Below are 57,671 nucleotides of genomic sequence, written 5' to 3'. Positions count from 1 at the left end.
AAAACTATTTCTGCGTTGTTAAATCCAGGCTTTAGCAAAGTTAAAAATCAGTAGTGTCGGCTCAAAGGTAAGCAATCCCAACAATTGGAATTGCTAATTTTCACTGTAATTGCACTTGCGATCGCATAATTAAGTCTAATTATGTTCACTAATCATATTGCTATAGACATGAGCATTGTTGTCAGCGATCGCAGCAAAAAATTCCTGGTTATGCAAGTACTTACAAGCCTAAATCTTTGTGATTGCCACCAGATGTTGTGAACTATTCTAAGTAAACTTAGTATATTTTGATTGCTGTGAAGACAAGCTACTTAGAACATAGTATATTAATATGAACATTTATTAAGACTTAATTCTAGAATAATCTTAAGATTTTTTGATATACTACGGTAAGTATAGTGGTTTATCGTAGTATATGCTCAGACTAAAATAGTCCATTTCACAAATATTCAATAAAAGCAAGTATTTTCTACTACAATTTTAGAACTTTTATTACTTCAAGCTAGCTTACTTATCTGGTTCATCTATGCAATAATAAACAACTGTGTCTATTAAATACGGTTTATCTATCAATTTATAGGGGTATTGACAAATTAATATTTATTTGCTGACAAATTTATATTGGCTTAGTGCCAAATTTAGTGTTGTTTGAAGCTAATTCAGTTAAAAAAATATCGTCCTTGACAAAATGCAAAATATCTAACAAAAATATCACTGTTAAATCGACTGAATAACAACGCAGAAATATGAAGTATAACCAACTTGGCAAGAGTGAGTTAAAAGTTTCTGAAATTTGTCTGGGCACCATGACCTATGGACAGCAAAATACTATTGAAGAAGCCCACGAGCAGCTAGATTATTCTATTGCCCAAGGAGTCAACTTTATTGATGCGGCGGAGATGTACCCTGTGCCAACAAGTGGCGAAACTTATGGATTAACTGAGACTTATATTGGGGAATGGTTAAAGCATCAACAAAGAGATCAACTTATTATAGCGACTAAGATTGCTGGCCCTGGTCGAGGCTTTAAATGGTTACGTGGTGGAGCCAAAGCAATTGACCGTGATAATATCAAACAAGCTGTAGATGATAGTCTAAAAAGATTACAGACGGATTATATTGATCTGTACCAAATCCACTGGCCTGATCGCTACGTGCCACGGTTTGGACAAACGGTATTCGATCCAACTCAGCTAGGAGAAACAGTTCCCATTCCTGAACAGCTAGCAGTTTTTGACGACGTAATTAAGGCAGGAAAAATTCGCTATATCGGTTTGAGTAATGAAACACCTTGGGGCGTTGCCCAGTTTAGTAACGCTGCTAAACAATTAGGATTGCCCAAAGTTGTTTCGATTCAAAATGCTTATAACTTGCTAAATCGAGTATTCGACGGAGCCTTAGCAGAAGCAGTTTATCACGAAGAAATTGGGTTACTAGCTTATAGCCCTTTGGCGTTTGGCTTCTTGACTGGCAAATACCTAAATGGCAAACCAGAGAAAGCAAGAGTCACGTTGTTTGAAAATTTTGGTCAGCGCTATCTCAAACCAAAAGTAAGTCAAGCAGTAGCAGCTTATGTGGAAATTGCCAAGCGCCATCAACTAAGTCCAGCGCATCTAGCATTAGCATTCGTGCGGAGTCGTTGGTTTGTGCCTAGCACAATTATTGGTGCTACCACACTGCAACAACTCAAAGAGAATTTAGAAAGTGTAAATGTAGTTCTTGACAAAGACATTTTGGAAGAGTTGGATATAGTTCATGCTCAGTCTCCAAACCCAGCACCTTAACAATTCACGCATTCACGCATTAAAGACATTTTCAGTTGGGGTTTAAATCCCCGTCTGAAACACAAGCTACGTGTGGACGTTGGCGTTATACTCTCCCTTTGCCAGAAGAGGTAAAATATGACTTTTACAGCAACATCGGTTGATCAGAATACTATTCGTCGTCGGGGTACTGGTTTAAGAGCTTACAATCCCGAAAAAGTATTCAAAGGATACACACTTTTCACGCCCCTGACAGGTAAAGGTGAAGTCTACCTGCTGAACTTGGAAGGAGAAGTAGTACACCAGTGGAATCTGCCATATCCACCAGGGTTATATGGTTATCTCTTGCCCAATGGCAACCTTTTTTATAACGGTAAGACTCAACCAGAAGAACCACTACGTTTTGCTTTGTGGGCTGCATTCAAAAGTGGCGTTGTTTTAGAGGCAGATCCCAAAGGGAATATTATCTGGGAATATAAGCATCCAGATCACCATCACGATGGACGCAGACTAGCCAATGGCAACATAATTCTACTAGCGATTGAAAAGATACCTCAGTCTTTGATACCCCGGATCAAAGGCGGCGTACCAGGTACAGAAGCAAATGGTGATATCTATGCTGATGTACTTTATGAAGTGACTCCAGCAGGTGAAATTGTTTGGACTTGGCACGCCCACGAACATCTTGATCCAGATATATTTACGATTACTTCGCAGGATCATCGACATGAATGGACTCATGGGAATACCGTCGGTGAACTCGCTGATGGCAACATTATAGTGAGCTTTCGTAATATATCGACAGTTGTCATTATCGATCGCAAAACTGGAGAAATCATCTGGACGTTGGGCGATGACGTACTAGCACAGCAGCACTTCCCGAACGAATTAGCTAACGGTAATATCTTGATTTTCGACAATGGCGCACATCGCCGTAACATTGCTCTCAATTTCTCCCGTGTGATTGAGGTGAACCGCCAAACAAAAGAGATTGTTTGGGAATACACCGATAACCCGCCCCAAAATTTCTTTAGTTCCTACATATCAGGAGCGCAACGTTTGGCGAATGGCAATACCTTGATTACAGAAGGTGCTTACGGTCGGATATTCGAGGTGACAATTGCAGGGGAAATTGTTTGGGAATACATCAATCCCCACTTTGCATCTCGGAATATTCCAGGTGAGAAGTCGCCGGTAACTCGTGGGGAGCAAAATACAGTCTTCCGCGCCTTCCGTTATGCACCTGAAGAAGTGCCTTGGCTTTAGGAGAAGGTAGGGACGCAGGGGAAACAGAGGAGAAGTTGCAGTAAGTTTTTCCCCTCTGCCTCTTATGCTCAATGCCCTAAGAGGTTGTTTGAAAAGCCGGGCGACTAGAAGTCACGGCTACACAGACAAAAGCTACCGATCCTGGGTTAAAAACAGCGAATTCTATTCGCCCAATACTTTTCAAACAACCTCTAACTTTACCTAATAGTCAAATTTAGAAGTTTGGTTAGTGTTAATAATTTTTCACACTACATTCGCTTCAAAGAGATTTTGTGACACTAACAATTTAAGATTTGGGATTTTGGATGAAAATTCAATTCCCAATGCCGATTAACAAGTCCTATTTACTAAGGAACTTAAACATGGCTGAAATTAAAGTATACAGTGCAGTTGTTTGCCCTTATGCTCACCGTACCCGCTTGGTACTGCAAGAGAAAGGTATTGACTTCGATTTGATTGAGATTGATTTGCAGAATAAGCCTGAAGGTTTTACCAAAGTTTCCCCCTATGGTAAAGTGCCTGCACTAACTCATGGCGATAACCGAGTTTGGGAATCAGCAGTAATTAACGAGTATCTTGATGAGGTATTTCCCAATCCGCCACTGTTACCCAGCAGCCCCATTGCTAGGGCACAGGCTCGCATCTGGATCGATTTTGCTAACACCAGGTTCGTTCCTGCTTTTTCTACCCTGTTGCGGAGTTCAGATCCCCAAAAACAAGAAGAAGCTAAACAGGAACTATACAAACACCTAGAATTCATTGAAAACGAAGGTCTAGCAAAGCTATCTGGAGAAGGCCCCTACTGGTTTGGCGAATCCATCAGTGTGGTCGATTTCACCTATTTTCCGTGGTTTGAGCGCTGGGCTGCACTCAAGCACTATCGCGGCTTTGGGGTGCCAGAGGAATTTACCCGTCTACGCCAGTGGAAACGTGCTTTGAAAGAGCGTGAGTCTGTGAAGGCGATCGCTCACTCTAAAGAATTCTACATTGAGCGATATGCTAAATTCGCTGCGCCTGCTCTCGCTGCTGTTTAATTGACACTCCCCGCCGTTCCTCTCGTTCCTTGGCTCTGCCAAGGAATGGGTTTCTGGAGGCTCCGCCTTTTTAGACTTGAGGCAGAGCCTCAATAAATGCATTCCCATGCAGAGCATGGGAACGAGTTAAATACGAATTATGAATTACGAATTACGAATTATGAATTACTACTTTACCGAAGTGAGCCGCACTTTTGAGGTAATGATAAGCTTCCCGCACTTCAGTGAAGGGAAAAACTCGATCAATAATCGGTTTTATTTGATGCTGTTGCATCGTCCGATTCATCGCCTCAAATATTTCCCGACTGCCAACATAAATTCCCTGAACTGTTAAACTCTTAAAAAGTATTGGCATTGGGTCAATTTCATTTCCTCTGCCTGACAATATCCCAATCAAACTAATACGTCCTCCAATGCGGACTGCTTGTAGCGATTTTGGCAGAGTACCTGCACCGCCTACCTCAACTACATGATCTACACCCGTGCGATTGGTTAATTGGTAAACTTGCTTTTCCCAATCTGGCGTTGTTTTGTAGTTGATTGTCTCCTCAGCACCAAGCTGTTTGGCTCGCGCCAATTTCTGATCACTGCTGGAAGTAATAATCGCTCTAGCACCATGTATCTTGGCAAACTGGAGAGCAAAAATTGAAACTCCTCCAGTACCGAGTAACAAAATGCTATCACCTGCGCGAATATTTCCTTTTGTTACCAGTCCATGCCAAGCTGTGACTGCCGCACAGGGCAAAGTCGCGCCTTCAACATCGGATAAATAGTCTGGTAATATCACTAAACCATCTTGGTGTAATACGACATATTCAGCCAGCATTCCATCGATACCACCTCCGAGATCGGATTTCATTTTCTCTTTGGTTAAAGAGCCATAAATCCAGTCTTGGAAGAAAGTAGCAGCCACGCGATCGCCTATTTTCACTCGTGTCACACCTTCGCCCAGCGCCACAACTTCTCCCGCACCGTCAGACAGGGGAATTAACGGATATTTCTGTCCAGCACCGTAAGCTCCTTCGGCGACAAGTAGATCACGGTAATTTAGGGATGTTGCTTTGACTTGAACGAGAACTTGTCCCGCAGCTGGTTTTGGTTCAGGGCGATCGACTAATGCCAAAGCATCAATCCCGCCGTTGCTTTGAATTTCGTAAGCTTTCATTGGCGGACTCCTTTTGCCAAAGATTATAGTGTAGAGAAATTTTGTGCTGATTTTCTACACCAAAATAATTACTGATACTAATTCTGTATGAATATGCGCTAAACCATATTTAAGTACAAGAAAGAATGAAGAAAAACGAACCGCGTACTCCTGCGGAGGACAAGCTACGCGTTAGCGTCTCCCCTTGGGAGAAGGACGCGTTCGCGTAGCGTCTCGTAGAGAAGGACACGTTCGCGTAGCGTCTCGTAGAGAAGAAAGAAAGAAGTTAAAAGGGTTTAGTGCAGCCTTATAAAGAAATGGTATGAAGAGGGGAAAAGGAATAATTAAAAAGCAGTAGTTTAATCTGAAATTAAACCACTGCTGTTTATTGTAATAGATAAATAGTGCCTACTCTAAGTTGATAGTTATTTCACCTTATGAGTTTGGTTGCTGATCGGGAAACATACACTTATCAGAGTCACAACCACTAGGGCCAGCCTCTGTCATTTCGCCTAAATCGTAGCGGCTTAAGACTGCACAGAAATCATCTGTTTTGCGCCGTGCTTTCACCTCTTGATTCAAGCGATCGTAGGTTGGCTTATCTATTGGTTCAAATGGCAAACGTGGGAATGATTGCAAATCGTCAAAACGGGCTAAAAGAGCGGCTGAAATATATCCTTGATCATTCTGGATAGTTTCATAGATGCGCTGTCCCAAAGGTTCGATTTCATCAGAGCGAAGTTCCAAAGTAGCTGATGTGTTGTGAGTCACATACCAACGTTGAACCTGGAGGACAAAATCAAATTGGGCTAAGGCTGAAAACTTAGAAACATCAATTTCATCAGCTCCTGGTAAATCAGCCCAAGTTACAGAAACAGGGATTTCTACTAACCACTCACTCACCCTTTGATCAAAGGGATCATTGAGCAAATTGCCTTGTTCATCTTTGTCTGATTGAGAGGGAATGACGTTGTAACCATAGTCAATACAAGCTAAGGCTACTGGGTCATTTTTGCCGAAGGTTATCCGGCGAATAAATCTTTGCGCTTTCGGGGGATGCCATCCTGAACTAGCATTAGTTAATAAAGCCTTGGTGCCACTGGGTTGGACAGTAGTGCAACGATTGGGACGTTTGAGATTGTGGCGATCGCAATAATCCCAAACTACCCGATGTACAATATCTTTCCAGGAACTTAGATATTTTTCTTCCTCGCGCTTGAAAGCTAATCCTTGTGGAGTTGCAGGTCTTCCTGCTTCCCACCAGCGCAGCCAATCAACACCAAAAGCATGGACAAAGAAATCAAATAAACCTGTAAAAGAAACCCCCACAATCGGGTCTAATTCACGGCTGTATTGATAGCGTGGTTCCAGAAATTTGTGATTTAAAAGTGCTGCTACAGATAGCGCCCCAGCAGTGAAAGCCTCCTTTTGTTCTTTGTAGTTATGTGGGTCAATTTGATTGAGGTGAACCTCTGACAAATTGCAGTGAAAATTACTACCGATGATTTCCAGATTTGTTAACCTAGAGGCTTTTTATCCCCTAGTTCTACTGCTTGATTATTTGCAGTAGCTCCGCGTACATTTTGCAAATGTGACTTCAGATAATAAAAGTGTTTTTCACATACGCCCCCGCACTCTTGGAGAGATTATATTCTAGACAACAGTTTTGGATGTAATCTAGTTTCACTCTCTACGCTGTACGGTGTCAAAGGCTTTTTAGTTCCTTTGATTACCACGGGATTAGCATCTCAGCTTTCCCCGTTTTTGCGAGGTTTTTAACGTGAGGCAAAATCACTTACCACACGGATTTAGCCCATAGCGAGCCAAACGATGTTCTAGCTCATTAGCATCAAGCTGAGGATAGCGTTCCTGTAACCACTGTTTTGCTGTTCCTTGTTCATAAGCTTGCAAAAAATTAACTTTCAGAGCTTGTGTTGGCAGCAAATCAATGTTTGATCGCGCCACGGCTTCACCAGCCCATTGAATCGCTCCCTCGCCACTATAATACTGTTTGCGGACGGCATTCAGACATTCTTCTAAGGTTGGCTTGCGGTGAAAAACTCTCGTATGATTTGCCATCCTGAGTGCATCACGCTCTGGATCAATTCGCCAGTTGCCATTTTCATCTTGCTGCCATAAATTATCTTTGGCGGTGGCTGCTAGATGATCGCCAGAATCAAACTGACGCATCCCCGCACTTCTTCGGATATTACCTGCAACAATTGTGACAGCACCTTGATCGATTAACAAACAGCATTCAACTGAATTTAATTGTCGTCCTACAGCTTTATTCAGGATGGAGGCGCAACGCTGATAAAGTCCGGGCAATTTAACAGGGTTAGCAACTCCTCCAAAGCCGTTGAGAGTTTCTCCGGCTTTGCGGACATCGCTGATATCAACTAACACTTGTACAGACGCAAAATTTTGCGTCTCTACCTTGCCAAATTGTTCATCAGTGGAAAGTTCTAATAGGGTTTGATATGATTCAACCCAACCTTCACGGCTATCTCCAACGTGAATAGTGACGTTATTGCCTTCTATATGAGTTTCAGTATATTCACGCCGTTGTTGCACAGGAGTGCTGCCAATTTCACCTTGTACAGTGACATTTAGCCGATTACGGATGGGGGGCAACTGGTTAATAAAATGTGGTTCTAGGACGGCTCCAGTCCCACAGCCCATCATTGCCAAATCCATCATTAATCCGAAGGCACTCCAGTCTTGGAGATTGGTAGAGGTGCAATTATAAGCCCCGGAAAAATTCTTTGGCTTGGTGATCCAGTCTGTACCACCAACCCATAGCCAGCGCCCACTGGGCATAGCTTTCAAGTTGCGCTGCATCTTATCCAGTATGAGAGCTTCTTCTTGAGTTAGCTTTCCTAACTCGACTAAGCCCAGTAGAGTGCGATCGCATACCTCATCCCATGTTTCCCTTAGTCCCGCCTTTGTACGGCGGCTATAGGTTCTAAAAAATACGGGATTAGCAGCCGGTGCAGTTTCGGGAAATTTTGCACTCTGGCGTTTTCTTTCGAGTTCTCGAACCATATATCAAGTGTCTTGCGTTCTTGTTGCGTGCGGACAGATTATGACTATACGCCAAGTAGTTTTAGTATTAAAGATTGTCAAATTGTCCACTTTACGCTAGGGATAGACCGTACTATTTGCAACATAAATTTATGATGTATAATGTCCCTCACCCTTGGGTAGTATCTCAATATCGAGTATTAATTAGCACATTTTAACTCTCCCGTTCATTACTAGCATTACCATTTCTTAAAGCAGTTGAATTTACAAGCGAGGATGTCATGACTCAATATGACTATATTGTGATTGGTGCGGGTTCGGCAGGTTGCGTTGTCGCCAACCGGATGACACAAGATAGTGAAACAACCGTATTATTACTCGAAGCTGGCAACCCAGATACTAAACCAGAGATTCAAATCCCGTTGTCATCCCCCAACCTACCTCGCTCAGAACTGGACTGGGGATATTTCTCTGAACCAGAACCGTACCTGAATAACCGCAAAATCTTTTGTCCCCGTGGCAAAGTCTTGGGTGGCAGCAGTTCGATTAATTCCATGATTTATATCCGGGGCAATCATCACGATTATGACCACTGGCAGTCATTGGGAAATCCTGGTTGGAGTTACCAAGATGTATTGCCCTATTTCAAGAAATCTGAGAACCAGCAACGCGGTGCCGACGCATACCACGGGGTTGATGGTGAGTTGAGCGTGACCGATATTCAAGCCCCTACTGTGGCATCCCAACGATTTGTAGAAGCAGCCGTGGCAATCGGATATAACCACAATCCTGATTTCAATGGGATACAGCAATCAGGTGCGGGAATTTATCAGTTGACGGTCAAGGATGGTAAACGTCACAGTGCTGCTGCTGCATTCCTGGTGCCAATTCTCAAGCGTCCCAATTTAACAACGATGACAGGAGCGTTGGTGAGGAGGTTATTGTTTGAGGGAACCCGCACCATTGGCGTGGAATATATGCACGAGGGAACGCTGCACCAAGCCAGGGTCAACAAAGAAGTGATTTTAAGTGCTGGTGCATTCGATTCGCCCAAGCTGCTGATGCTTTCCGGCATTGGCGATGCAGAACACCTGCAAGCAATGGGGATTCCTGTCGTCGTTGATTTGCCTGGTGTCGGTCAAAACCTCCAAGACCACTCTCTGGTTCCTGTGGCACACCAGATAATTACCAGTCCTGTGGCACACGAGGTAATTGCTGGGTTAGACCCGGCAATTACCAGTAATGGTAACGCTGAAGCCGGATTGTTTTTGCATACCGAAGGTAATCTGGATGCCACGCCAGATTTACAGTTTTTCTTCGGTCCCATTCTGTGGATATCTCCTGGCCAAACCCTCTCCGGTTTGGGATTCACTGTTACAGTCAGTTTGACTCATCCCCAAAACATTGGCAGTGTCAGTTTGCTCTCGCCTGACCCCAAAGACCCACCGATTATTCGGATGAACTTTCTACAAAGTCAATCCGATGTCCAAAAGCTAGTTGCTGGGATTAAAATAATGCGTAAATTGTTTCATACAAGTGCCTTTGATCAGTTTCGAGGTGAGGAAATCAGTCCCGGTGCTGAGGTGATTAGCGATGAAGCACTCGAAGCTTACATCCGGGAATTTTGCGTTACGGGGTATCATCCTGTTGGCACCTGCAAAATGGGAACTGACCCAATGGCGGTTGTCTCGCCCGAACTCCGGGTACGCGGTGTTACGGGGTTGCGGGTTGTTGATGCATCGATCATGCCAACTCTGATCGGGGGCAATACGAATGCGCCGACGATTATGATCGGCGAGAAAGGAGCCGATTTAATTAAAGCCGCAGGTGGCGTTTCATCGCAAGTAGCTTCAGCAATGGCAAACTAACTCGCTGGCGCGATCGCCTGGAGATAACATAAGACTGTATTAACTACAGCTTCAACATTCATAACCACAACTGAAGCTGTATTAACTACAGCTTCAACATTTATAACCACAGCTTAAGCTGTATGAACTACCGCTTCAAATTTACTTATAACATTATGAGTCTTTATAAATAATGCTTAAGCTGTATTAACTACAGCTTCAAGTTTACTTATATATTATGACTACTTATAACTAATGCTTAAGCTGTCGTTACCACAGCTTTAAGTTTACTTATATATTCATGAGCGTTTGTAACCACAGCTTAAAAAAATGTTAGCTTGTGAGTATTTTTGGATCGCACTCCTGACGGTCTAGTTGAAAATCACTGGTGCTGAAATTACACCCTTTGCCTCTAACGCAGCCGCAACCCGTAAAATTAACGCTTCATTATATGGTGCTGCGATCAATTGCACACCTAAAGGTAAAGCATTTGGGCACTGAATTGGTACTGATAAAACGGGTAAACCAATAAAAGATAATGGTTGAGTAAATAACCCTAAATGTGGACGGACAAAAATTTCTTCGCCATCCAAAATCATCGTTTGTTGACCAATTAGCGGTGCGGAAATTGGTGTAGTTGGGGCAAGAATTACATCCACATTTTGAAAGACTTCGCGAACGCGATCGCGATACCATTTTCTAAAGCGTTGTGCTTGGAGATACCAGCTACTAGGAATTAACGCCCCAGCTAAAAAGCGATCGCGTGTTGCTGGATCAAAATCTTGAGGATGCGATCGCAACTTATGCAAATGCAGATTTGCGCCCTCGCTAGCTGTAATCACAAAAGCTGCTGCACGGGCGCGGTGTGCTTCTGGTATCGTTACATATTCAGTCACTTCTATTGCATCAGCTACTTTTTGCACTGCTGCTAAAGTTTCCAGTTCTGCGCCTTTGGTGAAATAATCAGCAGCAATGGCAATTCTGATATCAGAAATATCTTGATGTAGAGACGTTATATATAACGTCTCTACAGGCGGGCGCTTTGTACAAATTGGATCGCGATCGTCTTCTCCCTGAAGCACATCAAACACCGTGGCGATATCCTGCACCGAACGCGCAAAAGATCCAATATGGTCAAAACTGCTAGAAAATAAAGCTACCCCAGCACGAGATAAGCGTCCGTAAGTCGGCTTGAAACCAAAAACACCAGACAACGCCGCCGGAACGCGAATAGAACCATTAGTATCAGAACCCAGCGTCAACGGTACTAACCCAGCAGCAACAGCCGCCGCCGAACCACCCGATGAACCACCAGCAACTCGCTGTAAATCATGGGGGTTGTGAGTAGCACCATAATGGGAATTTTCCGTTACAAACCCATAGGCGTACTCATCCATATTCAAAGCACCAACCAGCACAGCACCCGCTTGTTTCAGCTTCGCTACTGCTGTTGCATCTTGGCTAGCTGCTGGATTTTCTGCATTGATTTTCGATCCCGCCAGAGTCCTTAAACCAGCGATATCGAAGAGATTTTTCACCGCAAAAGGCACACCCGCAAGCATTCCCGGATGATTACCTTGGGAAATTTCCCTGTCAATGCGGGCTGCATCTGTTAAAGCTGTTTCAGCAGTCACAGCCGTAAAACAGTTGAGTTGATTATCCCACGCGGTGATTCGGGCGATCGCAGCCTGAGTAATTTCCACCGCGCTAACTTTACCTTCACGCACAGCAGTTGATATTGTTATGGCATCGGCTGAATCAAAATTCATGCTGGAATATTAGGAGATAGCGCGTTTAGCTTTTTGAGTAATAGCAGTCTGCATAGTTTTTGCTAGTTGTAGCAAAATAGCCGTAATACCTAAACCTAAAATACAAGAGAATAAAAACCAAAAAGGCAGAAATTTATCTTGAGGATTTTTAGCAGCTTCTTGAAAAGCGATACGATTCAAAACGTTTGACCCGATCATAAAACCATATAGCGGACTTATTAACGATCGCACTTGTTCACTCAAACGTGTGAAATCATCACCTTCCACTTTAAATCGATCAGCAAAAGTAGACAACGTGTTAGCTATTCCCCAAAGACTATATATAGGAATTAAAAACCGCGCGATCGCACCTCCTGGCGTAATCGGATATTCCTTGAAGAGATTCCTTAAATCGGCATGGAGACGATATAGCCAAATCATAAAAACAATGATTGAAGTTAAACTGAACAGCAATGTAACTATTGATATCAGTGCATCAAGAGAAGCAAGTAGCTGATAAAGTGGCTGTGCTATGACTTGCAACAAAGATAATAGTGTAGAAGCAATACCAAATCCTAACAGCACCCAAAGCAACCGCACCAACAATCTACCGACACCCGCAGACTTCAATGAACTAGCAGCATTGAAATTATTCATCTGATTTTCCAAGGTATAGTCGGCTAACATCTTAGTATTGTTAGTTATACTTAAAACTAAGTAAAATTACTCAAACATCAACATAGCTATTCTTGAAGCCATCATGGTTCAAACACTGGTGCAACTTCAATATCCTCCGCTAGGGGAAACTCATTTACAAGATTAGCGATCGCTCTAATTCTCTCAAAATTTGCCACCACACTATCACGATACTCATCTCTTAACTCCAAATCCAACAACAACGCCATTTGGTCAACATACTCACCCACATCAAACCCTTCTCTTCTCATCTCTCCTCCTCTGTGCCGCCCTAGTTGCTACAAGTCTCTTAACCCACCCAACACACTGGCAACTCTATTGCCTCTGCGGTAGCCTGCGGCAAGCCGACCTGTGACCTGTATAAAACAAAAAGCTTTAAGATACCTTAAAGCTTTTTGTCTCTTATTATTTATTTGATTTAAAATTTGTCTGTTGGACTAACATAGCGATGTAATTGAGTCCCTGTTCTTTGCTTTTGCAAAATTTACCGAATCCATTTGGTTTAGCACCAAAACACAAAAAGCGTATAACATTGCGACATACAGCATAAACTCAAAAACAAGGAGTTCTATTTGGACAGAACTTATTTTGACCCTTTCTGCCTTTATCTCAGCATCCGATATATCCGTCCAATTTTCTAGCCACTCTCCATCAACGTCCTTAACAAATTGGTATATGGCATCAACTCCCATAAGCCTTTTAGAGCGTCTTAACTCTCTGGCGCTCTCTAGAGCAACTCTTGCTCTAGTAACTTTCTGTTCTTTGGGAATTTCAACTTGATAGGACATCATGGCTTTAACTGCTTATCTGTCTATATCAATTTTAGAATAACAGTTTTTCGGGATTTCGTCACTACACTGGAATGCTTCTTGTCCAATTCTTGACTCAATTTGATGGACTGTTGGGTTGTAACTTACAAACAAACCCCGATCAATTCCCCAATATTGTAAAGTATCTAACCATTTTTGCTGCTTTGGTTTTCTAGCCAAAATGTTGCATCTTCTATCAACTCTTCCAAAAGAAGCATTACGTGTTTTTTAGATACCAGTTGTCCAGATTTTTTATCAGCAATCCATCTACTCATTTCCCTTAGCCTGGATGCCAAATTTGGATAAGTATCTTGAGAATCTTGAATTAATCTTACTAAGTTAGACCTGATTTCATCTGGAGATTTTTGCACGCTAAATTTACTACCTAAATAAATAATCGATTTGCCCTGATGACAGCTATGCTAGTTGAGCGCCAATCGCAAGGATTCGGTTTTGATAACCATACCGTAATTGCACAAGCTTGAGCAGAAAGAGCGCAATCACCCTCTCGCAACGGTAATTATATTTAAGGATAAGTTCCGAGGATTTTTGCTTGTTCCCATTGTTCGCTTTTGGTGATATGTAAAATAGTGTTCATGGTAATTAATTAACAAATGCGCTTAATTTTATACAGTAAACCCGGCTGTCATTTATGTGAAGGTTTGCAAGAAAAGCTAGAACAAATCCAAAATCTCAGTTTCGAGTTGGAAATTAGGGATATTACGACTCGTGAAGATTGGTTTGCTGCGTATGAGTATGAGGTGCCGGTAATTTATTTATCGAACCGCAGAGGCGCAGAGGACACAGAGGAAGGGAGTGAGAAATTATTGCCGCGTCCTTCTCCTCGTGCTAGTGTGCAGCAGTTGGAGCAAATGTTACGTAAGTATTTAGCCAATTAGAAAAAAATAATGCAGAATAAGCGCAAGATTAAGAAGGTGACGAGGTTCACAAGATGAAATTGCGGGAATTACTAACGGCGGTAGATAGTGTTGAACAATTGCCTAGCCATCCGATAGAGGATGTGGAAGTTAGGGGTTTAAAGACGAATTCCCATGCTTGTATTGTGGGAGATTTGTTTATTGGGATGCCAGGAACGCGGGTTGATGGTGGGGAATTTTGGCAAAGTGCGATCGCATCGGGTGCCGTAGCTGCGATCGTCTCTCCCGAAGCTGCACAGAAAAATCCTCCCACAAATCAGGCTGTGGTGATCAGTGCAAGTAATATAACTCAAGCTTGTGCCCAGATAGCCAGTGCTTTTTACGGTTATCCGGGGCGAAAACTCAAGCTGGTAGGCATGACTGGTACTAATGGCAAAACTACAACTACTCATCTAATTGAATTTCTGCTGATCAAAGCTAATCTAGCTACAGCTTTGATGGGAACTCTCTACACTCGTTGGGCAGGTTTTGAGCAAACTGCTGCCCATACTACGCCGTTTGCGGTGGAACTACAACAGCAGCTAGCAAAGGCTGTAAATGCTGGTAGTGAGTTCGGGGTGATGGAAGTAAGTTCCCACGCTTTGGCGCAAGGTAGAGTGTTGGGTTGTGAATTTGAGGTGGCGGTGTTCAGTAATCTTACCCAAGACCATCTCGACTATCACAGCGATATGGAAGATTATTTTGCCGCCAAAGCCTTGCTGTTTAGCCCTGATTATCTCAAAGGACGGGCAATAATTAATGCTGATGATTCCTACGGGAAACGGTTAATCGCCTCCTTGGATTCTGAGCGCGTTTGGAGTTACAGTGTCAACGACAACAGCGCTGATTTATGGATGAGTGATTTAAGTTACGAGCCGAATGGTGTCAGTGGTACATTACATACACCAAAAGGTAACGTGCCTTTTCGATCGCCACTAGTCGGACAATATAATTTAGAAAATCTTCTCGCAGCCGTCGGAGCAGTTTTACACTTAGGGCTAGATTTGCAGTTACTGGTATCTGTGATACCTGAGTTTCCCGGAGTTCCCGGACGGATGGAACGGGTACAAATTAGTGCTGACCAAGATATTAGCGTGATTGTGGATTATGCCCACACACCCGATAGTTTAGAAAATTTGCTGAAAGCTGCACGTCCGTTTATACCTGGGAAGGTGATTTGTGTATTTGGTTGTGGCGGCGATCGCGATCGCACTAAGCGCCCAAAAATGGGTAAAATTGCTGCTGAATTAGCTGATGTGGCGGTGGTGACATCGGATAATCCCCGGACTGAAGACGCAGAACGGATTTTGTCAGATATTTTGGCGGGAATTCCTGACACAGTTGAGCCAACTGTAATTTGCGATCGCGCGATCGCAATTCGTACCGCAATTTTACAAGCACAACCCGGTGATGGAGTCTTGCTTGCTGGTAAAGGTCACGAAGACTATCAAATTCTTGGTACTGAAAAAATACATTTTGACGACCGAGAACACGCACGCGACGCTTTACACCAAAGACTAAACATCCAAGCCTAAACCAAAGGGTAGCACAGCTGTGCTACCCTAAAATGTGTATTCCAGAAAATTAAAATCGCCCATAATTGATTGTTCATGTTTCTTTCCGTGGGGATTTGTAAAAAATGCACACATAAAGGTGAAAATCGAAAACAGAATTATTTCTTGCTTCATCCTTGTTGTGCTTGACTCATGAATGTATCTCTGGTTAAGGATCTGTCTGTTTATCAACTGGTTATGGGAGTGCAAGTGCCTCCTAAACCATTGTCCCTCAGTCCTGCTACTCTGCTATCACTAGTGAGAGCGCAAATCGACTTACTCATTGAGCAGCAAATTGCAGCGACTTTATGGGTGAAGCTACCACCAGATAAAATTTGGCAATCAGAATTAGCGCGTTATCAATCCTCGGTAGGTGCGTCAAGTTTCATTTATACTTGTCAGATTGAGGAGAGCGGGAGAACGAAAGCAGGGAAAGAAAATATCCTCTCACCTCGCTCATCCTCATCCTCTCATCATGTCTCTATTCACCTACCAGCAGATAGCCAACTGCGACGAGAAAACTTTCTGATGGTGTTATCGCCCCAGTTTTGCAGTTTAATTTTGGCTTATCGACCACTTAAAAAACGCAAAAATCAGACATCAGGGAAGGTAAATAGTAATAAAAACCAGCCGTTGCTGATTATAACTACTGTTGAGGGGAGAATAATTCAGCAAGTATTAGATGGTATCCAAAAAGCGATGTCTGACGATAAGCCCTTGGAGTTCGGGAGTGACGCTTCTAACGTCGCTAACGCTGGGCTAACGCAATCGACGGAAACCGCCTTCGCCCAGCGTCCGGTAGAGAAGACAGCGACTCCCTCACCGCCGGACGTCTACGCGCCACAATCATCCCCAATTTTACCTGCTAGTTTTATTTGTCCAACTGTGCCCCAAGCCGCACTTATGAATCAATTGTTGGCAAAACAACTCCTGCGACAAGATGAAATTAATCGTCAAATCATCACAGTACGCGCCACCAAGTTGCAGCAGCAAAATCAAGAATTGCACAACAAAGAGCAACTCAAAGATGAATACCTGAAAAATGCGTGTCAGGAATTGCGTACACCGCTAACGCATATGAAGACAGCGCTTTCGTTATTGAATTCCCCTAATCTTAAACCCCCCCAGCGACAACGTTATTTACAGATGTTAAATACCCAGTGCGATCAGCAAAATTCCCTGATTACTGGTTTGTTGGAACTGTTGGAACTAGAACGGGATTTGGAGAGAACGGCTTTGGAGTCGGTGCGTCTCTCAGATATTGTGCCGGGAGTAGTCAGTACCTATCGAACTGTAGCCCAAGAAAAAGGAATTATCTTAACCTACACTGTACCGAATGAACTCCCATCTGTTTGGTGCGTGAGCGGTGGTCTGAGGCAAATTGTGATAAATATGCTGCACAACAGCATTAAGTTTACCCCTAATGGGGGTCAAGTATGGGTGCGTGCCCGGATTCAAGGCGATTATGTCCAATTAGAATTCCGCGACACAGGTATCGGTATTGCCGAAAACGAAATTCCCAAAATCTTTGATCGATTTTATCGCGTGCGTACAGCCGCAACTGAAGATTATGGTGGTGCTGGGTTGGGGTTAACAATTGTAGAGCAATTGCTGCTGCGCTCTGGCGGATCTATTTCTGTAAAAAGTAAATTATATGAAGGTTCCACATTTACAGTGCAACTGGCAAGTGTTGGCGATACCCCAAGAGCGATCGCTTCACAAAATGAGTGATGAGTTAAACGTACAGACGCGATTAATCGCGTCTCTCCAAACGCGTCTCTCCAAACTCCTAACTCTTAACTGTCGGCTTCTGCTTGCTAACTTCTAAAGGTAGAAAAATCGTCAAAACTTCCCCATAATGTGGACGCTGGCGCACAATCAGTTTGCCACCGATCGCCTGAAACAAATGCTTGGTTGCGGCGATATTCAAACTAATCGTACCCGTTTCTGGTTGGAACATCAGCAATTGACCAAGCGCTTTGCGAATTGGTGGCCTTGCAGGTGTGGCGGCTTTATTGGAATCTTTGCATCCGAATTGGGGCGATAATTGTAACTTCAATTGATCTCCAGCCGGGATAACTTGTACTTGAATATGGCTACCAGAGGGTAAGCTGCGAGTGAAATTCTCCATCAAACCAGTGAGTACCTGATCCAGCATGGCGGGATTACTTACCACCGTTGGTAGTTGCTGGGGTAAAATAACATTTAAAGTTAAGTTCCGCCGATGCGCTGCTTGTTCCCAACGGGGAATACTCTGCTGCAACACTTGATCTAAAGACATCGGCGTGAGTTGAGTTTTTGAGGGTTTTGCTGAGGCAGTAGTTTCCAGTTCTGCTGCCTTAAACAGCAATTCCATCCGGTCAATTTGCTCGGTACACTCGTGATCGATAATTTTTAAGCGATTGATCACCCCAGGATCTAAGTCGCGCCGCTTCAACAGCAGACGAGTCATGGTGCGAATAGTTGTTAAAGGCGTGCGGACTTCGTGAGCGAAGGCTTGGAGCAATTCCACATCAGGATTTGGGGATTGGGCATTGGGAGTTGGACATGGGTTATTCTCCTTGTCCCCCTTGTCCCCAGTCCCTTCTGCTTCTGTTAATTCCTGAAGCAAGAACTGGCTAAACTCAATCATCATGCGGTAATCTGGTGCTACCGGAGAATACTGTTCTATTAATGCATCCAGGCGGGCGAAAAATTCTGGATTCGCCAGCATTACCCTTGCGCCTAGCGATCGCCAAGCCTGCTGTACTACCTCTGGCTCAAAAGAAAATGAAAAGGTTTTTTTACCGTTTTTATGTGTTGCTAAAACCAGCACTAATCTAAATTTATCTGTAAAAACTAAGCAAAACTGCTCTGTCCCTAGCGGATCGGCAGGTAATAAGGGAAGTACCGATTCATGGGGAGCGATTTCTTCATTTACAGATGCGTTGGCGTAGCTCAACCCAGGTATCGCATCTGGCATCTGAAATGGCATCAACGCCAAGGGATTAAATGGTTTTGCCGTAAAAGTTACTGTTTGTAAGCTTTGAATCAGTTTTGGTTGACTAAATAAGGGTGCTGGTGCAGCTAAAACTAATCCTTGGGTTGTATCTGTTGAAGGATCTGCTAAAGTATTTAATAGCAAATGTTCTGTCGCTGCGAGGCTGACACGCCACTGTCGCTCTGCTTTAGCAGGTGAACATTCAGCTACACTTGATTGATTTTCAGCCAAGATTTCGCTCAGACTTGGCAATATCCATTTGTACACAGGCTTTCACCCCTTAATTCAAGAGCGACTAACAGCGTCTAGGGTAGACATTTCACTACTACCTAAGAGGTTATATCTATTTGTGTACTGATGGCAGTGGTAGAACCGAACAATTCGGGCGCAATTTCCCCTCTAAAGTGCGATGTCTACGACGGGCTACGCCGGAGGAGTTATCGGCTCAAAAAGACTCGCGCTGACTTTTAGTGATAGGTGCGGCGATCGCTGATTGATAATTGTGCTGATTTCAGTTCTCGAATCGGGATTGTAATTACAAACTCTGCACCCTGTCCCAGTGATGAAATGCATTGCAAAGAGCCACCATGCTTTTCAGTAATTATCTGGTAGCTTATCGATAATCCCATACCAGTCCCTTTACCAACTGGTTTCGTGGTGAAAAAAGGGTCAAATAGACGCGACTGAATTTCTTGTGGAATTCCTGCTCCATTATCAGCAATCCGAATCACGGCATTTTCATTTACCTGTTCACAAGAAATGCTAATCAAGGGATTTGGACAAAGTTCTTTTTGGAAACCCTCTTCTAAAGCATCGATTGCATTTGCCAAGAGGTTCATAAATACCTGATTCAGTTGCCCTGCAAAACACTGAATTTTAGGTATTTCACCATATTCTTTCACCACTTTAATTTCAGGGCGATTATTTTGTGCCTTGATTCGGTGTTGCAAAATTAACAGGGTACTGTCAATTCCTTCATGTATATCAGCCGTTTTAAATTCAGCTTCATCCAAACGAGAGAAGATTCGTAGACTAAGAACAATTTCACGGATGCGTTTAGCCCCCATCTTCATTGAGGTTAATATCTTAGGCAAATCTTCTATTAGGTACTCAATATCCGCTCGTTCATTAGCATTTTGAATTTCTGGCTCTGGGTAGGGATAATAATTTTGATAAAGCTTAATTAACCGCAGCAGCTGTTGAGTATAATCATCAGTGTGTTGGAGGTTACCGTAAATGAAATTAACCGGATTGTTGATTTCATGGGCAACCCCCGCCACTAGTTGACCCAAACTCGACATTTTTTCAGATTGAATTAATTGCATTTGGGTTTTTTGCAGTTGTTTCAGAGCTTGCTGAAGTTCTGTTTCTGTCTGTTGGCGCTCAACAATCTCGTCTCGTAATTGTTCGTTGGCATTGACCAACTCAACTCTGGAATGTTGCAGATCGTCCGCCATTTTGTTGAACGAGGTGGCTAACTCGCCAATCTCATCCTGAGAGCGAATACTAACTCTGGTATTCAGCTTACCTTCAGCCAGATATACCACAGCTTGCTGGAGTTGTTTAATCGGTTTTGAGATACTTCTGGAGAGCAGATAACCTGCTGCTAATGCAAATATGCCACATCCCAAACTAATAACCGAGGTGACAACAATATTTTTATAAGCTATTGCTAGCGCTGCTTCGTAAAGCGGCGTATATTCTAGAATTACTGCACCAAACGTTTCACCGTTGCTAGTCTTAAAAGCAACAGCAATCAATTGAATTCCCTTTGGGTACTCAGAACTGGTTTCAACATAGGTTCTTGGTATACCATCGTGAATAGTTTTACCAACTTCATTATTGCGATCGTGATCTAATCGCGTACCGATGTCTTCGGTAACTACATCTGCCAGAATGATTTTATTGCCGTCTACAATCTCCAGATCACGCTGACGTTGCTTATGTAGTGCTTGAACATGCTCTTGCAAATGGGCTAGCATCTCATCTCGCGATCGCATTTCGTGGTATTGCAACTCATGACTTACGAAATATCCCAGTAGTCCCGCAACTTCTTCAGCCTCTTGTAGAGCAAGATACTTAGCCATCTTCAATTGCTGATTGGCATTAATCGCACCAATAGTTCCTGAGAGAGTAACCATTCCTAGAATACCGGAAATTAATTTTTGACTAATTTTCATTCGTTGCTCGAAACCTCAAGTGCTGGCTACTGTGCTGATTTAGTTTTAGGGAGTTTGCCCTGATCCTAAAATTCCCAGTTTTCAGCCTGTAAGCTACAGAGTCAACAGCCATTTGCACAATCTTTAATCTGAGTCAATTTTGGCGATCCCTACGGCTGGCTACGCCTACGCATTTTTTTAGTAGATTAAATGAATTCGACAGATCCTATAGCGTCCGTCTATTAGCTCAATCAAAAGACCTCTAAGAGGTTTTACTAAAAAACTGTCCCTCTTTGAATGAACTACCCAGACCTACTTCGTAGAGGTCTGGCTTTCTGCACCCAGACCAGTAGACCCAGATTTTTGACGCTTCTTCGCCCCTAGTTGCTTCATGCTTCCAGCTTGTTTGCGGGTGCGTGAGGTAGAGCTAGACGACTCTGCGTCTACGAGGCTAGTTCCTAACCCCGGCAGTGTTCCCTTAGCCCAGTAAAGCATTACTTCAGCAGCAGCGATATCTCGGTCTTGAAAATAATTACAAACACCACAATCGTGAACTCGAATATCGAGTGTTTTTTTGTGTTGGTGTCCGCATTTTGGGCAGGTTTTTTGCAAATATTTGCATTAAAACTAATTGCATTTTGGTAGAATTTTCGGGTGAACAAGACCATGTTCATTTACTGGTAGATTACCACCCAGACAACAACATTTCTGATTTTACTTCTAGTCTAAAATCTGCCAGCAGTAGGGTTATTCGCAAAGAATTTAAAGAGCATATTGACAAGTTTTATTGGAAACCTTTGTTTTGGTCTAGCTCGTATTATGTTGCATCAAGCGGTGGCGCACCAATTGACAAATTAAAACAATACATTAAAGAGCAAGATGCACCAACTGAATAAATATGGATTGGTTATTTCCACTTCTCTACGAGACGCTGCGCGAACGTTCCAATAACCCGCTCTGATCCCTACCCTACTAAGAGTTGAGGGGTAGGGACTGCCGCGATACGTTCAAAGAGGAACAGACTTGAACTTTAGTTCAAGGCTAGGAGAGGTTCGTCGAACTCACGTTAGATTAGCAATATAGCAGTTCTCGTTGCGGTAGGGGCATAGCATTGCTGTGCCCCTATCAGTGGTACGCCAGTTCGCCCAAGTCGGGAGGCCCACCACGCGACTGGCTCCTGTATTCCATGCAATTGAGAACCGCTATAGACTATCTCACAGGTACTTTATGACTTCTTTTGAAACGTCAGTTGAAAATTTGGTACTAGTTGCTGGTGCTACTGGTGGAGTAGGGCAACTGGTGGTAGGCAAGTTGCTAGAAAAGGGCTTGAAAGTTCGTGTCCTGACACGCAATGCCGCAAAAGCCGAAGAGATGTTTAACCAGAGAGTGGAAATTGCCGTTGGTGACATCCGCCAGCCAGCGACACTGCCAGATGCAACGCTAGATGTGAGCCACATCATAAGTTGTACCGGAACTACTGCCTTTCCCTCTGCGCGATGGGAGTTTGACCAATCCCTAAACTTGATTGAATGGGGAATCACTTTCCTTAACCCCAAATCTAGTGAAGCAAAAGCAAAGAATAGTCCGGCAAAAGTCGATGCCCAAGGTATCAGCAACCTAGTGGCAGCAGCACCCCGGAATTTGCAGCGATTCGTTTTCGTCTCTTCCTGTGGAATTTTGCGTAAAAATCAGTTTCCTTTTAGTATTCTTAATGCGTTCGGCGTGTTGGATGCCAAACAAAAGGGCGAGGAGTCCATTATTAAGTCAGGATTACCATACACCATTATCCGCCCAGGACGCCTGATTGACGGGCCATATACCTCATACGACCTCAACACCCTTCTCAAGGCAAAAACAGGGGGTAAATACGGTGTAGTCGTAGCCACCGGGGATACACTTTCGGGTGATACCAGCCGGATTGACGTAGCTAGCGCTTGTGTGGAATGCCTTTTTCACCCAAGTAGTTCCAGACAAATTTTTGAACTAGTCAACCAGGGACAAAGACCGCCTGTAATTGACTGGGAAACTCTTTTTTCCTCGCATTAATCAGAAATTTTACCGAAAAAATCGCAAGTTCTGTCATAGATCCAAGAATCTCCGTGGCTTCAGCCCGGAGAGTGTCAAGTATTCCACCAACCCTTGAATGTTATTAGGGTTTGGTGTTGCTAGTGCCAGAGATTCTAATTCGAGTCTCACGTTCTGGTTTGTCTTGGTCAGGACTTACGCAATTGGCACAATGTGATCGTCATTCTTGAGCCTCCTGACCTAAGCCGCGCAGATATGGTACAGTTTCTTCTCCAAATCGGAGTTTTGCTGAGGGTTTTTCTGCTAAATACTTAGTTATCAATGTCTGAAAAGATTGCTTGATCAGTTTCCCGCCTCAGCATTTTCTGGGAAGCGCAGCAACTGATTTTATTGAAAAAATACACAGTCGCGATCGCTTACCATCTCTACTAAGGCAACACTTTCCTGCTGAGGATATTCCACTTTAAACCACTGAATCGAAGTTCAGTGGCGGTCTTAAACCCTTGTTCCCTTCAGCATAGCTGCCTCCAGCGCTGGAGCCTTTCTTGATAAAGCGAGTGACTGAGACACTAACTAATTGCAGCAGTGATTGTTTCATGCCCACTGGGAATTCATAATGGCAGCAAATTTACAGCCACGAAAACTACTAAATATTGTTTATTATATGGAATTACGGAAGCTATGCCTGCGGCAGACTACGCCCACGCGCCTTTTAATCTCCTTTTATTCTCAGTGCTTTTGTAGTTTGTTGCCTCTACAGACGGCAAACACGACTCTGACGTTACGGTTCACCCTAATTGCTGAAAGTATTAATTCTTATACATTAGACAGAGTGAAGGCAAATTAATCCATGAGCCAACTAAAAACACAATTTAGTTAGTTTAACCGTCCCAAGCAAGGTTCGGGAAACCACCCTTCATGGACTGGCTACCACTAAGCTTCAGTATATATATCAGCATAATCTGGAGTTTTAACCCCAGGAAAGCCAAACTAAAGGTATTCATGCTGAACTGGGTGATTTATTCACTCTGTTGGTTCAAAATTTAGTCCTTTATATTCTCATTCATTCATTTGTAGTTATACGGAGCCAGCACCTAAAATGGCAAAAGTAGTTGGAATTGACTTAGGAACAACGAACTCCTGCGTGGCAGTGATGGAAGGTGGTAAACCCACAGTAATTGCTAATGCTGAAGGTTTTCGGACAACGCCATCAGTAGTCGCATTTGCGAAAAATGGCGACAACTTGGTTGGTCAAATCGCCAAGCGCCAAGCGGTGATGAACCCCGAAAATACGTTTTACTCAGTCAAACGCTTTATCGGACGCCGCTACGACGAAGTGAGTAACGAAGCTACGGAAGTTTCTTACAAAGTCATCAGCAGCAACGGCAATGTCAAACTAGATTGTCCAATCGTTGGCAAACCATTTGCTCCTGAAGAAATTTCTGCAAAAGTTCTTCGCAAGCTAGTTGAAGACGCCAGCAAATATTTGGGCGAAACTGTAACCCAAGCTGTAATCACTGTTCCGGCATACTTCAACGACTCTCAACGGCAAGCGACAAAAGACGCTGGTAAAATTGCAGGTATTGAAGTTCTGCGGATTATCAACGAGCCTACTGCTGCTTCTCTGGCATACGGATTTGACAAGAAGAGTAACGAAACCATTCTCGTGTTTGACCTTGGTGGTGGTACTTTCGACGTTTCCGTGCTGGAAGTTGGAGATGGAGTTTTTGAAGTACTAGCCACATCTGGTGATACGCACCTCGGCGGTGACGATTTCGATAAAAAAATAGTTGACTTCTTAGCTGAGAAATTCAAGAAAGCCGAAGGTATTGACCTGCGGAAAGACAAGCAAGCTTTACAACGTCTGACGGAAGCCGCCGAAAAAGCCAAAATTGAGCTTTCTAGCGTTAGCCAAGCAGAAATCAACCTACCATTTATCACTGCTACCCAGGATGGCCCCAAGCACCTAGATACAACCCTAACTCGCGCTCAATTTGAAGAACTTTGCTCTGACTTAATCGACCGTTGCCGTATTCCTGTGGAAAACGCCCTTCGGGATGCCAAGTTAAACAAAGGCGATATTGATGAAGTGGTGTTAGTTGGTGGTTCTACCCGCATTCCCGCAGTCCAACAGATTGTGAAGCAGGTATTGGGTAAAGACCCCAACCAAACCGTCAACCCTGATGAAGTTGTAGCAGTTGGTGCAGCGATTCAAGCTGGGGTACTGGCTGGTGATGTAACTGGCATCTTGCTGTTAGACGTGACACCGCTATCTTTGGGTGTTGAAACATTGGGCGGCGTGATGACCAAAATTATCCCCCGCAACACGACAATTCCCACCAAGAAATCCGAAGTTTTCTCCACAGCTGTGGATGGTCAAACCAACGTAGAAATTCACGTCCTCCAAGGTGAACGCGAATTCTCTAACGATAACAAGAGCTTGGGAACCTTCCGCCTCGATGGTATTCCTCCTGCACCACGCGGCGTCCCTCAAATTGAAGTGGTGTTCGACATTGATGCCAACGGTATCCTTAACGTCACCGCTAAGGACAAAGGCACTGGTAAAGAACAGTCCATCAGTATAACTGGGGCTTCCACCCTGGATAAATCTGACGTTGACCGGATGGTGAGAGAAGCTGAACAAAACGCTTCATCTGACAAAGAGCGGCGTGAGAAGATTGAACGCAAGAACCAAGCTGATTCTTTGGCATATCAAGCTGAGAAGCAGCTACAAGAATTGGGCGATAAAGTTCCCGATGCTGACAAGACCAAAGTTGAAGGTTTGGTGAAAGAACTGCGGGAAGCAGTTGCTAAAGAAGACGATGAGCAAATCAAGAAGCTCACCCCAGAATTGCAACAAGCGCTATTTGCTGTTGGTAGCAACATCTATCAACAAGCTGGTGGCGGTGCTACACCCGGTGCTGAACCTCAAGATGGTGGTTCCACATCTAGTGGTAGTGGCGACGATGTAATTGACGCTGATTTTACAGAGAGCAAATAATTCCCCTACTTCTTTTGGGAAGATTATTTAGTCCCACCTCATATTACCCACTCAGGCAAATGCTTGGGTGGGGATTTTTTTAGGAATAGAGACGCGATTAATCGCGTCTGTACAGGAGTTAGGAGTTAGCTTAAACGAAAAGAAGCCCCACACTCACTTTTAGGAGTATGGGATGAATTCTTTTGGGTGATGAAGAATTGACCCCTAACTAATTCAATCCGTAGGATTGACACGGCGTTCGCGCAGCGTGTCGTAGACAGGGGTCGATGATGAATCACCATTTTTAAGTTTCAAAGAGTCGATAAAATCTTCAATGATTCTTGTCATTGTCATGTCTTTTTGAACTGAGTATAAGCGTAGTTTATTTAATCTCCTTTCAGAGATTCTTAAATTTAATGACTTGTTTTTCATAATTGTCTTTACATTGCCTGTACATTTATGTTATAATTTTATAGGTCGAAAACAAAGGGTAAAGAATGAAAATCTCATACCAATACAAAATTAAACCAAATAAACAGCAAGCTGAAATTATTGATAACACCCTTGAAATGTTGAGATATCAATACAATTATCAGTTGGCTCAAAGGTTTGATTGGTATGAACATAACAAATGTTCTATTGATAGATGTTCTCTAGTTGTCTGTCATCTACCAGAATTAAAAGAGCAACCAAACTATTACAGTCAGAAAGCCTCTCTAGTTCAACTCAAAAAGGATAGACCCTGATATAAAATTATTCACTCTCAAGTTCTACAAGAAATACCTAAAAAAGTAGAGATAGCTTTTGACCGTTGGTTGAAAGGTGATGTTAACGGAAAGAAATCAGGTAGACCTAGATTTAAAGGGAAAAATCAATACAAAACCTTCACCTACACCCAATTTAAAAAATATCATTTTGCTAACAACAAAATCACATTGTCAAAAATTGGTGATGTCAAAGTAATTCTTCATCGTCAAATACCTGATAGCGCAAGCGGTAGCGACGTAGGAGCGTCTGGTTTTGATATAAAAACCGTGTCTGTTACTAAAAAAGCCGATGGTTATTATGTTAGTTTGAGCTTAGATGATAAAACAGTTCCAACAATCAAGCCTGATTTTGATGCTAACAATATTGTTGGAATTGATGTTGGTTTAATTGATTTTTATGTTGCTTCTGACGGAGTTAGAGTCAAAGCACCTAAGTTTTTACGAAAAGCTGAACGCAGATTAAAGTCAGCACAGCGTAAAGTATCAAGACGCAAAAAAGGTTCTAATAGAAGAAAAAAAGCTATTATTAAATTAGCTAAACAGCATAAAAAAGTAGCAGATACGAGAAAAGATTTTCATTTCAAAACGGCTAAATCACTTTTAAATAAATACGAGGTTGTAGCTGTTGAAAAATTGAATATTAAAGGATTAGCTAAGTCTAAACTAGCTAAAAGTGTTAATGACGCTGGTTGGGGTCAATTTATTTCGATACTTTCAAACAAAGCTGAAAATGCTGGTTTAAAAGTAGTTGCTGTAAACCCCAATGGCACTAGTCAAGAATGTTCTAGTTGTGGTACTAAGGTAATAAAGCTTTTATCTCAAAGAATACATAATTGTCCTAACTGTAAAGTCAGTTTGTGTAGAGATTTAAATGCAAGTTTAAATATAAAGAATCGTGGGACGCACGATCTTAAAGCTCAATTAATGTCTTCTTAGAAGAGTCGTTGAGAAGCCCACACTCAATAAAGAAAGGGGAGTGTGTGGAGTATGTCACAGTAGAACTAATATTGGTAACTCTTGATCTTAATTCTTAACTTTATTCCTAACTCCTCACTCTCAACTCCTAACTCCCTTATGTCATATCCACAACCACCTTGGACACTTCAGGGCTATGCTATCCAAACTCTGCATTTGGTAAATGTTGACCAAGTGCGCCCTTTGATTCCCTTAGAGTTAGAAATTATTTCTGTATGGCCTGGTAAAACTCTCGCTAGTGTGTATTTATCTCATTATGGGTCAGGCTCGGTACTGGAGTACAGCGAGTTAATTGTTGCCCCAGCTGTGGTTAATTACCAAAGAAAAATCGGTGGCTGGGTTTCCCACATTTATGTAGATAATGCTGATTCGGTGGCTGGTGGTCGAGAAATTTGGGGACTACCAAAGGAATTAGCGGAGTTTACCTGGGAAAAAGGAGAGCATGTTACTGTGCATCAAGAAAACCGGAAGCTGTGTAGTCTTAACTATAATCAACAAAGCTTGGCATGGAGACAGTGGTTAAGTGTCTCTGCTTTTGGCGTCAAGGGTACTGATTTGCTCATATTCCCTGCTGAATTTGAGTCTGTGTTGGGTTTGATTGGTTCTAAGTTAGAAATCCCCGGCGAAAGTCCTTTTTCTGGAATAGGTTTAGGTCAGCCTTGGTTAACTGTGCGTTGTGAGCAGATGAGTTTGCGGATTGATGCGCCAAAAGTTGTAGGCCAATCAATTTTGGATTTTGGATTTTAGATTAACAAGTGGTGGGGGTAAAAGGTTGCCTAGCTTCTATCAAGCAGAGCGTGAAAGTGTCGGGGTCTAAATCCCCGTCACTTTCACGGAAAAAGCGAATTGCTCTCTTCTCTACGAGACGCTTTGCGAACGTAGCGGGGCGTTCGCTTTTAGCGTCTCCAAGAGTTGCCCATTGCGAATTGTTTTAAGCTGTTCCACATTTAACTTGCTCCCATTAGGGCGGGCTTTCCGGCCCACCCCACAAGAGTTAGGTTTTATTAGGTTATGCAATTTAGATGTTTTTCAGCTTAACCCCATACCTAAAGGCAGTTGCTTTCAAACCAGGTTTAAATATTGAATGATTGAATTTTATTATCCAAATAGCTAGTCTTTTAAAGGTGTTTTATTTTTTACTCTAAATAAGACACCTTGATTTTTCTACTTGTTGGTGTGGATACCGTCACAGTGATAGCGATCGCTGTTTCCTCCCTGAAGATTATTCTGAAAATATCCTAAGTTTCCAACATCTGCAAGTTATGTAAAGTAGCATAAAGCCCTCCCTGTTGCAGTAGTTGCTCATGACTTCCCTGTTCGATTAATTCGCCACGCTTCAAAACAAAAATCCGGTCTACATTGCGAATTGTAGACAGGCGGTGAGCGATAATAATCGCGGTACGTCTGAGCAAAAGCTGGTTTAATGCCTCTTGAACTAAAGCTTCTGTCCCCACATCTAAACTAGCGGTAGCTTCATCTAGTACCAAAATTTGGGGATTGCGAATCGCAGCCCGCGCAAAGGCTAAAAGTTGCTTTTGACCACTAGAAATATTTGTACCCCGTTCTCGAAGTTGAGTATCATAACCTTGTGGTAGTTCTTCTATAAACTGGGCAATGTTGGTTTGCTCTGCTGCTTGTTGAATCTGTTCAACGGTATAGCCATCTCCTAAAGAAATATTACTTTTAACATCGCCAGCAAACAAAAAGCCTTCTTGGAAAATTACTGCCATGTAGCGCCGCAGTTCTGCCTGTGGTACTTCCCGAATATCGACGCCATCGATCAGAATGCGTCCTTGGGTGGGTTCGTAGAGGCGGCACAAAAGACGGATAATCGAGGTTTTACCCGCACCTGTGGGGCCGACTAATGCCACTTTTTCACCAGGATGAATGGTGAAATCTAAGTCTTTAATTACGTAATCATCATTTTTGTAGGCAAACCAGACGTGATCAAACCGAATTTCTCCCAGTTCTGGCGGCGAAGTCACGTCTGGGGATTCTAAATTTGCAACTATCTCATCTATGTAGCCGAATTTAGCATCAAATATTGAGAAGCGCACATTGGCGCGATCGCGGATTTCTATCGGTTCATCTAATATATCGCCTACGCGTTCAATAGCAGTGAAACCAGCTTGAATTACCGTAAATTTTTCCGCAAAAGCCCTTAAAGGATCAAATAATCGCTGGGCATACAATACAAATGTAGATAAAGTCCCAAAAGTCAAGTTTTTTCCCAACAATAACCAACCACCCACCAACAAAACACCTGCGATCGCAATCAGTCCAATCCATTCCAAGGTTGCTGAAACAGATGAATCGTAAAAGATGGTTTTATCCATTTGCTGAGTGTAGTGCTTGTTCGTGGCACGAAACAATTCGGCATTAAATTTTTCTCTGCCGAACAACTGCACTATGTTAATACCAACCACATTTTCTTGTAGCTGTGAGTTCAGGATAGAAAGTTCTTCCCGCCCTTTATAATTGGCTTTGCGGTACTGTTGTTGAATGTAAACAATCACCCAGCTAACTGGTATCAGCATCAATAGCAGCAAGCAAGCGAGTTCCCATTGAATGGAAAACATTATACCCAAAGTCACCAGCATCAAAAACAAATCGGATATAATCCCAATTGCCCCAGTGGAAAAGACATCGCCTAACACTTCCACATCGCTGGTGATTCTGGTAATTAATTTACCTATGGGCGTGCGGTCAAAAAAGCGTACTGCTAGAGATGTCACATGATGGAATAAGTCTTGGCGAATTGCTGCGGTGATTTGTTGCCCTAGCTTTTGGACTATATAACCTTGGAAACCTGTCAACATCAATTGGATTGCGATCGCAATTACCAATAATCCCTCTAGGATATTTAGCCCTTCCAACAAGGGGCGATTCCGGAAAAATTCGTAAGCGCTTGGTTCTTTGCGAATTAAGGAGATGGCTTGGCCAATCAACAATGGTTGTACGGCATTAGCTAGCGCGATCGGGACGAGTAGGCATAACGAGAGCGTTAACAGTCGTCCGCTACGACGGGCATAAGGCAGTAAACGCAAAAATAACCGCCAGTCATTTTCACGGCGATGGTTTTGCGTATAAGATTTTTTGAGAAATTGGTAGATGCTCATAGTAAGAGCATTATATTAATATTTATAAAAAAGTACGCTTGTTTAAAGTAGCGTTTGTCCTGCTACTCTGATACCATGCCTGAGATAGAAACTGCGCGATTGCGACTAAGACACTTCAATCTAAATGACTTTGATTACCTATTTCGCCTCTACAGCAATGCAGAAGTCATGAGGTATCTGTCGCCAAGAACAAGGGAACAAACCCAGGCAAGTTTAAGCAAACATATCCAACAGTGGCAACAATACAACTTTGGGATGTGGGCAGTAATTTACAAAGAGACTGCTACAATGATTGGCCGTTGTGGGCTTGGGTTTCTGGAAAATACGCCGGAAGTTGAGCTTGGCTATGTGTTTGACAAGTCCTATTGGAACATGGGACTGGCAACTGAAGCATCTCTTGCAACTTTAAAGTTTGGATTTTGGGAAGTGAAGCTAGATCGGATAGTAGCGATTGCTCATCCAGAAAACATCGCTTCAGTACGTGTGATTCAAAAGATCGGGATGAAGTACGAAAAGAATGCTAGCTATTACGGTCATGATGTAGTATACTATGCTGTCTCCGACACAGAATGGCAAGGGGATGATTCCCTTTACATTTCGCAATCTTAAAAGTATCAGATCCGGCAGCCCACAGAATCATGGGCGAACCAACTCCCAAACATCAAAACCACTGCTGCAAACTCAATGGAGCTGTAGAGAATACATGGTTTAGGTCTTAGGTAGGGGCGCACTGCTATCCGCTCCTACTAGAAAATTTGTATTAATTGCTTCATAAATATCCCTGTAAGTATGAAACAATACCATATATCTCTCTTTACGTCTTATATCTAAAGGTAGAAGATAAAAGTTAGCTCAATTTTCAGAAACCTAACCTAAGAAGGGTTCATTCCCAAAAAATATCCTGCCTATTTATCGCAGAATGCAACTGAGGTCAGATGACGCAACCTTTAAATCAAGTCAAAGAGTGGGAACAACGTCGTGATCAAGCAAGCCGCTACTACCAGCGAGGGAAATTTCAAGAATCTCTCGACCTAGCAACCAAGAATTTACACTTGGCTAGAGCAATTCCAGACCGAGCCAGAGAAGGTTATACATTAAACGACCTCGGTTTGGCTCACCTCAGTTGCTGGCAAACTCAAAGAGCGTTAGAGCGGTTTCATCAGGCGCTGTCGGTTGCTGTTGAAATTGGCAACGCGCCTGCACAGGCAACTGCACTGAGCAATCTGGGTTCTACCTACAGCCGTTTTGGGCGCTTTTGGCTAGCGTTGGAATATTTTGACAAAGCGCTGCCAATTTTTAGGCGATCGCAAGATACTAAAAGTGAAATTTCTACTCTTAATGATGTAGCGCTAATTTATACCCGCTTAGGAGAACCGAAACGCGCACTGTTGCTACAACACCAAATTTTGAGGATGCGGCGATTGCTAGGTGACTTTTCTGGTGAGGCAACAACCCTAAATGGGATTGGGTTTGCTTACAATGCCTTAGGCAAGTTTGAGGAAGCTCTAGAATTTTTTCAAGCAGCACTTCCAATTCAACGGGCTGTGAAGAATTTGGTTGGTGAAGCAACCACTTTGAATAATATTGCCTCAATCTATAGTGATTTAGGAAAACCGAAACAAGCGCTATTGCTCTACTATCAAGTTCTTTTGACACGTCGAGCAATCAGCGATCGCTTTGGCGAGGCAACAACTCTTCACAACATTGGTTTTACTTACAATACCCTGGCACAGAATCGGCAGGCAATGAAGTTCTATAAGCAAGCCATTGTGATTCATCGACAACTGGGCGATGGCCTCGGAGAAATTTCAACTTTGCTGAATATGGGAAATATTTACGCCACAACAAAACGCAAAAAATTGGCGCGATCGTGCTACCAAAACGCCCAAGAGTTAGCAGAGCAAATCGAACATCAACCACTCCTGGAAAAAGTATACCAGTTTATAGATTCTCTGTAGTTAGATGCAGCAGGCTCAGATTCCCGACTTCTTTAAGAAGTCGGGAATTTTGTTGTTCGAGTTGAAGCTCAAAAAGTTTGCAACTTGGCATAATTCTAAGTAAGCTGTTTCCCAAAGAAGCCGCGCCGAATTTTATTTGGTACTTGATTGAGCAATCGCAGCTACACGAAAAACTCTTTGCCGCTAAGGAAGAATTGCAGCGATTAACTACGTTAGTTACTATCGATTTCTTAACTCAAGTAGCTAACCGCCGACGGTTTGAAGAGTATATACACCAAGAGTGGCGGCGCATGGCACGCTTGCAACAGCCTCTGTCTCTCGTCCTCCTTGATGTAGATTTTTTCAAATTTTACAACGATACCTATGGTCATCAGGCAGGCGATCGCGCTCTTATAGAAATTTCTAAAGCCATTAAAAATATTGTTCAACGCCCTGCTGATTTAGTCGCCCGTTATGGTGGGGAAAAATTTGTTGTGATTTTGCCTGACACAGACGAACTTGGTGCTACGAAAATTGCCGAGAGAATTTGCTTTGCGGTGCGGAGTAAAATATTAATCGGTTAAGGAAGAGGAAAGGGGGCAGAGGGGAGAACAGTTCATCGCAGGCAAAATTTGTATATTTCGTTACCGTAAACCATATATTGCTCAACAGGTTACGATCAATTAAGAAGTAATAATTTTCTATGGCAGTGCCAGGAGTCTCTAAATGTTCATTAGTGAATTGTCACCTATATTCAAAGAATTTATCCAGCATCCAGTCTCATTTGTCGGTGGGTTATTCTCTGGTGTGCTTCGGCTCAATCTTGCAGACGATCCAGTTAAAAGCTGGCTGGATCAACAGATCCGCTCAAATAGTTACAGCAGCATCACAAAAGACGCACATAATGGCAAAGCAAGTGGGCCTCAACAGATTTCCATTGACTAAACCAAACCATCTCACCGCATTTGTAACTCTCCCTTTGCTTCTTTGCTAAGAGGGGAATGAACAAAAAGACACAAACAGAAGTCTGATTGGCGGCTACCTACGGGTTCTGCGTTCGCGGAGCTTCCCGTACCGAAGGAGTAACGCCCATTGGTGTCTACCAAAAAAATATCCCATCGTCGGGAGGTAGGGGCGTATTGCAATACGCCCTTACAAATATACAAATAATTTGGGATAAGTAGTTGTGCAAAATTAAATATATATTTGTCATTGCGAGTGGAGCGAAGCGGAATGAAGCAATCGCAAGGGTTTGGGATTGCTTCTCTACATTTCATTTCGCTCGCAATGACATAAATAATTTTGCGTAACCACTTAATTTATTTTTTGGAAGTCTCTAAGAGATACAAAGCCAGGTACATAGGCAAGGAAATATGGAATCCTTAAGCTCTCGGATGCAGGGGGTACAGTCGCCAATTATTCCTGTGGTTGGGGAACTGATTAAAAACTCTCCTGGAACAATCTCTCTAGGACAGGGTGTTGTTTATTACAACCCACCACCGGAAGCTCTAGAATTTTTACCCAAATTCTTCGCCGAACCCGCTAATAATTTATATAAATCAGTTGAAGGAATTCCCCCGTTGCTGTCAGCACTTGCAGGAAAATTGCAAGCCTTCAACGGCATTGAAATCAATCAGGAAAACTGCATCGTCGTGACAGCCGGGAGCAATATGGGATTTATGAATGCCATTCTTGCTATCACTAACCCAGGCGATGAAATTATACTGAATACGCCCTACTATTTCAACCACGAAATGGCGATCGCAATGGCTGGTTGTCGTCCGGTGTTAGTGGCGACAGATGAAAATTACCAATTGCGAAAAGATGCGATCGCTCAAGCAATTACTCCGAAAACACGGGCTGTGGTCACAATTTCACCAAATAACCCAACTGGAGTTGTCTATTCAGAAGCATCATTGCACCAAATAAATCAAATTTGTGGTACTCGTGGCATTTACCACATCAGCGATGAAGCCTATGAATACTTTACGTATAATGGGGTAAAACACATTTCCCCTGGTGCATTTGGTAATAGTAGCGAGTACACTATTTCTCTCTTTAGCCTTTCCAAAGCCTACGGTTTTGCAAGTTGGCGTATTGGCTACATGGTGATTCCCAAACACTTATTTGTCGCTGTCAAAAAAGTCCAGGATACGATTTTGATTTGTCCGCCAGTAATTTCTCAATATGCAGCGTTAGGGGCATTGCAGGCAAAAGAGGAGTATTTGAAGAGTAATATAGGTGCAATCGCTCAAGTGCGGCAAGTAGTACTCGACTCCCTTAATCGCCTACAAGGTTTATGTAGCATTACACCCGCCAATGGCGCTTTCTATTTTTTCCTCAAAGTTAATACCCAGATGGATGCTTTTGAGTTAGTTAAAAGACTAATCCAGGAACATAAAGTAGCAGTCATTCCAGGTACAACCTTTGGCATGGATGACGGATGCTACCTACGCCTTGCCTATGGTGCGCTGCAAAAAGAAACGGCAAAAGAAGGTATAGAAAGATTAGTACAAGGTTTGGAAACTATAGTTAGAAATTAGAAGTCATTCAATTTTAGATTTTAGATTTTAGATTTTTCCTTTAATCCAAAATCAAAGGTGCGACCCAAAATCTAAAATATATGAAAGCGTTAGACTGTGTTGGCGTACCTCGTCGGTAATCCCAAATATAAAATTGAACAGATGCCAATTATTAATAAGTTAATTGAAATTGAAACTGAACCAAAAATTAATATTCATAATATAACAGCACAAATCCAAGATTTTCTTACTTCAACATCAATTAAAAATGGACAGGTTTTAGTATTTTCCCAACACACAACAACAGCTTTAGCTATCAATGAAGATGAAGTTAGATTATTAGAAGATATAAAAGTGTTCTTGCAAAAATTAGCACCGGAATCAGGCAGCTATTTGCATAATGACTTGCATTTAAGAGATGTCCCGGAAGATGAACCGATTAATGCTCACTCTCATTTAATGGCAATGATGCTGACCACTAGTGAGATAATTCCGATTGTGGATGGTAAATTAGCATTGGGAACCTGGCAATCTGTGTTGTTTTTTGAGTTGGATGGGCCGCGCAAAAGAACAGTATTCGTGCAAATTTCTGGCGAATAATCTAACTTCACACCTGCAATTCCCCCAGAACAACCGAAATCTGAGAGAATTACGAACACGACCAAAAAGTGTATCAGTTGAATTTAGTTACAGCAATTAAAAACCTGAAAGAATGTTTTCAAGCATAACCTTCCTTTCCACAAAGCAGAACTTTCGTTGTGTCAAAGGCAGACGCAATTAGTGATGAAAAATAACGATAACTTTGTATTACGTAATACTTGGTACTATGCTCTGCCTAGTAATCAGATCAAGCCAGGTATGATGATCAGCCGCATTTTTTTGGGAGAACCAGTGCTGCTAGTCCGCAGCCAGGATGGTAAAGTCTCTGCTATGCGTGACATTTGTCCCCATCGTGCTGTGCCTTTGAGTTGTGGTAGATTCAATGGGCATGAGGTGGAATGCTGCTACCACGGTTGGCGTTTTGATCCGGCTGGACGCTGCACTGCGATTCCATCTCTTGTAGAGGAGCAGCAAATGGATTTGAGGCGCTTTGACGTACATTCCTATGAAATCCGGGAAGCGCAAGGGAATATCTGGATATATATGGCTGATCCCGATAACCCTCAACCGGCTTCTGAGATGGAAATTGCGGTAATTCCAGGGTTTGATGAGCGATCGCTACGGGGGGCTGCGCCAATGCCCCAGTTTGTAGAGGTGATGAGATTCCCCTGTTTTATAGATCATGCAGTGGTAGGGCTGATGGACCCTGCTCATTCACCCTATGTTCATCGCGCTTGGTGGTGGCGAAATGAGCAACTGCATGAGGAAGTGAAGCAATTCGATGCTTCGCCCTACGGCTTCACGATGCGACGACACCGATTGCCACCGAATGGGGGTCGATTATACTGGTTGATTGGCGGTGGTGTGCCGGAAACGGAGATTTCTTTTCGTTTACCTGGAGTGAGAATAGAAGAAACCACAATTGGCAACCATCGAGTCGTTAATTTAACGGCGGTTACACCGATTTCAGACACAGAAACAGAGGTAACTTTTGCTCTTTACTGGACACTCCCTTGGGTGGGATTTTTCAAGCCACTGATGCATGTTTTAGCGCGGACTTTCCTTGGCCAAGACCGGACGGTTGTGGAAAAGCAACAGATTGGTCTGAAATATGATCCTGTGCTGCGACTGATTAAAGATTCAGATATGCAGGCGCAGTGGTATTACCAGTTAAAGCGGGAGTATGCTCGGTCTGTCGCTGAAGGAAGAGAATTTGTGAATCCTGTCAAGGGTCAGATACTCCGGTGGCGTGCTTAAAATTGAGATTTACGGCGTTGCATATTTGCCGGATGTAGCAGCAACTAAGGCTGATATCTCCTGCTTGCCCAAATTCATCCCACTGTTCTGCAACGCCAGATTTACTTCTGTTGCCACGTCAAGAATACTGATGAATGACCCTCCACTACTGGGTACTGCGTATTGGGAATATATTTTCCTAATACGCAGTCCAGCAGAATTGATTGACACAAAAAACAAAGGTATTGTTTTAATCAAGCTTTTAGACTGAAGTTCTAATGCGATCTGTCTAAAAACCAAAACTGAGAATTTAGCCTCAAACAGCAATATCATGCTAAATCCACGGCTGAGAAGATGATCCGGCTATTTGGGGAAGCGTACTGTGTCTGATTTTTTCCTTATTTCCCCAAACTATTACCTGCACTTTACTTTAATTATGTACACAATACTAAATAGCTATGCATATCCCTAAGTTCTCAGAATTACTGGATTATTCAATCTAGAAGGACGAATTATGGAACAGGAAAAAAGGATGGAAAAAACATCCCAACCCGGTTTTTTGGGACAGGTAGAGACTGCTGCCGGAACGGGTATAGCCGCTCCCTCATTACTGAATCAGGCAACTATAGCAAAGGACGCTAGCCAAAGTAACCCAGGTGAGATAAACGTGAAACTTACTGTTAACGGTGAGCAGCAAACCCTTGAGCTTGAGCCGCGTGTCACACTCTTAGATGCCCTGCGCGATCGCTTGGGGCTAGTGGGCAGTAAAAAGGGGTGTGATCATGGGCAGTGTGGGGCCTGTACTGTTCTGATCGATGGTGAGCGAGTTTATTCCTGCCTGACTCTGGCAGTGATGCAGGAAGACAAGGCGATCGTCACCATTGAAGGGCTGGCGAAGGGCGATACTCTCCATCCAGTGCAGGCAGCATTCATTGATAACGATGGCTTCCAGTGCGGTTATTGTACCCCAGGACAGATTTGTGCTTCTGTTGCCTTACTTGATGAAGTCAAACGCGGCTGTGCCAGCGTTGTCACGCCAGATTTGACTCGTCCCCCACAGTTGGCTGAACTCTCTGAAGCTGAAATTCAGGAGCGACTGAGTGGTAATCTCTGTCGATGTAGCGCTTACAACGGCATTGTGGCAGCAGTCCAGCAGGTAATAGGACAAAAACCGCCCTCTCCTGCCGCAGCTGTGATGGTCAATGAACCCCAGGAGATGCTCAGATGAACAACTTCACTTACACCCGTGCTACCTCTGTGAAAGATGCGGTTGAACGCGCAACAAATGACCAAAATGCGATATTGATTGCGGGCGGTACGAATTTGGTTGACCGTCTCAAGGTTTTCTTAGATGAGCCATCGCAACTTATCGACATCTCTCGATTAGAGATGAAGCGCATTGAACGCACAAATGAAGGTGGTCTGAGCATTGGAGCGCTGGTAACTAACACAGCAGTGGCAGACCATCCTGATGTTCGCCGCGATTATCCAATACTGTCCCGGGCGATTCTTTCTGGTGCGTCTCAGCAAATCCGCAATATGGCAACCGTAGGGGGCAACCTACTGCAACGCACTCGCTGTCCCTACTACTACGATACCGCCTTCCCTTGCAACAAACGGCAACCGGGAAGCGGCTGTCCGGCAGCAACGGGCATCAACCGGATGCACGCCATCCTTGGGGCCAGTGACCAATGCGTGGCAGTTCAACCCTCGGATATGTGTGTCCCTCTTGCGGCTCTGGATGCTGTTGTTGTTGTGGAAGGCCCCAAGGGTAAGCGGCAGATACCATTGATAGACTTTCACCGACTACCAGGGAACACACCCCAGCGAGATACAAACTTAGAGCCAGGTGAGTTGATTACCTCTGTGATTCTGCCCCCAGTGCCGTTTGCCAAATCAGGGGTTTACTTAAAGTTACGCGATCGCACTTCCTATGCCTTTGCGTTAGTCTCTGTGGCAGCTGCGGTTGACTTAGCGGGTGAGCAGATTCAGAATGTGCGCTTGGCAATGGGTGGCGTAGCCCATAAACCTTGGCGCTCAAAGGAAGCAGAAAAGTTTTTGATCGGCAAGAGTGCCAATACTGCAACGTTTCAACAGGCGGCAGAAATTGCACTTCAAGAAGCTAAACCATTAACTCATAACAGTTTCAAAGTTGACTTGGCAAAGCGGGCAATTCGTCGCGCACTCACGGTGTCAGCCAAAGGAGGAGGTGTAGTATGAACAAAGTAATTGGGACTGCCATCAACCGCAAGGATGGACGGGCAAAGGTTACGGGCACGGCAACCTACGCCGCAGAACATCAAATTCCAGGTCTGGTTCACGGTTATCTTGTCACCGCCAGCACTGCCAATGGGCAAATTAAAAACATCGACACTACTGTGGCAGAAAAGGCAGTAGGTGTGATAGATGTTTTCACGCATAAAAACTCGCCTAAAGTGTTTACGCCAGCCAACGACTTTATGACCTCGAAAATCTACGAGGCTCGTCTGCCGTTGTCGGATGACAAAATTCACTATGCAGGGCAAATTATCGGTTTGGTAGTAGCAGACACCTTCGAGCGGGCGCGTGATGCGGCGCATTTGGTCAAGGTGGAATACACAAGTCAAAAGCCAGTCGTGGAAGCTACGAAAGCCACCTTCAATCAGGCACCACCGCAGTTTGGTCAAGACCTAAAGTTTGAAAAAGGGAATTTTGCGGCAGGGATGGCGAGTGCAACAGCAAAAATTGACGCTACCTACAAGACAGCCATCGAACTGCACGCGGCGATGGAACCCCATGCCATCATTGCCCACTGGCAAGATGCAAATTCACTGACTGTTTACGAACCGTCCCAGTGGGTGTCGGCAAGCCAGCGCACCTATGCGGAACTCTTTGGACTGCCAACTGAACGGGTTCGCGTCGTCACACCTTTTTTGGGTGGAGCTTTCGGCTCTAAAGCCTTTCCCTGGCCCCACGGTATTCTCTGTGCTGCGGCTGCCCGTGAACTTCAGCGTCCTCTCAGAGTCGTCCTCAGCCGACGGCAAATGACAGCGAACGCCGGACACCGCTCCCAAACCGAGCAAACTATGCGTTTGGGAGCAACTGCTGATGGTAGTTTAACTGCGATCGCCCATGAGGTTAAATCCTATACCTCACCAGTGGATGTCTTTACAGAAAGCTGTACTGCGGTCACGCCAGTTATGTACACAGCGCCGAACTTGCAACTGAAGCAGGAACTAGGAGTGCTGAACATCGGTACACCAACATTCATGCGCGCCCCAGGAGAGAATCCTGGGATGTGGGCGTTAGAGTCAGCGATGGACGAACTGGCCTGGATGCTAAAGATTGACCCGGTAGAACTGCGCCTGAAAAATGAAACTAAAGAACACCAACGCGAAGGTCAGCCATTCTCAGCCAAACATTTTGCTGACTGTTTGCTCTTGGGTGCGGAGCAATTTGGCTGGAAAGACAGACCAAAACAGCCGCGTTCTTTGACACGCGATGGTAAACTCGTTGGTTGGGGGATGGCGGCAGCAACCTACCCTGGCAGGCGGGGTAAAGCATCAGTCAAGGTACGGCTGCTACCAGATGGTACTGCCCATCTTCTCACTGCCGGGAATGACATGGGCACTGGCGCATATACCGTTGTTGCAGCCACAGCAGCAGACGCATTGGGGCTACCCGTCGAACAGATACATGTAGAGTTGGGTGACTCCTTGCTACCAGATGGAGGCATGGCGGGTGGTTCCATGATGACAGCATCTCTCCTCCCGGCGGTCATGTCAGCTTGTGAGCAAGTTCTCAAAACTGCTAATGCTAAGACTGCACAGGAGGCGTTTGCAACTCTGAGTCAGTCCGGCCAACCAGCAATTGAAGCCACAGCATCCTCCGCTCCTGGCGATGAAACCAAGAAATGGGCGTTCCAATCTTGGGGCGCACATTTTTGCGAAGTCAGCGTGGATGAAGAAATCGGACGTTTGCGGGTGACGCGCTGGGTGTCTGTAATGGATATCGGGCGAGTTATCAACTCTAAGACAGCAGCCAGTCAAGTCCGTGGTGGTGTGATCATGGGTATTGGTCAAGCCTTAATGGAGGAGTGCCAAGTTGATCCAAACATTGGCTATCCCGTGGTTTATGACCTTGCTACCTATCACTTCCCAGCCCATGCAGATATTCCTCGCATTCAGGTGGCCTTCGTCGGCGAACCTGACCTCAACTTCAACCCAGCAGGTGTAAGAGGTGTAGGCGAAATTGGGATCACAGGTGTTTCAGCTGCGATCGCCAATGCAGTTTACCATGCCACAGGTAAGCGCATCCGTGATTTACCTATTACACCTGACAAGTTGATCTAAAAGGCATGGGACGTTGAAAAGAAGCTCCAGGGGCACTAACCCAAACTAAATTCTGCAAATTCAATGCGTCCAAACAGCATGTTTCGGTCTACTGCTGACAAAATTTTATTATTGGCGCGTTCGCTATTTAAACAGCGACCAACTAACTGCGCCACATCTGCACGATTGATACTACCAATAATGTGTGGATCTTCAGTCAAAACGCCATTACCCGTTGCTGGTTCTGACTTTAGTCCACCAGGACGGATGATTGTATAGGTAAGTCCACTGGCAATTAAGTGTTGTTCAGCTTTGTCTTTCTCAGCTAAAACTTTTCCCAGTACCGCTAAAACTTGGGGTGACGCAGCAACAACACTATTGCCAGCACCAATGGAAGATACAAGAATAAACTTTTGTACCCCAGCTTTAACTGCTGCATCAATCAGATTTTTATTACCAGGGTAATCGGGCCTTTCTACATCTGATGGTAAACCGCCAATTGTACTGATAACCGTGTGAATAGGTTCATCTGTCAGCATTGCGCGTTCTACATCGCCAATATTCAAGGCATCTCCCAGAACTACCTCAATACCGATTCTTTCTAGTTCAGTAGCAACTGCTGTTGTTCTCAGGAGTGCTTTGACCTTTAGCTGTTGCGCTGTGAGATATTGAGCAATTTCTCGACCAACACCGCGACTTGCTCCAGCCAGAAAAATATAAGATGCACTTGTCATAATAAATTTAACTACTTACGCTCAAAGGATTTTATCAGAGGATTGGCAGCAGTTAATAATTGCTCAAGCTGCTGGGATGCTTCTGGCTGGTGGCGAACATAAGTGTCAATAAACAGACCAATAATTTCACTCATCAGCAAACGCAAATTTTCTTGGGATTGAGTAGCTTTTAAGTCGAGAGAGGGTCCAACTGTAGTGGAGTCTGGCTCATCAACGATCGCAAAGTGATTTGCTCCCTCTAAGATTACCAGATAGCTGTCATTTCGTCCCCCAGCAATTCCTTCTTGGAATGTACGTGTAACTGGGATAGTAGCATCCCCAGGACTTACACCATAGAGTTCGCTACTGGCAAGCATGAATCCATCACAGGTTCCTCCCATCAGTAGCAGTGGTAGGGAATCTGGTAAAGGCAAGATAATTCCTGGTTCATACCCTATGGTTAAAAGTCCTCTGCTACTTGCGCCATAAGCAAAAGATGCAACAACTCCAGGGAAAAACCGAGGGTCAGCATTTGTGAGCGATACTAAACCACCCGCAGAGTGTCCACCGAGAATAATCCGTTGTAAATCCAACATTCCTGCTAAAATTCCTTGATTTTGTAACTGTTCGAGTTTAGTTAGGAGTGCTGGCAAAGCCAAAGCTGTGGGAGCAGTAGGATAAATTGTGGGCTTCAGCTTTTCAAAATCAACCCCAGGTGTAAGGCTAATTACGCCTGATAGATTTTTGGTAATCCAATTAAACAGAACCACTACCAATCCACGTTCAGCCAATTTAATTGCTAACCATTGGTATTGTTGGGCATCACAGTTATAGCCATTGAAGAAAATCACTACTGGAAAAGGTGCTTTTTCTGGATTAGCTGGCTCAATTCTTATACTTTTTTCTAGCTGACTCTCCGGTGTCTGTGCTGGATAGAGGATTTTCAGGTGAATGGTATCGTAAGGTGACTGAACACCCTCAACTTTGGCAGCTTCAAAAAAAGCACGAACTGTCATCTGTACTTTCCTTACTATGACTTCAAGAAAATCTTCCTCTCAGTGTACAACTGTTCCTCACAAGCAAAATCTAATGATCTAAAATAACGAAGTAACTAAGTAGAAAGCAGAAGGCAGCAGTAAAGACGCGATTAATCGCGTCTGGATAAAAGTCAGGAAAATCATTTCGCTGGTTGGGATTTTACCTACTGGTAATTCAAAAATATTAGTACAAGAATTATACTTAACCTAGTTGTAGGAAGTATTTTAGTAAACAATTGTGGCAATCTAGCAAATAACTTTTCAAGGGATTTACTTATGGCTAAAAAATCTCAAGCAAATTTAGAACAATACCAAGATGTCAGATTATCTGCCACCACAAGAATTTGGGTAATTACAGTAGCCATTCTCGGAGTTTGCGTCCCACTTTCAGTCGTTACTAAAAGCGGTGCTATTCTTCCTTTAGTTGCTATTGGTGGCGCAACTGTTGGTACAGTTGCTGTTTGGCGTTCTGATGAGCGTAAATCAAAAACTAACTATTTGCAACAGCAGCAAATAGAACTGTTAGAGCAAAGACTAGCAAATTTAGAAACAATTGTTAGCAGTGATGACTTGAACTTGCAATTGAAAATTAAACAGATCGAGGCAAGGGATACTTTTGGCGACTCCTCTGATGTAAGTACTACACCCAGACAACCAAAACGCAAAGGTTAAAATAATTCGTAATTCGTAATTATTATACCGCAAGGGTTTGATTTATTTGGGATGGGTGGTTTACTTTTACCCTGCTGTAATAGGTGATTTTTTTGTAGGGATTTATTGACTTAACGTTACCGCAACCTTTTAAATCCCTCTGGGATTAAACTTTCCTTTGCAGCTAGAACTGTTTCTAGGGAAACAGTATCTCGTTCTCCATTTCCGTTAGAATTGACTGACATAATTGAATTCTCTATACTTTAGCTGCATCAGTTAATCAAATGTCTAAGTGCTATCTATCTCGATCTTTACCGCAAATATATGCTAATGGTTGTGTTTTATTAGACTGCTAAGATTACGGAATTTTTAATTAACTAAGGTTATAAACTTGAGTAATTGCGTTGGTATAGCTTACCGTAGGTATGCAATAGTTTGCCGCAGGAATGTAGATGGATTGGATTAGCTTACTCAAAGCTCAACAAACTGACTTCCTTCAACGTGTGAAAAAACCTAAAACTTATGACTTATCTTTGCTGGAAAGTCAAGTTAAAGGTTGTCACACTGAAATTATCGGATTTTGGGGCGAGCCTTTGGCAAAACTCCAAGAGCTTTCTCGCCAACAAGCAGAAGTTCTCGCCAAAAATCCGCCGCCTACGCCGCCTGAATATCCTGAGCCTCCCGACTGGACGATACCTTTTCCCAAATACTTCCAACAGCAAGCCCAAGATTATCTTTTTCGGGAGCATATTGTTGATTGGGTGATAACTGAACGTTTGGGTAAGTTGGTAAAAAAGGTGTCACAAGATACTTTGCAAAACATGATTTTAGATGATGAGGGAAATTTGGGTGGCGAAAGCAAATTCTCTTATGTACTCAAAGATAATCCTCAGCTAAGTGTTCAAGTTCATGTTGCTGATGGAGAAAGTTTTAATGGTATTAAGAAAGACAAAATTAGGTGGTCAGTTACTCAAGAAGATTTAAAAAATCACCAAGTATTAATTTTTCTGTGTTTGTTTTATCCATCTACAGGTAATTTAGGATACGAAAAACAAAGCATAATTACAGGCTTTTTACCTGCAAATCAAATTGAACTGACTGAACCAAAACTGTATCTGACTCCAAGTAAATTGTTGTATGCGGGGGGGTTGAGTTGGTATTTAGAATCACTTATTGGCAAAAAAGACACGTCGCTATTAATTAATGAGAGAGCGATCGCAGATACAATACAGACTCTACCATCAGAGCATTGCCTTAAGGATATAATCGGTGACTGGGAATGTTGGCAGACTTTGAAAGGACACAACAGAGGTATTAATTGCCTAGCTTTCAGTTCCGGGTGTGGGAATGGCAAAGCCTTACCCATATTGGCTAGTGGTAGCCGTGGAGAAACAAAGCTCTGGGATTTAAGCAAGGGTGAATTAATAGATACATTGTCAGAGTATCCTTGGGTGATATCTGGGCTGGTGGATGAAGTGAATTCTCTAGCTTTTAGTTCAGATGGACAGACTTTAGTGAGTTGCGGTGCAGATTCCACAATTAAGCTTTGGCATGTAGGCGCTTTAGACTTGATAGATATTTTGCACAAACATAATGGGGTAGTGCGGTGTGCTGCCTTTACTCCAGATGGCAGAATGTTAGCGACTGGCGGAGATGACAGAAAAATTCTGTTTTGGGATTTGATGCAACGTCAGGTTGCGATCGCACTCTCTTTAGATGATACAGCTGCTCATTCCCTAGTTTTGAGTCGAGATGGGGAAACTCTGATTACAGGTAGCTATCGCAAAATTAAAGTCTGGCGCACCTTACCCCAGACGGGAGTCAAAAGTTTAAAGGACACACAACCACTGCACACCCTCATGGGTCATTCTCACATCGTTGGTTCCTTAGCAATCAGTGCAGATGGTAAACTACTGGTGAGTGGTAGCTGGGATCAAACGATTAAAATTTGGCAATTGGAGACTGGGGAATTACTTCATACTCTCAAAGGACATAGAGATAGAGTATATGCGATCGCTTTAAGTCCCGATGGTCAAATTATCGCTAGCGGTAGTGCTGATAAAACTATTAAATTGTGGCATCTACAAACCGGGGAATTGCTGGGTACATTTACAGGTCATACTCATATAGTTACAGCATTAGCCTTCACAGCTTCCGGCGAGATGTTGGTTAGCGGGAGTTTGGATAAGACGATTAAAATTTGGCAACGAAGTTAATAGTAAGGGACTTCCAAATAAAAAAATATGCAATTATTTATTGTGGGGTGGGCGACACGAGACCCCTAAGCCAGAGGCGGGCTTTTCGGCCCACCCCACAAGTAGTGGTAATTTATTTGTTGGAAGTCCCTAATTCGTAATTCGTAATTAATTGGTCAGAACTCCGTCAACAAGTCTTTGAACTGGATGAATCCACCTCTGAACTGGGTTAACGAGTCTTTGAACTGGATGAATCCACCTCTGAACTGGGTTGACGAGTCTTTGAACTGGATGAATCCACCTCTGAACTGGGTTGACGAGTCTTTGATACTCCTGAACAACAAACTTCAAAAACTCTCTGCGCTTCTGCGTGAAACTTAAAACTGTGTTAACAGCGTTTCCGAGTATTGAGTAACATTATATACAATAGCTTATCAGTTGCCTACACTCAATAATACCAAGTTAGAACTGACAGTTAAATAAGTTTTTAGGTGGCTGACTATGAGTTAAGTAATATAGCGGTTCTCAGTTGAGTCCAATATGGTCAACTCCATCCTCTATAAGCATTGTATAGATTTTGAACAACTTTTCATATCTCAGTGCATAAATACTAAAAGCCATCGTAAAGAATCATAGTACAGAGGTTCACCTAGTAAGTATCACAAAAAAGGTGCAAATTTGTGGTGTTGTTGAATCATCAGATGATTTGTTCCAATAAGGAAGGAAGTTTTAATGGTTACATTTGCCGATTCATCTCGCAAATATATCATGCCAATTTAGTGAATTAAAACTTACCTAATTATCTCTGTATGCACTTAATTAAAAAAGGAGAAAACCCATGCTAGGCATCAACAAAAAGACTATTAATTCTGACCTTTGTTGTATCGATGAGGAACAACTATTCGCTCAATTAACTCCTGAAGAAGGGGCTGTCATAGAAGGAGGCGGATTCCTTCTTATAGAGCAACTTCAGGCTATCAAAGCTAATGCAGATACATTTGACGATGATGATACCTATATCACAGTCAATGGCAGTAAGCTCTGGGGAACTGAAGGTTTTTCTACCGGAAAGACATCGGGAGTTAACCGAGGTTTAGGCGTTAATTTCCCTACAAGGATCGAACTTTTCGATGAAGACGGCGGTTTCAACGGTTCTGACGATTCTCTAGGTGGCTTTACTGTCAATGGAGCAACAAATGGCACAGCAATAGCGCGTGTGTCTGGAAGTGGCTCTATATATGATGTGTATTACCGTGTTTTTTGATCAAGAGGATTGAAAGCAGCAATAGCCGAGCCTTCCAAAGTCTGAATCTAAGTTAGGTTTTTCGTAGGGGCGCACATCTATCTGTGCGCCCCTACTGCGTGTTGCTCTCTGCAAAAATCTTTGTAACGAGTGCGATCGCAGTAAAATCAAACTAAAGCTATTGTCGAAGCGGTAGAAAAAAGGCGGCTATGACGGTAACTACCTATAAATGGACAATTGAACGCTATCACCGAGCAATAGAAGCAGGGATTTTTGATGACCAACCCATTGAACTATTGCGCGGCGACCTCATAGTTATGCAGAACGAGAACCCCATGCCTACTACAATACCGAAGCAGCTGATTATCTCCGCACACTGCTAGGTGAACTGGCAAAAATCCGCGATGCTAAACCCATCACCCTACCCAACAACTCAGAACCCGTCCCCGATGTTGCTATTGTCAAACCTTTAGGCGAGGTCTACTTAGAACATCACCCTTACCCTGAAGATATTTTCTGGATTATCGAATTTTCTAAGTCCACCTTGAGCATAGATTTGGGTGATAAAAAAGACATCTATGCAGAAGCAGGCATTGCTGAATATTGGGTTGTCAATTTCAAAAATTCTCAGTTGCAAGTATTTCGAGACTTAAAAAATGGGCAATACACAACTGAACTGACATTAACTACAGGTATTATTGTCCCCTTAGCCTTTGGTGATGTATCTATCCAAGTTAATCGCCTTGTAGGTTTCCCAAAAATATAATTTCTAGCACCTGTCAGAAACGAAGGATGCGAGGCGATCGCACATTCGCCCATAATTAGACCATCCCCTCTATGCTATTTGCTTATGACTATCGCCAGTCAACCCCAACTAACTTTAGACGACTTCCTCAAACTGCCGGAAACTGAACCAGCATCAGACTTTATTAACAAGGAAATTATTCAAAAACCAATGCCTCAAGGTGAACATAGCCGACTACAGGCTAAATTTTGTAATGTCATTAATAACGTAACTGAAAGCCAAAAACTTGCTTATGCTTTCTCAGAACTGCGTTGTACCTTTGGCGGCGCTTCTATCATCCCTGATGTGTCTGTGTTTCGTTGGGATAGAATTCCTAAAACTCCATCTGGCAGAATTGTTAATCGCTTTGAAATTCATCCCGACTGGGCAATTGAAATTCTGTCCCCAGATCAAAGGTTAAAAAAAGTCTTGAGTAAATTATTGCATTGTTCGCGCAATGGTACTGAATTAGGCTGGTTAATCAACCCTGAAGACGAAAGTGTGCTAGGGATTTTTCCTGGAGTGCGAGTGGAATTATACGAAGGTGCTGATAAATTACCCATCCTGGAGGGTATCGAATTGGAACTAACTGTAGAACAAGTTTTTGGCTGGTTGAGTTTGACGTAATCTCACAATCCAAAATGTCTCAGCACTAGAAATGTTATAGCTTGCTTACCCGTAGGCGATCGCACATTCGCACATAATTAGACCATCCCCTCTATTGCACTCACTTATGACTATTGCCAGTCAACCCCAACTAACTTTAGACGACTTCCTCAAACTACCGGAAACTGAACCAGAATCAGATTTTATCAACGGAGAAATTATTCAAAAACCTATGCCTCAAGGTGAACATAGCTTGCTCCAAGCTACTCTTTGCGAAGCAATTAACGGCATAGCTAGAAGCCAAAAAATTGCTGTAGCTTTCCCAGAACTACGCTGTACTTTTGGTGGCGCTTCTATCGTCCCTGATGTCTCTGTGTTTCGTTGGGACACAATTCCTAAAACTCCATCTGGCAGAATTGTTAATCGCTTTCAAATTCATCCCGACTGGGCAATTGAAATTCTGTCCCCAGACCAAAAGTTTACAAAAGTGTTGAGTAAATTATTGCATTGTTCACGCAATGGTATTGAATTAGGCTGGTTAATTAACCCTGAAGACGAAAGTGTGCTGGGGATTTTTCCTGGACAGCGATTGGAATTATACGAAAGTGCTGATAAATTACCCATTCTTGAGGGTATCGAGTTGGAACTGACTGTGGAACAGGTTTTTGGCTGGTTGAGTTTGACGTAAAAAAGCGATCGCATTTCCTAGAGAAAGTTGCAAAGAATTGTATCTGTAGGTTTATTGTAGAAACTGGGCGGTACAGCCCAAAATCGTGTGTACCAGAAAAATTTGTCTGCCGTACTTTAATGCAAAATCAACTAGGATTAGTTCTAAAACTGCTTTTACTCTCAGCTTTGTTATCGGTATTGATTAAGTATGCAGGGCCAAGTCTATCAATTCCGGCGACAGCAACCAACGCGCTGATTATAATATTGTTGCCGATTGTGATTATAGCGATCGCGCTACTGTGGCGATTCCAAGCACAGAAACAAAATTAACAAGGGAAGCATCCACGCACAAGTTACTAAAATCAGTTAATCTAGCTGAATTACCAAAAAATTGCATCTCGCCAACCGTTGGGAGTCAGCCTGTGAAACTCGGTCAATGGATCGGCTTAATCGCCATCGTTCTTTCTTTATACATCCTGTGGCAAATTCGGGAAGTGCTTTTGCTGATGTTTGCCGCAGTTGTGTTAGCCACCACCTTAAATCGGCTAGCGAAACGCTTCCAAAGCTTTGGGATGAGGCGTGGAATCGCCGTCCTCCTTGCAGTAGGTATCTTTTTGGCAGGTATAGTGGGTTTTTTCTGGCTAATTGTGCCGCCATTTGCACAGCAGTTTCAAGAACTAACCAATCAGGTTCCTAAAGGGTTTGAGCGCTTTAATGGTTGGCTTGATGCCCTGAGAACTCGTATTCCTAACCAGTTAGTTCCTTACATCCCAGATATCAATAGCCTCATTCAACAAGCACAGCCCTTCGTCAATCGGGTACTGGGAAACTCCTTTGCCTTTGTATCTGGCTCCTTGGAAGTCGTCCTCAAGATTTTGCTAGTGTTGGTTTTAACAGGAATGCTATTAGCCAACCCCGTAGCTTACCGCAAAGTATTTGTGCAGCTTTTCCCCTCATTTTATCGGCGGCGGGTAGAAGGAATTTTAAATCAATGCGAAGTCTCTTTGGGGGGATGGATTACAGGCGCTTTCATTGCCATCTGTGTAGTGGGGCTAATGAGTCTGATTGGCTTATCAATTTTGCATGTAAAGGCAGCACTAGCTTTAGCGGTTTTAGCGGGATTTTTCAACTTGATTCCCAACTTGGGGCCGACAATGAGTGTAATACCAGCAATGGCGATCGCCTTCTTGGATGAACCTTGGAAAGCCGTTGCTGTCTTGATTCTCTACTTTTTCATTCAACAGGTTGAAAGTAATTTCATCACGCCCGTTGTCATGGCGCATCAAGTCTCATTGCTGCCAGCTCTAACCTTAATTGCCCAACTATTTTTCGTTACTTTCTTTGGCTTTTTAGGATTATTTCTGGCGCTACCTCTGACTGTTGTCGCTAAGATTTGGTTGCAAGAGGTGTTAATTAAAGATGTTTTGGATAGCTGGGGAAATAATCATACACAAGAGACTGAGTTTGTGATGGTTTCAGAATCTCCTGAAGCAGATGATAATTGGAAAGCAGAAAATCCTGATGTTAATCAGGAGCGACCAAATTAAAGAAGAATTCAGGAGTCAGAATTCAGGAGTCAGAATTCAGGAGTCATATCATGTCCGGGCAATTAATCATAATACCCGGAACCCCAAAGAGCCAAAGCTGCGCTTGAGCTAACCTAAGAGCCTGCTCTTACGGGTTGGGGTGGGGTTCTTTTACATGACTTACGCAAACAATAGCCGAAAAGAGTGATTTTCTGGTAAGGGCAATTCATGAATTGCCCCAGAGGGCGTGTGGTTTTGTGTAAGTAAGTCGGTGAGAATAAATCAAGCTAGATTAAGTAATGTAAAAAATCTTGAGATTAGTTCGTAGTGAGGACTTTAGTCCTCAAATGATGGCTGAAGCCCTCACTACAAACCTTGAATTATTCACACCGCTCTACTTAAGTCCTATTTTATTATGAGTAATTTGGCGGACATGATATCACTCCTGAATTCAGAATTCTGACTCCTGAATTCTGAATTCTGTTTTGTCAAAGTCTAAGGTTTGTCCGAGAGAATCGGTTCTGCGACAATATCATCTAAGCGGATGCTGCTTAACAAATTCCGCCACTCTGCTTGCAGTGCTGCATCTTGAGGATTTTTCTGACGCAGTTGAGCCAGTATGGTCAGTGCCTCGTACCATATCCCGTTTTGGGCATAGATACTATAGCGCTTTAGAGGTTCTGTAGTTTGTAGCTCTTTAACTGTGGCTGGATTGAGTTGGACTCGTTGTATTACCCCTTGGAGGAAAGTTGGGGGAGAATTCTTTTCCTTGTCACAGTTAATGGTGAAAAACCAGAGATATGGTTTGTTTAGTGCTAAAGCGGGAGCAGTGGTAGGTAGAGAAACGCGGATGACTCCTGGTTTATCTGGTAGAGCGATCGCTTTTTGGTAAATCTCGTTAGAGTCCTGATCTTGCAGCACAAATTCAACTTCATAGGGCAAATCTTTGGTATATGGCACATAGAAAAACCAACTTGGGCGTTCTCCTATTGTCTGTCCCCAGACATTGATCACTGAGTTAGCTTCCTTAGTGGAAGGCATTAAAGCAGTCAGGTCAGGTTTAGCAAGTGGACATCCACCGCGCTTCGCTCCACCACGAACGCGACCTCCAGGAGGGAGGCCCGGTGGAAGTGGAGGTTGCTTAAAGGTTGTGGCTTGAGCAACGGTCGTTTTCGGATCAGAGCTTCGGCGTAGCCCGCCTTCTCTACGAGACGCTCCGCGAACGGCATCGCTAACTGAAGAATCATGAGTTGGTTTCGCCAGTACTGGAATCAGGCTAACTAATAAACTGACGCAGCTAAAAGCTACTACTAAAAACAGTTTTATCGGTTGTGAATTTGATTTCATAAAAATCCTACCTTAAATATCTAAACCTTGTAAATTTGTCATAAATTAAAGGGTTTAAGACTCCTTATGTAACTCTCCTCTCTACCAGACGTGGCGCGAAAAATTTTGAATGTGGGAATGCGTAAATGCGTCAATTGTTAACTGCTGGTTATCCAAAAATTTTATAAGAAAATCTTTCCCCACTCCCCACCCGAACTTTTGTTTTTGAATTATTATAAATTGACATCAAGCCAACCGTCGCTAGCAACGACAAAGCCGACGGTATAAACGGCACCCAAGCACCCGAAATTAACAGACCAAAGCAAACTATATACAGAACACTAGAGGTAATACTGACTGCCAATGCCAACCAGGGGAAGGAAAGCTTTCGCCAAGCCAGGACTCCCCCTACCAAAGACCAGCCCCAAATCCAGACCACCTCAACCCACAGTGACCAAACCCGCAGCAACGGCCGCCCATCCTGGACAGCAGCGAGGATTTGGCTGATCATATGCGCTTGTACTAACACTCCTGGCATTTGCTCATCTAAAGGAGCGCCATAGGGTGTAGGCCAGGTGTCTGGAGAATCCCCCTTTGCCACCACACCAATCAAAACAATCCTGTCTTTGATCGCCTTGGGGTTAACCGGAGTAGATAAAAATTGGGTTAGCTTCACCTGTTCGGCTATTTGTTTTGAGGAACGGTAGTTAAGTAAGACTTGACCGCCGTTAGCATCAATATTTTGATAGCCGCCAGTACGAGATTTCAGATTTGGAAAAATAGTTTTACCCAGCTGCAAATTACCTTCAGGAGTGAACTTTGGTTGAATTCCTGAATGTCGTAGATAGAGAGAGGCCAGTTGTAAACTGAATGCAAAGGGAGCAGGACACAATGATGTCGCCTCCTGGTTCATAAACAGGAGATGCCGACGGATAACTCCATCAGGATCATGAATAAAGTCACTGAATCCCAGGTTTCCTGGGGAAATTTCTGGTGGCGGCTTAATGCCTTTGATATTTACAGTACCATCGCTTCCCTTACATACGCCAACCAAATTCTGAGTTTGTTGAAGACGAGTAATTAAATCTGGTTGTTTAGCTTTAAAATCACGGTAGATATCTAAGCCGATCGCGCGGGGTTGGTATTGATTCAGTTTTTCTAGGACTTTATTGAGAGATTTTTCGGAAATGGAAGCTCCAATTAAGGACTCGTTATTTTGTCTTTGAATTGCCAAATCATCATCGTCAATTGTAATTACTAGCAGTCGGGGATCAAGTTCCTCCGCAGGGCGCGATCGCATCATCTGGTCATAAGCTTGAATCTCTGGATTTTCCACAAATCCCAGCAATCTTACCCCACAAACTAAGGCTGTAATCGCCAAACTGGATAACAAAGTTGTCTGAAATCTGCGTCTGCTAGACAAAGTTAAATTTGGCGTATCTTCAGTTTTTGTAGACCTTAATTCATCCCAAGTGGGTGGTGTCTGCGCTGGATTTTGGCAAATCACTGGTAGCCAAGTTGCACAAGGAAATCGATCTTCAAGTCCTTGCAACCGTTCCCGCCCTTGGCGTACCGCTTGATATAAAGACTCGCCACCGGCAAAGGCTTGGAGAAAATACTTTAAGAACTCCTTGGCAACCTGATCTGGGACTGGTTCGCGCATGACGATCATTTGAGGGATTTGCAAATCAGCCAATTCTCGCGCCAATCCTAATCCATCACAGGAGTTGAATATAGCTAGTTGCAAGCCGTTTTCAATCGCTTTTTTGAGAGCGTACTTTAACTCGCCAATGGTGAGGCTATCAGTTTTATTCAGGTAAATTCGTCCGCTTTCTCCATTTCCGTTACTGGAACTGTGCCCGGCAAAGAAAAGAATATCCCAGTTTTTTCCCCAAAGATGGTCAGTCAATTCTTTACGTTGTGGTTCTACTAAAAAGCTGACGTCTGCATTACTACACTGTTGCAGTAAAGCTTGATCAGCTTGGGTGTCAATCCCCTGACTATTGCCCACAATTGCTAAAATGTTGACTAATTGATTTAAAGTGCGTGGCTTGGAAATGCGATCGTAGGATGGTGAAGAAAGGGCGATTTCAGCCTTGGGGTAACGTTCTAACAAGTCCCACAGATGCCAGGGTAATAGCTGCAATTGGCTATTTTCTGTTTGCAGAATCACCCGCACTTCTTCGGTGGACGACAATCTTTCTAACCATTTTTCCCTCAACGGGCGAAACTCCTCTGCTCGCAGCCAGGTATTAAACCGTGCCCGCAAAATATGGGAAGTATTTTCGCAGTCTTGAATCATCGATACATTCGTCACCTGAATTTGGTCAGCGTGGAGGCGATAACGATTTCCTATCTGCCGATAACTAGACTGCCAATGACTATAATAGAGCGGCATTTCCGGGAATGAAGGTAGCTTCCCCGTGATTTCTGTTGCAGCACGCTCGTGTTCTTCACCAATTTGGAGAGTGACAGCAAATCCCTGCTCAAAACTACCCTCTCCGAATTTCAGAACCACTAACTTACCCATGTGTCGCTATCTCCCTGTGCAAAATCATGCCCTGTTCTAATGTCTGATCGCAAGCTCCAGAAGCGTTTATAGGCTTCTTTCGCAATCCCTAAAAGCCGACTTGAATTTTTAATTGTGAATTTTAATTAACCAATAAGCACTTATAAATTACTGACAAAGAGGGAAGATAGCTACATGTTTCAAATCCGAAAATATTCGGTAATGCTGGTATCATCCAACGCTACTCTAACGCTAAATTGCTCTGAAGGTTCACCGCGAAACTGTAACTGAATGTAGTTATCTGATTTTCTAGATTGAGCGTCTAGAAATACTGTTCCCGAACTATCTAAAACGGTGAGATGAACCCCTGGTGGTAAGTAGATTTGATTCCCAGTGGCGTGCAATTGGAGATGAATACTGGTTTGTTGATCCTTTTCCGGGCTGATTTCCACAATCAACATCACGGGTTGGTTGAAAATTTGGATACCCAAATCAATCAGTTTTGCGCGTTTAATAATTGATTCTGGTCGGTTAATCGCATTTAGTGCCACAGTTTCAGTACTGCGAAAGGCATAACCTGGTCTGAGTTCCGGCACGTTCCACAGGGATTCAATAGTCTCCCAACCTATCTCAAATATACCAACAAACCACTGACTTAAATCTACCAGTGAAGTAACTGGGGATTGGCGCAGTTGAGCCAGATGATCGATAAAGGCTTCCAATGGTTGCAGTTGTTCTAAAGGCAGTGTTTCAGCTGCGACACTAGGGATAAAACCAAGCAGCCGAGCTTCTTGCAGCGATTCATCAAATTGAACTACTAAATAACCCACCCGTTCTTCCCAGGTTTCTGGAGGAATGGAACATGTCTGCTGATGCAGATGGACAGGGCGACACTCCAGACGACCAACTGAGGGCACTTCTAAGTCAGCTACATTTCCACAGAGGCGCATGACGCGGTTCCAGCTGTCACTAGCTTGGAGGTCAGTAGGAATATCCATCATTTCCAAGTAGTCATTCACCACCCACACTGCCAACGTATTCAGCCGAACTTGCTCTGCTTTTTCAGAATTTGGCTGCTGGTTAGCAAATTGCTGGGCAGTTATCCGAGCTAATTGGGAAATCGGCAATCTTAAAGTGAAATCGTCTAGCTGATAGATGGAGTTATTCATAAGTCAATCTCTAGTGATCAATGCAGGTATATACATATCACCCGCATTCACTAAATTTATGCCACAAAATAGAGAATGATTATTGGAAAAACAGAATTAGGGATTAGGGACTGAGGACTAACACTCCCAGTACTCCCAAGTACCCAAATCCCGATCACGCCTGTAACTTGATAGTACCCAGATTTTACCACACTTGAAGAGATTTTTACGATGGGCTGTGACGCTCGATAGGGTTTGCGGTAAGGCTACGAGTCACGGAAGTAGTGCAGTAAGAAATCTCACTGAAATTTATATAAATACAGTTTTTTTTCAATACAGTAATATTACTAAGTTAATTTTTATTACAAGAGAAGCTAATTCTTGTATATAGCAAAATAATCTACACAGATAATAGTCTAAAAATAGATACTTAAAATAGTAATAAAATTGACCAGCTAATTAAAAAGCAATACAGTTCAGTTAAGAAAAATAGCTTTATTGGGTTGCGCTTTGCTTAACCCAACAAAGCTATTCAAGATAGGGATTGGAACGCAGCGCGAAACATATTAGAAAAAGGGTTGAGTACGGTGTTCTGCACGTCGGAAGTAACGCCTCTGGAGAGACTGATCAATACATGTCGGAGGAAACTCCTTCAAGCAAATCAACTCGTAGAAAGAGGAAACCCAAAGAGCGATCTTTGGAATCCCCGCTATATCAGGTACTCCTGATTAGCGGTGGGAGGATGTCAATAATATTCAATAATTAATAATCAGGCTAACTGATACTTGTTGTTTACTTACAATGCCCTCCCGCTTAAGTACCTACCAAACCTCCGATTTATTGCAAACAATTTCGGAAATGAATATTTAATCGTACGATCCGGAAATTTTGGTGTTGAAAAAATAGTCAAAAGCAACGCTCCATTTGACGATCGCACTTGCGGAATTTGCAATGTAATGACTCGATAGCGTCCAAAGATAAATAAAATCTGTTGATTAACCCTCTCCCCATTTCTCCCTAAAAGGGGAGAATTGGGTTAGAGGGGTAACTCAGGATAATGTTAGCTTTCTGAAGTTTCCTGGGAGAACTTCTTATGGATAGTTCTAGTGGATTCCCCATCAGCAGCTACGGTGATCAGATAGTCCATTAAACCATCTGAAAAGGGGAGACGTAAGTGGAAAGTACCATCGGGTTTAATTTTGATGGTATGACCACCAATGTTTACGCTTGTATTTGGTTGGGTTGCTCCGTGAATAATCAACTCAGCATCTGCCACAAACCAGAAATCTCCGTGGGGATGACTGAAGACCCGAACGATCGCTGAACGGGCGATGAATAACCAACCATCGCCATCAGCAATATAGCCAATTTCAACCATGTAGTCGCGATCGCTGACGGGAATAGCCACAAAGCGATCGCGTGTTACCTCTTCACATTCATACTGCTGTATAAGCTGGGGACTTTGATAACTCAGGTCTATCCCAGTCACATCGTAGAGCCGCACTACCAATTGGGAGCCGCCCTGTTGTTGCAACGCTTCGTTCTGAGTCTTGGAAATGTACCAACAGACATAAGCCCATTTGGGAGTCCGGGCTGTGAGCACAATACTGCTCTGTTGTTCACTGATCTCTTCTTGGGCATCTACCAAGCCAATATCTGTTTCGGCTGCAATCGGCAGATGATCAACTGTGGGATCTGGATGCACAGGACTAAAGACACGAACCAGCGCTGAACGGGCAATAAATAACCAGTGTTCGCCATCAGCAATATAGCCAATTTCAGCGATGTAATCGCGATCGCTGACGGGAATATCCACAAAGCGATCGTCTGCTGTCTCTTGACATTCATACTGC

Annotated in this window: 46 protein-coding genes and 7 pseudogenes (1 of these 53 only partly in view); 32 read left to right on the top strand and 21 right to left on the bottom strand. The window is 43.4% G+C overall.

Annotated elements, in window-relative coordinates:
- Positions 1-746: 746 nt before the first annotated feature.
- The 3 genes from HWQ23_RS21890 (at position 747) to HWQ23_RS21880 (ending at position 4,063) form a co-directional block, all read left to right on the top strand.
- On the top strand, positions 747-1,784 hold the full coding sequence (locus tag HWQ23_RS21890; RefSeq protein WP_292832694.1) for an NADP(H)-dependent aldo-keto reductase: 1,038 nt from the start codon (positions 747-749) through the stop codon (positions 1,782-1,784).
- A 117-nt stretch (positions 1,785-1,901) separates the two neighbouring features.
- Complete coding sequence (locus HWQ23_RS21885; RefSeq protein WP_292832691.1) at positions 1,902-3,029, top strand: aryl-sulfate sulfotransferase; 1,128 nt, start codon at positions 1,902-1,904, stop codon at positions 3,027-3,029.
- Between the two features lie 362 nt (positions 3,030-3,391).
- On the top strand, positions 3,392-4,063 hold the full coding sequence (locus HWQ23_RS21880) for a glutathione S-transferase family protein (protein WP_292832688.1): 672 nt from the start codon (positions 3,392-3,394) through the stop codon (positions 4,061-4,063).
- Positions 4,064-4,214: 151 nt separating this feature from the next.
- Here HWQ23_RS21880 and HWQ23_RS21875 read toward each other — a convergent pair whose 3' ends face one another.
- From HWQ23_RS21875 to nrdJ (HWQ23_RS21865), 3 genes and pseudogenes are all read right to left on the bottom strand, one after another.
- Entirely contained in the window at positions 4,215-5,228 is a 1,014-nt protein-coding gene (locus HWQ23_RS21875) for a zinc-dependent alcohol dehydrogenase family protein (RefSeq protein WP_292832686.1), read from the bottom strand.
- A 414-nt stretch (positions 5,229-5,642) separates the two neighbouring features.
- Positions 5,643-6,716, bottom strand: a pseudogene (nrdJ, locus tag HWQ23_RS21870) (ribonucleoside-triphosphate reductase, adenosylcobalamin-dependent); the annotation flags it as partial.
- Positions 6,717-7,001: 285 nt separating this feature from the next.
- A pseudogene (gene nrdJ / locus HWQ23_RS21865) lies at positions 7,002-8,252 on the bottom strand (ribonucleoside-triphosphate reductase, adenosylcobalamin-dependent); the annotation flags it as partial.
- 260 nt (positions 8,253-8,512) lie between these two features.
- On the opposite strand from nrdJ (HWQ23_RS21865), the gene HWQ23_RS21860 reads away from it, so the two are divergent.
- Positions 8,513-10,099: a GMC family oxidoreductase gene (locus HWQ23_RS21860; protein ID WP_292832684.1), complete on the top strand. Its 1,587-nt coding sequence runs from the start codon at positions 8,513-8,515 to the stop codon at positions 10,097-10,099.
- A 350-nt stretch (positions 10,100-10,449) separates the two neighbouring features.
- Here the strand turns inward: HWQ23_RS21860 and HWQ23_RS21855 are convergent, their stop codons facing one another.
- The 5 genes from HWQ23_RS21855 to HWQ23_RS21835 form a co-directional block, all read right to left on the bottom strand.
- Entirely contained in the window at positions 10,450-11,847 is a 1,398-nt protein-coding gene (locus tag HWQ23_RS21855) for an AtzE family amidohydrolase (RefSeq protein WP_292832682.1), read from the bottom strand.
- Between the two features lie 9 nt (positions 11,848-11,856).
- Positions 11,857-12,513: a DUF4328 domain-containing protein gene (locus HWQ23_RS21850; protein ID WP_292832680.1), complete on the bottom strand. Its 657-nt coding sequence runs from the start codon at positions 12,511-12,513 to the stop codon at positions 11,857-11,859.
- A 71-nt stretch (positions 12,514-12,584) separates the two neighbouring features.
- Positions 12,585-12,773 (bottom strand): DUF4089 domain-containing protein, encoded by a 189-nt coding sequence (locus HWQ23_RS21845; RefSeq protein ID WP_292832677.1) that lies wholly within the window; start codon positions 12,771-12,773, stop codon positions 12,585-12,587.
- Between the two features lie 186 nt (positions 12,774-12,959).
- Positions 12,960-13,313: a hypothetical protein gene (locus HWQ23_RS21840; protein WP_292832674.1), complete on the bottom strand. Its 354-nt coding sequence runs from the start codon at positions 13,311-13,313 to the stop codon at positions 12,960-12,962.
- 164 nt (positions 13,314-13,477) lie between these two features.
- Positions 13,478-13,702 carry a hypothetical protein gene (locus HWQ23_RS21835; RefSeq protein ID WP_292832671.1) on the bottom strand — a complete coding sequence of 75 codons (225 nt, stop codon included), beginning with the start codon at positions 13,700-13,702 and terminating at the stop codon, positions 13,478-13,480.
- A gap of 243 nt (positions 13,703-13,945) precedes the next feature.
- On the opposite strand from HWQ23_RS21835, the gene HWQ23_RS21830 reads away from it, so the two are divergent.
- From HWQ23_RS21830 to HWQ23_RS21820, 3 genes are all read left to right on the top strand, one after another.
- Positions 13,946-14,230 carry a glutaredoxin family protein gene (locus HWQ23_RS21830; RefSeq protein WP_292832668.1) on the top strand — a complete coding sequence of 95 codons (285 nt, stop codon included), beginning with the start codon at positions 13,946-13,948 and terminating at the stop codon, positions 14,228-14,230.
- Between the two features lie 53 nt (positions 14,231-14,283).
- On the top strand, positions 14,284-15,783 hold the full coding sequence (locus tag HWQ23_RS21825; RefSeq protein ID WP_292832665.1) for a UDP-N-acetylmuramoyl-L-alanyl-D-glutamate--2,6-diaminopimelate ligase: 1,500 nt from the start codon (positions 14,284-14,286) through the stop codon (positions 15,781-15,783).
- Between the two features lie 171 nt (positions 15,784-15,954).
- Positions 15,955-17,532, top strand: a complete 1,578-nt coding sequence (locus HWQ23_RS21820) for a DICT sensory domain-containing protein (protein ID WP_292832662.1) — start codon at positions 15,955-15,957, stop codon at positions 17,530-17,532.
- Between the two features lie 58 nt (positions 17,533-17,590).
- Here HWQ23_RS21820 and HWQ23_RS21815 read toward each other — a convergent pair whose 3' ends face one another.
- The 3 genes and pseudogenes from HWQ23_RS21815 to HWQ23_RS21805 form a co-directional block, all read right to left on the bottom strand.
- Positions 17,591-19,048: a sensor histidine kinase gene (locus tag HWQ23_RS21815; protein ID WP_292832659.1), complete on the bottom strand. Its 1,458-nt coding sequence runs from the start codon at positions 19,046-19,048 to the stop codon at positions 17,591-17,593.
- 200 nt (positions 19,049-19,248) lie between these two features.
- The gene (locus HWQ23_RS21810; protein ID WP_292832656.1) at positions 19,249-20,961 is read right to left on the bottom strand and encodes a sensor histidine kinase; all 1,713 of its coding nucleotides are present in this window, start codon (positions 20,959-20,961) and stop codon (positions 19,249-19,251) included.
- Between the two features lie 291 nt (positions 20,962-21,252).
- Positions 21,253-21,546 (bottom strand): annotated as a pseudogene (locus tag HWQ23_RS21805) (zinc ribbon domain-containing protein); the annotation flags it as partial.
- Here HWQ23_RS21805 and tnpA point away from each other — a divergent pair.
- Positions 21,546-21,836 (top strand): annotated as a pseudogene (gene tnpA, locus HWQ23_RS21800) (IS200/IS605 family transposase); the annotation flags it as partial. The pseudogenes HWQ23_RS21805 and tnpA overlap by 1 nt on opposite strands.
- A 331-nt stretch (positions 21,837-22,167) precedes the next feature.
- Positions 22,168-22,986 (top strand): SDR family oxidoreductase, encoded by an 819-nt coding sequence (locus HWQ23_RS21795; protein ID WP_292832650.1) that lies wholly within the window; start codon positions 22,168-22,170, stop codon positions 22,984-22,986.
- Positions 22,987-23,061: 75 nt separating this feature from the next.
- Here HWQ23_RS21795 and psbV read toward each other — a convergent pair.
- Positions 23,062-23,157: pseudogene (psbV, locus tag HWQ23_RS21790) on the bottom strand (cytochrome c-550); the annotation flags it as partial.
- A 271-nt stretch (positions 23,158-23,428) separates the two neighbouring features.
- Positions 23,429-23,563: a hypothetical protein gene (locus HWQ23_RS21785; protein WP_292832648.1), complete on the bottom strand. Its 135-nt coding sequence runs from the start codon at positions 23,561-23,563 to the stop codon at positions 23,429-23,431.
- Positions 23,564-24,064: 501 nt separating this feature from the next.
- On the opposite strand from HWQ23_RS21785, the gene dnaK reads away from it, so the two are divergent.
- The 4 genes from dnaK to HWQ23_RS21760 all read left to right on the top strand — a co-directional run bounded on the left by dnaK (position 24,065) and on the right by HWQ23_RS21760 (position 28,434).
- Positions 24,065-25,966: a molecular chaperone DnaK gene (gene dnaK, locus HWQ23_RS21780; RefSeq protein ID WP_292832645.1), complete on the top strand. Its 1,902-nt coding sequence runs from the start codon at positions 24,065-24,067 to the stop codon at positions 25,964-25,966.
- Between the two features lie 476 nt (positions 25,967-26,442).
- Complete coding sequence (locus HWQ23_RS21770; RefSeq protein WP_292832639.1) at positions 26,443-26,691, top strand: helix-turn-helix domain-containing protein; 249 nt, start codon at positions 26,443-26,445, stop codon at positions 26,689-26,691.
- A gap of 6 nt (positions 26,692-26,697) precedes the next feature.
- Positions 26,698-27,648: an RNA-guided endonuclease InsQ/TnpB family protein gene (locus tag HWQ23_RS21765; RefSeq protein WP_365742271.1), complete on the top strand. Its 951-nt coding sequence runs from the start codon at positions 26,698-26,700 to the stop codon at positions 27,646-27,648.
- Positions 27,649-27,786: 138 nt separating this feature from the next.
- Positions 27,787-28,434, top strand: coding sequence for an acetoacetate decarboxylase family protein (locus HWQ23_RS21760; RefSeq protein ID WP_292832636.1), 648 nt, complete (start codon positions 27,787-27,789; stop codon positions 28,432-28,434).
- A 491-nt stretch (positions 28,435-28,925) separates the two neighbouring features.
- On the opposite strand, the gene HWQ23_RS21755 is transcribed toward HWQ23_RS21760, so the two are convergent.
- Complete coding sequence (locus tag HWQ23_RS21755) at positions 28,926-30,806, bottom strand: ABC transporter ATP-binding protein (protein ID WP_292832633.1); 1,881 nt, start codon at positions 30,804-30,806, stop codon at positions 28,926-28,928.
- A 75-nt stretch (positions 30,807-30,881) separates the two neighbouring features.
- Between HWQ23_RS21755 and HWQ23_RS21750 the strand changes: the two genes are divergently transcribed.
- From HWQ23_RS21750 to HWQ23_RS21720, 7 genes are all read left to right on the top strand, one after another.
- Entirely contained in the window at positions 30,882-31,415 is a 534-nt protein-coding gene (locus tag HWQ23_RS21750) for a GNAT family N-acetyltransferase (RefSeq protein WP_292832630.1), read from the top strand.
- Between the two features lie 326 nt (positions 31,416-31,741).
- The gene (locus HWQ23_RS21745) at positions 31,742-32,764 is read left to right on the top strand and encodes a tetratricopeptide repeat protein (RefSeq protein WP_292832627.1); all 1,023 of its coding nucleotides are present in this window, start codon (positions 31,742-31,744) and stop codon (positions 32,762-32,764) included.
- 77 nt (positions 32,765-32,841) lie between these two features.
- Positions 32,842-33,327: a GGDEF domain-containing protein gene (locus HWQ23_RS21740; RefSeq protein WP_292832624.1), complete on the top strand. Its 486-nt coding sequence runs from the start codon at positions 32,842-32,844 to the stop codon at positions 33,325-33,327.
- 142 nt (positions 33,328-33,469) lie between these two features.
- Positions 33,470-33,688 (top strand): ssl0294 family protein, encoded by a 219-nt coding sequence (locus tag HWQ23_RS21735; protein ID WP_292832621.1) that lies wholly within the window; start codon positions 33,470-33,472, stop codon positions 33,686-33,688.
- Positions 33,689-34,116: 428 nt separating this feature from the next.
- Complete coding sequence (locus tag HWQ23_RS21730; RefSeq protein ID WP_292832618.1) at positions 34,117-35,286, top strand: pyridoxal phosphate-dependent aminotransferase; 1,170 nt, start codon at positions 34,117-34,119, stop codon at positions 35,284-35,286.
- 141 nt (positions 35,287-35,427) lie between these two features.
- Positions 35,428-35,865: a secondary thiamine-phosphate synthase enzyme YjbQ gene (locus tag HWQ23_RS21725; protein ID WP_292832737.1), complete on the top strand. Its 438-nt coding sequence runs from the start codon at positions 35,428-35,430 to the stop codon at positions 35,863-35,865.
- A 183-nt stretch (positions 35,866-36,048) separates the two neighbouring features.
- Positions 36,049-37,122, top strand: coding sequence for an aromatic ring-hydroxylating oxygenase subunit alpha (locus tag HWQ23_RS21720; RefSeq protein ID WP_292832615.1), 1,074 nt, complete (start codon positions 36,049-36,051; stop codon positions 37,120-37,122).
- Positions 37,123-37,131: 9 nt separating this feature from the next.
- Here the strand turns inward: HWQ23_RS21720 and HWQ23_RS21715 are convergent, their stop codons facing one another.
- Entirely contained in the window at positions 37,132-37,332 is a 201-nt protein-coding gene (locus tag HWQ23_RS21715; RefSeq protein ID WP_292832612.1) for a hypothetical protein, read from the bottom strand.
- 301 nt (positions 37,333-37,633) lie between these two features.
- On the opposite strand from HWQ23_RS21715, the gene HWQ23_RS21710 reads away from it, so the two are divergent.
- From HWQ23_RS21710 to HWQ23_RS21700, 3 genes are read left to right on the top strand one after another with little or no spacing between them, the layout of a single operon-like run.
- A complete protein-coding gene (locus tag HWQ23_RS21710; RefSeq protein ID WP_292832609.1) occupies positions 37,634-38,329 on the top strand; it encodes a 2Fe-2S iron-sulfur cluster-binding protein in 696 nt (231 codons plus the stop codon).
- Positions 38,326-39,321 carry an FAD binding domain-containing protein gene (locus tag HWQ23_RS21705; RefSeq protein WP_292832606.1) on the top strand — a complete coding sequence of 332 codons (996 nt, stop codon included), beginning with the start codon at positions 38,326-38,328 and terminating at the stop codon, positions 39,319-39,321. The genes HWQ23_RS21710 and HWQ23_RS21705 overlap by 4 nt, the downstream gene beginning before the upstream one ends.
- Positions 39,318-41,432: a xanthine dehydrogenase family protein molybdopterin-binding subunit gene (locus HWQ23_RS21700; RefSeq protein ID WP_292832603.1), complete on the top strand. Its 2,115-nt coding sequence runs from the start codon at positions 39,318-39,320 to the stop codon at positions 41,430-41,432. Before HWQ23_RS21705 ends, HWQ23_RS21700 begins: the two co-directional genes overlap by 4 nt.
- A gap of 35 nt (positions 41,433-41,467) precedes the next feature.
- Here HWQ23_RS21700 and HWQ23_RS21695 read toward each other — a convergent pair whose 3' ends face one another.
- Positions 41,468-42,145, bottom strand: coding sequence for an SDR family oxidoreductase (locus HWQ23_RS21695; RefSeq protein WP_292832600.1), 678 nt, complete (start codon positions 42,143-42,145; stop codon positions 41,468-41,470).
- 11 nt (positions 42,146-42,156) lie between these two features.
- Positions 42,157-43,140, bottom strand: coding sequence for an alpha/beta hydrolase family protein (locus HWQ23_RS21690; protein WP_292832597.1), 984 nt, complete (start codon positions 43,138-43,140; stop codon positions 42,157-42,159).
- A gap of 297 nt (positions 43,141-43,437) precedes the next feature.
- Here HWQ23_RS21690 and HWQ23_RS21685 point away from each other — a divergent pair, with 297 nt between their 5' ends.
- The 8 genes and pseudogenes from HWQ23_RS21685 (at position 43,438) to HWQ23_RS21650 (ending at position 50,856) form a co-directional block, all read left to right on the top strand.
- Positions 43,438-43,833 carry a hypothetical protein gene (locus tag HWQ23_RS21685; protein WP_292832594.1) on the top strand — a complete coding sequence of 132 codons (396 nt, stop codon included), beginning with the start codon at positions 43,438-43,440 and terminating at the stop codon, positions 43,831-43,833.
- Between the two features lie 431 nt (positions 43,834-44,264).
- Positions 44,265-46,028: a WD40 repeat domain-containing protein gene (locus HWQ23_RS21680; RefSeq protein WP_292832591.1), complete on the top strand. Its 1,764-nt coding sequence runs from the start codon at positions 44,265-44,267 to the stop codon at positions 46,026-46,028.
- A gap of 817 nt (positions 46,029-46,845) precedes the next feature.
- Complete coding sequence (locus HWQ23_RS21675; protein ID WP_292832588.1) at positions 46,846-47,271, top strand: hypothetical protein; 426 nt, start codon at positions 46,846-46,848, stop codon at positions 47,269-47,271.
- Positions 47,272-47,459: 188 nt separating this feature from the next.
- Positions 47,460-48,016 (top strand): annotated as a pseudogene (locus HWQ23_RS21670) (Uma2 family endonuclease).
- 84 nt (positions 48,017-48,100) lie between these two features.
- On the top strand, positions 48,101-48,661 hold the full coding sequence (locus HWQ23_RS21665; protein WP_292832585.1) for a Uma2 family endonuclease: 561 nt from the start codon (positions 48,101-48,103) through the stop codon (positions 48,659-48,661).
- Positions 48,662-48,767: 106 nt separating this feature from the next.
- Positions 48,768-49,328: a Uma2 family endonuclease gene (locus HWQ23_RS21660; protein WP_292832583.1), complete on the top strand. Its 561-nt coding sequence runs from the start codon at positions 48,768-48,770 to the stop codon at positions 49,326-49,328.
- 119 nt (positions 49,329-49,447) lie between these two features.
- Positions 49,448-49,639: a hypothetical protein gene (locus tag HWQ23_RS21655; RefSeq protein ID WP_292832581.1), complete on the top strand. Its 192-nt coding sequence runs from the start codon at positions 49,448-49,450 to the stop codon at positions 49,637-49,639.
- 92 nt (positions 49,640-49,731) lie between these two features.
- Positions 49,732-50,856 (top strand): AI-2E family transporter, encoded by a 1,125-nt coding sequence (locus HWQ23_RS21650; RefSeq protein ID WP_292832579.1) that lies wholly within the window; start codon positions 49,732-49,734, stop codon positions 50,854-50,856.
- 474 nt (positions 50,857-51,330) lie between these two features.
- Here the strand turns inward: HWQ23_RS21650 and HWQ23_RS21645 are convergent, their stop codons facing one another.
- From HWQ23_RS21645 to HWQ23_RS21635, 3 genes are all read right to left on the bottom strand, one after another.
- Positions 51,331-52,182, bottom strand: coding sequence for a DUF928 domain-containing protein (locus tag HWQ23_RS21645; RefSeq protein ID WP_292832576.1), 852 nt, complete (start codon positions 52,180-52,182; stop codon positions 51,331-51,333).
- A gap of 148 nt (positions 52,183-52,330) precedes the next feature.
- Positions 52,331-54,691, bottom strand: a complete 2,361-nt coding sequence (locus tag HWQ23_RS21640) for a CHASE2 domain-containing protein (protein ID WP_292832573.1) — start codon at positions 54,689-54,691, stop codon at positions 52,331-52,333.
- A gap of 179 nt (positions 54,692-54,870) precedes the next feature.
- The gene (locus HWQ23_RS21635) at positions 54,871-55,839 is read right to left on the bottom strand and encodes a DUF1822 family protein (RefSeq protein ID WP_292832570.1); all 969 of its coding nucleotides are present in this window, start codon (positions 55,837-55,839) and stop codon (positions 54,871-54,873) included.
- A 512-nt stretch (positions 55,840-56,351) separates the two neighbouring features.
- Here HWQ23_RS21635 and HWQ23_RS21630 point away from each other — a divergent pair.
- A pseudogene (locus HWQ23_RS21630) lies at positions 56,352-56,584 on the top strand (hypothetical protein); the annotation flags it as partial.
- Between the two features lie 294 nt (positions 56,585-56,878).
- Here HWQ23_RS21630 and HWQ23_RS21620 read toward each other — a convergent pair.
- Positions 56,879-57,671, bottom strand: the 3' end of a protein-coding gene (locus tag HWQ23_RS21620; protein ID WP_365742232.1) for a DUF4912 domain-containing protein. Its footprint extends 3,548 nt past the window's final position; 793 of the gene's 4,341 nt are visible here — the last part of the coding sequence; its start codon lies beyond the right edge, outside the window — the gene reads right to left on this strand; it ends in the stop codon at positions 56,879-56,881.

The sequence above is a fragment of the Nostoc sp. JL33 genome (genome assembly GCF_017114985.1).
GTDB lineage: Bacteria > Cyanobacteriota > Cyanobacteriia > Cyanobacteriales > Nostocaceae > Nostoc.
The sequence above is the reverse complement of the archived record's forward strand: the minus strand, read 5'-3'. Positions and strand labels throughout refer to the sequence as shown.

Coding starts and splice junctions, on each gene's coding strand:
- HWQ23_RS21680 (WP_292832591.1), top strand. CDS start 44,265: ATGGATTGGATTAGCTTACTCAAAGCTCAACAAACTGACTTCCTTCAA.
- HWQ23_RS21685 (WP_292832594.1), top strand. CDS start 43,438: ATGGCTAAAAAATCTCAAGCAAATTTAGAACAATACCAAGATGTCAGA.
- HWQ23_RS21660 (WP_292832583.1), top strand. CDS start 48,768: ATGACTATTGCCAGTCAACCCCAACTAACTTTAGACGACTTCCTCAAA.
- HWQ23_RS21730 (WP_292832618.1), top strand. CDS start 34,117: ATGGAATCCTTAAGCTCTCGGATGCAGGGGGTACAGTCGCCAATTATT.
- HWQ23_RS21750 (WP_292832630.1), top strand. CDS start 30,882: ATGCCTGAGATAGAAACTGCGCGATTGCGACTAAGACACTTCAATCTA.
- HWQ23_RS21760 (WP_292832636.1), top strand. CDS start 27,787: ATGTCATATCCACAACCACCTTGGACACTTCAGGGCTATGCTATCCAA.
- HWQ23_RS21695 (WP_292832600.1), bottom strand. CDS start 42,145: ATGACAAGTGCATCTTATATTTTTCTGGCTGGAGCAAGTCGCGGTGTT.
- HWQ23_RS21705 (WP_292832606.1), top strand. CDS start 38,326: ATGAACAACTTCACTTACACCCGTGCTACCTCTGTGAAAGATGCGGTT.
- HWQ23_RS21725 (WP_292832737.1), top strand. CDS start 35,428: ATGCCAATTATTAATAAGTTAATTGAAATTGAAACTGAACCAAAAATT.
- HWQ23_RS21745 (WP_292832627.1), top strand. CDS start 31,742: ATGACGCAACCTTTAAATCAAGTCAAAGAGTGGGAACAACGTCGTGAT.
- HWQ23_RS21635 (WP_292832570.1), bottom strand. CDS start 55,839: ATGAATAACTCCATCTATCAGCTAGACGATTTCACTTTAAGATTGCCG.
- HWQ23_RS21855 (WP_292832682.1), bottom strand. CDS start 11,847: ATGAATTTTGATTCAGCCGATGCCATAACAATATCAACTGCTGTGCGT.
- HWQ23_RS21845 (WP_292832677.1), bottom strand. CDS start 12,773: ATGAGAAGAGAAGGGTTTGATGTGGGTGAGTATGTTGACCAAATGGCG.
- HWQ23_RS21880 (WP_292832688.1), top strand. CDS start 3,392: ATGGCTGAAATTAAAGTATACAGTGCAGTTGTTTGCCCTTATGCTCAC.
- HWQ23_RS21830 (WP_292832668.1), top strand. CDS start 13,946: ATGCGCTTAATTTTATACAGTAAACCCGGCTGTCATTTATGTGAAGGT.
- HWQ23_RS21735 (WP_292832621.1), top strand. CDS start 33,470: ATGTTCATTAGTGAATTGTCACCTATATTCAAAGAATTTATCCAGCAT.
- HWQ23_RS21720 (WP_292832615.1), top strand. CDS start 36,049: ATGAAAAATAACGATAACTTTGTATTACGTAATACTTGGTACTATGCT.
- HWQ23_RS21690 (WP_292832597.1), bottom strand. CDS start 43,140: ATGACAGTTCGTGCTTTTTTTGAAGCTGCCAAAGTTGAGGGTGTTCAG.
- HWQ23_RS21885 (WP_292832691.1), top strand. CDS start 1,902: ATGACTTTTACAGCAACATCGGTTGATCAGAATACTATTCGTCGTCGG.
- HWQ23_RS21665 (WP_292832585.1), top strand. CDS start 48,101: ATGACTATCGCCAGTCAACCCCAACTAACTTTAGACGACTTCCTCAAA.
- HWQ23_RS21850 (WP_292832680.1), bottom strand. CDS start 12,513: ATGTTAGCCGACTATACCTTGGAAAATCAGATGAATAATTTCAATGCT.
- HWQ23_RS21675 (WP_292832588.1), top strand. CDS start 46,846: ATGCTAGGCATCAACAAAAAGACTATTAATTCTGACCTTTGTTGTATC.
- HWQ23_RS21820 (WP_292832662.1), top strand. CDS start 15,955: ATGAATGTATCTCTGGTTAAGGATCTGTCTGTTTATCAACTGGTTATG.
- HWQ23_RS21810 (WP_292832656.1), bottom strand. CDS start 20,961: ATGAAAATTAGTCAAAAATTAATTTCCGGTATTCTAGGAATGGTTACT.
- HWQ23_RS21890 (WP_292832694.1), top strand. CDS start 747: ATGAAGTATAACCAACTTGGCAAGAGTGAGTTAAAAGTTTCTGAAATT.
- HWQ23_RS21785 (WP_292832648.1), bottom strand. CDS start 23,563: ATGAAACAATCACTGCTGCAATTAGTTAGTGTCTCAGTCACTCGCTTT.
- HWQ23_RS21700 (WP_292832603.1), top strand. CDS start 39,318: ATGAACAAAGTAATTGGGACTGCCATCAACCGCAAGGATGGACGGGCA.
- HWQ23_RS21770 (WP_292832639.1), top strand. CDS start 26,443: ATGAAAATCTCATACCAATACAAAATTAAACCAAATAAACAGCAAGCT.
- HWQ23_RS21645 (WP_292832576.1), bottom strand. CDS start 52,182: ATGAAATCAAATTCACAACCGATAAAACTGTTTTTAGTAGTAGCTTTT.
- HWQ23_RS21860 (WP_292832684.1), top strand. CDS start 8,513: ATGACTCAATATGACTATATTGTGATTGGTGCGGGTTCGGCAGGTTGC.
- HWQ23_RS21655 (WP_292832581.1), top strand. CDS start 49,448: ATGCAAAATCAACTAGGATTAGTTCTAAAACTGCTTTTACTCTCAGCT.
- HWQ23_RS21840 (WP_292832674.1), bottom strand. CDS start 13,313: ATGATGTCCTATCAAGTTGAAATTCCCAAAGAACAGAAAGTTACTAGA.
- HWQ23_RS21795 (WP_292832650.1), top strand. CDS start 22,168: ATGACTTCTTTTGAAACGTCAGTTGAAAATTTGGTACTAGTTGCTGGT.
- HWQ23_RS21755 (WP_292832633.1), bottom strand. CDS start 30,806: ATGAGCATCTACCAATTTCTCAAAAAATCTTATACGCAAAACCATCGC.
- HWQ23_RS21640 (WP_292832573.1), bottom strand. CDS start 54,691: ATGGGTAAGTTAGTGGTTCTGAAATTCGGAGAGGGTAGTTTTGAGCAG.
- HWQ23_RS21875 (WP_292832686.1), bottom strand. CDS start 5,228: ATGAAAGCTTACGAAATTCAAAGCAACGGCGGGATTGATGCTTTGGCA.
- HWQ23_RS21710 (WP_292832609.1), top strand. CDS start 37,634: ATGGAAAAAACATCCCAACCCGGTTTTTTGGGACAGGTAGAGACTGCT.
- HWQ23_RS21825 (WP_292832665.1), top strand. CDS start 14,284: ATGAAATTGCGGGAATTACTAACGGCGGTAGATAGTGTTGAACAATTG.
- dnaK (WP_292832645.1), top strand. CDS start 24,065: ATGGCAAAAGTAGTTGGAATTGACTTAGGAACAACGAACTCCTGCGTG.